At 41.5% G+C, this 57671-nt stretch carries 50 protein-coding genes, 1 other RNA gene, 2 pseudogenes and 1 riboswitch (1 of these 54 running past the window's edge); of the genes and pseudogenes, 12 read left to right on the top strand and 41 right to left on the bottom strand.

The window, feature by feature from the left end:
• A non-coding RNA gene (ssrS, locus tag ACFOU2_RS20605) (6S RNA) lies at window positions 1–163 on the top strand (it extends 16 nt beyond the left edge of the window).
• A 244-nt stretch (window positions 164–407) separates the two neighbouring features.
• Window positions 408–1313 carry a DMT family transporter gene (locus tag ACFOU2_RS20600; RefSeq protein ID WP_377918174.1) on the top strand — a complete coding sequence of 302 codons (906 nt, stop codon included), beginning with the start codon at window positions 408–410 and terminating at the stop codon, window positions 1311–1313.
• A gap of 128 nt (window positions 1314–1441) precedes the next feature.
• Here the strand turns inward: ACFOU2_RS20600 and ACFOU2_RS20595 are convergent, their stop codons facing one another.
• From ACFOU2_RS20595 to thiM, 7 genes are all read right to left on the bottom strand, one after another.
• Window positions 1442–2428: a DMT family transporter gene (locus ACFOU2_RS20595; RefSeq protein ID WP_377918173.1), complete on the bottom strand. Its 987-nt coding sequence runs from the start codon at window positions 2426–2428 to the stop codon at window positions 1442–1444.
• Between the two features lie 83 nt (window positions 2429–2511).
• Window positions 2512–2610 (bottom strand): 3-hydroxyacyl-CoA dehydrogenase NAD-binding domain-containing protein, encoded by a 99-nt coding sequence (locus ACFOU2_RS20590; protein WP_377918172.1) that lies wholly within the window; start codon window positions 2608–2610, stop codon window positions 2512–2514.
• 354 nt (window positions 2611–2964) lie between these two features.
• Window positions 2965–3897: an alpha/beta hydrolase gene (locus tag ACFOU2_RS20585; RefSeq protein WP_377918171.1), complete on the bottom strand. Its 933-nt coding sequence runs from the start codon at window positions 3895–3897 to the stop codon at window positions 2965–2967.
• Between the two features lie 156 nt (window positions 3898–4053).
• The gene (locus ACFOU2_RS20580) at window positions 4054–4176 is read right to left on the bottom strand and encodes a hypothetical protein (protein ID WP_377918170.1); all 123 of its coding nucleotides are present in this window, start codon (window positions 4174–4176) and stop codon (window positions 4054–4056) included.
• A 387-nt stretch (window positions 4177–4563) separates the two neighbouring features.
• Window positions 4564–5511: a S8 family peptidase gene (locus tag ACFOU2_RS20575; protein ID WP_377918169.1), complete on the bottom strand. Its 948-nt coding sequence runs from the start codon at window positions 5509–5511 to the stop codon at window positions 4564–4566.
• A gap of 156 nt (window positions 5512–5667) precedes the next feature.
• Window positions 5668–5799 carry a hypothetical protein gene (locus ACFOU2_RS20570; RefSeq protein ID WP_377918168.1) on the bottom strand — a complete coding sequence of 44 codons (132 nt, stop codon included), beginning with the start codon at window positions 5797–5799 and terminating at the stop codon, window positions 5668–5670.
• A gap of 638 nt (window positions 5800–6437) precedes the next feature.
• Window positions 6438–7280, bottom strand: a complete 843-nt coding sequence (gene thiM, locus ACFOU2_RS20565; protein WP_377918167.1) for a hydroxyethylthiazole kinase — start codon at window positions 7278–7280, stop codon at window positions 6438–6440.
• A 60-nt stretch (window positions 7281–7340) separates the two neighbouring features.
• Window positions 7341–7444, bottom strand: a riboswitch (TPP riboswitch).
• 211 nt (window positions 7445–7655) lie between these two features.
• Between thiM and ACFOU2_RS20560 the strand changes: the two genes are divergently transcribed.
• The gene (locus tag ACFOU2_RS20560) at window positions 7656–8627 is read left to right on the top strand and encodes a MerR family transcriptional regulator (protein WP_377918166.1); all 972 of its coding nucleotides are present in this window, start codon (window positions 7656–7658) and stop codon (window positions 8625–8627) included.
• Window positions 8628–8890: 263 nt separating this feature from the next.
• Here ACFOU2_RS20560 and ACFOU2_RS20555 read toward each other — a convergent pair whose 3' ends face one another.
• Window positions 8891–10531 carry a M20/M25/M40 family metallo-hydrolase gene (locus tag ACFOU2_RS20555; protein WP_377918165.1) on the bottom strand — a complete coding sequence of 547 codons (1641 nt, stop codon included), beginning with the start codon at window positions 10529–10531 and terminating at the stop codon, window positions 8891–8893.
• 248 nt (window positions 10532–10779) lie between these two features.
• Between ACFOU2_RS20555 and ACFOU2_RS20550 the strand changes: the two genes are divergently transcribed.
• Together ACFOU2_RS20550 and ACFOU2_RS20545 are read left to right on the top strand one after the other, a co-directional pair.
• Window positions 10780–12162, top strand: a complete 1383-nt coding sequence (locus ACFOU2_RS20550) for an FAD-binding oxidoreductase (RefSeq protein ID WP_377918164.1) — start codon at window positions 10780–10782, stop codon at window positions 12160–12162.
• Between the two features lie 126 nt (window positions 12163–12288).
• Window positions 12289–12912, top strand: coding sequence for a hypothetical protein (locus ACFOU2_RS20545; protein ID WP_377918163.1), 624 nt, complete (start codon window positions 12289–12291; stop codon window positions 12910–12912).
• A gap of 40 nt (window positions 12913–12952) precedes the next feature.
• On the opposite strand, the gene ACFOU2_RS20540 is transcribed toward ACFOU2_RS20545, so the two are convergent.
• The 5 genes from ACFOU2_RS20540 to ACFOU2_RS20520 all read right to left on the bottom strand — a co-directional run bounded on the left by ACFOU2_RS20540 (window position 12953) and on the right by ACFOU2_RS20520 (window position 17895).
• Window positions 12953–13426 (bottom strand): DinB family protein, encoded by a 474-nt coding sequence (locus ACFOU2_RS20540; RefSeq protein WP_377918162.1) that lies wholly within the window; start codon window positions 13424–13426, stop codon window positions 12953–12955.
• A 462-nt stretch (window positions 13427–13888) separates the two neighbouring features.
• Window positions 13889–15271, bottom strand: coding sequence for an aspartate kinase (locus tag ACFOU2_RS20535; RefSeq protein ID WP_377918161.1), 1383 nt, complete (start codon window positions 15269–15271; stop codon window positions 13889–13891).
• 351 nt (window positions 15272–15622) lie between these two features.
• Window positions 15623–16384: an alpha/beta fold hydrolase gene (locus ACFOU2_RS20530; protein WP_377918160.1), complete on the bottom strand. Its 762-nt coding sequence runs from the start codon at window positions 16382–16384 to the stop codon at window positions 15623–15625.
• 361 nt (window positions 16385–16745) lie between these two features.
• Entirely contained in the window at window positions 16746–17162 is a 417-nt protein-coding gene (locus ACFOU2_RS20525) for a hypothetical protein (RefSeq protein ID WP_377918159.1), read from the bottom strand.
• A 289-nt stretch (window positions 17163–17451) separates the two neighbouring features.
• Window positions 17452–17895, bottom strand: coding sequence for a hypothetical protein (locus tag ACFOU2_RS20520; RefSeq protein ID WP_377918158.1), 444 nt, complete (start codon window positions 17893–17895; stop codon window positions 17452–17454).
• Window positions 17896–18091: 196 nt separating this feature from the next.
• On the opposite strand from ACFOU2_RS20520, the gene ACFOU2_RS20515 reads away from it, so the two are divergent.
• Complete coding sequence (locus tag ACFOU2_RS20515; RefSeq protein ID WP_377918157.1) at window positions 18092–18226, top strand: hypothetical protein; 135 nt, start codon at window positions 18092–18094, stop codon at window positions 18224–18226.
• 354 nt (window positions 18227–18580) lie between these two features.
• Complete coding sequence (locus ACFOU2_RS20510; RefSeq protein ID WP_377918156.1) at window positions 18581–19210, top strand: S-layer homology domain-containing protein; 630 nt, start codon at window positions 18581–18583, stop codon at window positions 19208–19210.
• Between the two features lie 157 nt (window positions 19211–19367).
• On the opposite strand, the gene ACFOU2_RS20505 is transcribed toward ACFOU2_RS20510, so the two are convergent.
• On the bottom strand, window positions 19368–20222 hold the full coding sequence (locus ACFOU2_RS20505; RefSeq protein ID WP_377918155.1) for a hypothetical protein: 855 nt from the start codon (window positions 20220–20222) through the stop codon (window positions 19368–19370).
• A gap of 366 nt (window positions 20223–20588) precedes the next feature.
• On the opposite strand from ACFOU2_RS20505, the gene ACFOU2_RS20500 reads away from it, so the two are divergent.
• Complete coding sequence (locus ACFOU2_RS20500) at window positions 20589–21095, top strand: processed acidic surface protein (RefSeq protein WP_377918154.1); 507 nt, start codon at window positions 20589–20591, stop codon at window positions 21093–21095.
• On the opposite strand, the gene ACFOU2_RS20495 is transcribed toward ACFOU2_RS20500, so the two are convergent.
• The 6 genes and pseudogenes from ACFOU2_RS20495 to ACFOU2_RS20470 form a co-directional block, all read right to left on the bottom strand.
• Window positions 21064–21291: a hypothetical protein gene (locus tag ACFOU2_RS20495; protein WP_377918153.1), complete on the bottom strand. Its 228-nt coding sequence runs from the start codon at window positions 21289–21291 to the stop codon at window positions 21064–21066. The two genes, ACFOU2_RS20500 and ACFOU2_RS20495, sit on opposite strands and share 32 nt — an antisense overlap.
• A gap of 52 nt (window positions 21292–21343) precedes the next feature.
• Window positions 21344–21577 (bottom strand): annotated as a pseudogene (locus ACFOU2_RS20490) (YuzF family protein); the annotation flags it as partial.
• A 91-nt stretch (window positions 21578–21668) separates the two neighbouring features.
• Window positions 21669–22403, bottom strand: coding sequence for a hypothetical protein (locus ACFOU2_RS20485; protein WP_377918152.1), 735 nt, complete (start codon window positions 22401–22403; stop codon window positions 21669–21671).
• A 13-nt stretch (window positions 22404–22416) separates the two neighbouring features.
• Window positions 22417–23178 carry an alpha/beta fold hydrolase gene (locus tag ACFOU2_RS20480; protein ID WP_377918151.1) on the bottom strand — a complete coding sequence of 254 codons (762 nt, stop codon included), beginning with the start codon at window positions 23176–23178 and terminating at the stop codon, window positions 22417–22419.
• A gap of 15 nt (window positions 23179–23193) precedes the next feature.
• A complete protein-coding gene (locus ACFOU2_RS20475) occupies window positions 23194–24426 on the bottom strand; it encodes an MFS transporter (RefSeq protein ID WP_377918150.1) in 1233 nt (410 codons plus the stop codon).
• Between the two features lie 212 nt (window positions 24427–24638).
• Window positions 24639–24968 carry a LysE family translocator gene (locus ACFOU2_RS20470; protein WP_377918149.1) on the bottom strand — a complete coding sequence of 110 codons (330 nt, stop codon included), beginning with the start codon at window positions 24966–24968 and terminating at the stop codon, window positions 24639–24641.
• A 268-nt stretch (window positions 24969–25236) separates the two neighbouring features.
• Between ACFOU2_RS20470 and ACFOU2_RS20465 the strand changes: the two genes are divergently transcribed.
• Complete coding sequence (locus ACFOU2_RS20465; protein ID WP_377918684.1) at window positions 25237–25464, top strand: hypothetical protein; 228 nt, start codon at window positions 25237–25239, stop codon at window positions 25462–25464.
• Window positions 25465–25849: 385 nt separating this feature from the next.
• Here ACFOU2_RS20465 and glnA read toward each other — a convergent pair whose 3' ends face one another.
• The 7 genes from glnA to pruA all read right to left on the bottom strand — a co-directional run bounded on the left by glnA (window position 25850) and on the right by pruA (window position 35059).
• Window positions 25850–27214 carry a type I glutamate--ammonia ligase gene (gene glnA, locus ACFOU2_RS20460; protein ID WP_377918148.1) on the bottom strand — a complete coding sequence of 455 codons (1365 nt, stop codon included), beginning with the start codon at window positions 27212–27214 and terminating at the stop codon, window positions 25850–25852.
• A 326-nt stretch (window positions 27215–27540) separates the two neighbouring features.
• The gene (locus tag ACFOU2_RS20455; protein ID WP_377918147.1) at window positions 27541–28233 is read right to left on the bottom strand and encodes a hypothetical protein; all 693 of its coding nucleotides are present in this window, start codon (window positions 28231–28233) and stop codon (window positions 27541–27543) included.
• 129 nt (window positions 28234–28362) lie between these two features.
• Window positions 28363–29799 carry an amino acid permease gene (locus ACFOU2_RS20450; protein ID WP_377918146.1) on the bottom strand — a complete coding sequence of 479 codons (1437 nt, stop codon included), beginning with the start codon at window positions 29797–29799 and terminating at the stop codon, window positions 28363–28365.
• Window positions 29800–30346: 547 nt separating this feature from the next.
• The gene (locus tag ACFOU2_RS20445) at window positions 30347–30601 is read right to left on the bottom strand and encodes a hypothetical protein (RefSeq protein WP_377918145.1); all 255 of its coding nucleotides are present in this window, start codon (window positions 30599–30601) and stop codon (window positions 30347–30349) included.
• A gap of 102 nt (window positions 30602–30703) precedes the next feature.
• Entirely contained in the window at window positions 30704–31996 is a 1293-nt protein-coding gene (locus ACFOU2_RS20440) for a Glu/Leu/Phe/Val family dehydrogenase (RefSeq protein ID WP_377918144.1), read from the bottom strand.
• 70 nt (window positions 31997–32066) lie between these two features.
• A complete protein-coding gene (locus ACFOU2_RS20435; protein WP_377918143.1) occupies window positions 32067–33269 on the bottom strand; it encodes an ornithine--oxo-acid transaminase in 1203 nt (400 codons plus the stop codon).
• Window positions 33270–33511: 242 nt separating this feature from the next.
• Complete coding sequence (pruA, locus tag ACFOU2_RS20430) at window positions 33512–35059, bottom strand: L-glutamate gamma-semialdehyde dehydrogenase (protein ID WP_377918142.1); 1548 nt, start codon at window positions 35057–35059, stop codon at window positions 33512–33514.
• Window positions 35060–35510: 451 nt separating this feature from the next.
• Here pruA and ACFOU2_RS20425 point away from each other — a divergent pair, with 451 nt between their 5' ends.
• Window positions 35511–36944 carry a sigma-54 interaction domain-containing protein gene (locus tag ACFOU2_RS20425; protein WP_377918141.1) on the top strand — a complete coding sequence of 478 codons (1434 nt, stop codon included), beginning with the start codon at window positions 35511–35513 and terminating at the stop codon, window positions 36942–36944.
• 441 nt (window positions 36945–37385) lie between these two features.
• Here the strand turns inward: ACFOU2_RS20425 and ACFOU2_RS20420 are convergent, their stop codons facing one another.
• The 5 genes from ACFOU2_RS20420 to ACFOU2_RS20400 all read right to left on the bottom strand — a co-directional run bounded on the left by ACFOU2_RS20420 (window position 37386) and on the right by ACFOU2_RS20400 (window position 42958).
• On the bottom strand, window positions 37386–37868 hold the full coding sequence (locus tag ACFOU2_RS20420; RefSeq protein ID WP_377918140.1) for a (2Fe-2S)-binding protein: 483 nt from the start codon (window positions 37866–37868) through the stop codon (window positions 37386–37388).
• Entirely contained in the window at window positions 37855–38703 is an 849-nt protein-coding gene (locus ACFOU2_RS20415) for an FAD binding domain-containing protein (RefSeq protein ID WP_377918139.1), read from the bottom strand. Before ACFOU2_RS20415 ends, ACFOU2_RS20420 begins: the two co-directional genes overlap by 14 nt.
• Window positions 38690–41056, bottom strand: coding sequence for a xanthine dehydrogenase family protein molybdopterin-binding subunit (locus ACFOU2_RS20410; RefSeq protein WP_377918138.1), 2367 nt, complete (start codon window positions 41054–41056; stop codon window positions 38690–38692). The genes ACFOU2_RS20415 and ACFOU2_RS20410 overlap by 14 nt, the downstream gene beginning before the upstream one ends.
• 223 nt (window positions 41057–41279) lie before the next feature.
• Window positions 41280–41915 carry a nucleotidyltransferase family protein gene (locus ACFOU2_RS20405; protein WP_377918137.1) on the bottom strand — a complete coding sequence of 212 codons (636 nt, stop codon included), beginning with the start codon at window positions 41913–41915 and terminating at the stop codon, window positions 41280–41282.
• The gene (locus ACFOU2_RS20400) at window positions 41912–42958 is read right to left on the bottom strand and encodes an XdhC family protein (protein WP_377918136.1); all 1047 of its coding nucleotides are present in this window, start codon (window positions 42956–42958) and stop codon (window positions 41912–41914) included. The genes ACFOU2_RS20405 and ACFOU2_RS20400 overlap by 4 nt, the downstream gene beginning before the upstream one ends.
• Before the next feature lie 601 nt (window positions 42959–43559).
• Between ACFOU2_RS20400 and ACFOU2_RS20395 the strand changes: the two genes are divergently transcribed.
• Complete coding sequence (locus tag ACFOU2_RS20395; RefSeq protein WP_377918135.1) at window positions 43560–44738, top strand: NupC/NupG family nucleoside CNT transporter; 1179 nt, start codon at window positions 43560–43562, stop codon at window positions 44736–44738.
• Between the two features lie 372 nt (window positions 44739–45110).
• Here ACFOU2_RS20395 and ACFOU2_RS20390 read toward each other — a convergent pair whose 3' ends face one another.
• On the bottom strand, window positions 45111–45557 hold the full coding sequence (locus ACFOU2_RS20390; protein WP_377918134.1) for a GNAT family N-acetyltransferase: 447 nt from the start codon (window positions 45555–45557) through the stop codon (window positions 45111–45113).
• Window positions 45558–45669: 112 nt separating this feature from the next.
• Here ACFOU2_RS20390 and pdxR point away from each other — a divergent pair, with 112 nt between their 5' ends.
• Complete coding sequence (gene pdxR / locus ACFOU2_RS20385) at window positions 45670–46527, top strand: MocR-like pyridoxine biosynthesis transcription factor PdxR (protein ID WP_377918133.1); 858 nt, start codon at window positions 45670–45672, stop codon at window positions 46525–46527.
• A 218-nt stretch (window positions 46528–46745) separates the two neighbouring features.
• On the opposite strand, the gene ACFOU2_RS20380 is transcribed toward pdxR, so the two are convergent.
• The 8 genes and pseudogenes from ACFOU2_RS20380 to ACFOU2_RS20345 all read right to left on the bottom strand — a co-directional run bounded on the left by ACFOU2_RS20380 (window position 46746) and on the right by ACFOU2_RS20345 (window position 57634).
• Entirely contained in the window at window positions 46746–47159 is a 414-nt protein-coding gene (locus ACFOU2_RS20380) for a hypothetical protein (RefSeq protein WP_377918132.1), read from the bottom strand.
• A 180-nt stretch (window positions 47160–47339) separates the two neighbouring features.
• A complete protein-coding gene (hutH, locus tag ACFOU2_RS20375; protein WP_377918131.1) occupies window positions 47340–48869 on the bottom strand; it encodes a histidine ammonia-lyase in 1530 nt (509 codons plus the stop codon).
• Between the two features lie 112 nt (window positions 48870–48981).
• Window positions 48982–49431, bottom strand: coding sequence for a hut operon transcriptional regulator HutP (hutP, locus tag ACFOU2_RS20370; RefSeq protein WP_377918130.1), 450 nt, complete (start codon window positions 49429–49431; stop codon window positions 48982–48984).
• A 219-nt stretch (window positions 49432–49650) separates the two neighbouring features.
• A pseudogene (locus ACFOU2_RS20365) lies at window positions 49651–50151 on the bottom strand (biotin/lipoyl-containing protein); the annotation flags it as partial.
• 76 nt (window positions 50152–50227) lie between these two features.
• Entirely contained in the window at window positions 50228–53098 is a 2871-nt protein-coding gene (locus ACFOU2_RS20360; RefSeq protein ID WP_377918129.1) for a 2-oxoglutarate dehydrogenase E1 component, read from the bottom strand.
• Between the two features lie 357 nt (window positions 53099–53455).
• On the bottom strand, window positions 53456–53614 hold the full coding sequence (locus ACFOU2_RS20355; RefSeq protein WP_377918128.1) for a hypothetical protein: 159 nt from the start codon (window positions 53612–53614) through the stop codon (window positions 53456–53458).
• A gap of 434 nt (window positions 53615–54048) precedes the next feature.
• Window positions 54049–55869 (bottom strand): ABC transporter ATP-binding protein, encoded by a 1821-nt coding sequence (locus ACFOU2_RS20350; RefSeq protein WP_377918127.1) that lies wholly within the window; start codon window positions 55867–55869, stop codon window positions 54049–54051.
• Window positions 55799–57634 (bottom strand): ABC transporter ATP-binding protein, encoded by a 1836-nt coding sequence (locus tag ACFOU2_RS20345; protein WP_377918126.1) that lies wholly within the window; start codon window positions 57632–57634, stop codon window positions 55799–55801. Before ACFOU2_RS20345 ends, ACFOU2_RS20350 begins: the two co-directional genes overlap by 71 nt.
• Window positions 57635–57671: the final 37 nt, after the last annotated feature.

Raw genomic sequence — 57671 nt, 5'->3', positions numbered from 1 at the left:
CGTATGCTCGTTGTTGTCTCAAACCGATGTGAATAATAAGGGAATTCAACAATCAGCTGCAGATAACATGCCCTTGGATGAGGGACGTTAAACCCGGCTGTGCGAATACCCACCTGCGAGTGCGGGTTTTGAGACACTTTGGGTTACGGCAGAGCGGGGTGTTTTACTACATAGTCCATTTACATCTTTCTTTATATAAACGATCTCAAGCAAACCGGTTTATTTTTTTACCAAAAATATTCTGAATATTGATATAATTAACTCAAAAAGAAAGGAATGAAGGCAATGTACTACATATTGTTTGAAAATGATCAGCCTGTTGCTTTCATCTAAAGGAAGATGAAGGTAATTCATACCTCGTCTTCTCATAAGAGAATTCACTTTTAAAATGACGGAGGTATGTTTAGATGAAAAACAGCTGGCTAGGTGCATTTTATTTGTCTCTTGCAGCAAGCATTTGGGGAAGCATGTATGTAATAAGCAAATACGTGCTGGAGTTCATTCCCCCGCTCACTCTCGTCTGGCTTCGATACATGATTGCTTTTTTCGTTCTCGGTCTTATTTGGTATCGGAAATACCGTCATACAGAAACGATAAGAAAGCATGATTGGCTGCTTATGTTGTGGATTGGGTTTATCGGATACTTTGTCTCGATTTCCCTTCAATTCATCGGTACGAAATTATCCAATGCCCATACCGCTTCTCTCATTACAGCGGCCACTCCAGTGTTTCTTGCCCTTTTGGCCTGGTTGTTGCTGAAAGAAAAATTAACGAAGCAAAAAATCATGTCCCTTCTTATGGCTACTGCCGGGGTATTATGCATTGTCGGTTGGAACGGAAGTGTTTCTTCCGCTTTTACAGGTAACCTCGCGCTTGTCGGAGCAGCTGTCACTTGGGCGCTGCTATCCGTATATGTCAAAATCGCTTCTGAGCGGCTGCATATGTTAACCATTACAGCATTTTCCATTTTGTTTGCTCTTGTATTCACTACCCCATTTATGATATGGGAAATTCAGTCAGCATCCATAGATATTTCTTCTCTTTCCGTACAGCTCGGTATTTTATATTTAGGCATTGTGTCGACGGCCGGGGCGTTCTTTTTTTGGAACAAAGGAATGGAAATGATGGATGCGACCGTCGGTTCCTTATTTTTCTTCTTTCAGCCGCTTGTCGGCACATGGTTAGGCTGGCTGTTGTTGCATGAGACATTGCACCAGAACTTTTTTATTGGCGCACTGTTAATTGTTACGGCTGTCATTTTATCCACATTTCAATTTAAAAGAAAGAAACGAAACAACACTCTTGCCTCTTAGTATAAAGGATTCGTTTGCTCGAGTGTTGGTTAAAAAACAGAAAGACCGATTTTATCAATCGGTCTTTCTGTTTTTCTTTTAAAAGTATAACCATCGATTAGTTGAAGAACAAACCAAGCCCCCATTCTTTAAGATACATTTTCCGGATATGTACGTGAAGATACCTTTTCTTTTGAAGCGGCTCTTGGTGCCGTCTTCGAAGAAAGCAAAACACCAAAAATAACAATGAAACCACCGACAATTTGATACCATACTAAGGATTCATTTGTAAATATCGTCGCAAAGATCGCCGCGAAAACAGGGAGTAAATTCAGAAAAATACCGGATTTGGCTGCGCCTGCTTTCGGTACCCCTGTATTCCATGATAGGAAAGCAACAATTGAAGCTAACACCCCTACATAAAGCAAGATAAAAATAGAAAATGGAGTAAATACAACCTCAACATCCGGTTGTTTTAATTCAAACATACTAAATGGCATCAACATAAAAATTCCTATGAAAGATGTAATATATAAAGTTGTATTGGTTGGCAATATATTTGAATATTTTTTAATAATAATCGAGTACAAACTCCAACATACAACCGCAATCAAAACGTATAGATCTCCAACATTAAAGGATAAAGTTTGCAATATTTCTAGAGAACCTTTTGAAAGGATAAAAATAACACCTATAATGGATAAACTGATTCCGGCCACTTGAATAGACGTGATTCGTTCTTTAAGAATAAAAATAGAAAAAATACCAATAAACAATGGAGTTGTCGAATTAACAACAGCAGCATTAATAGATGTTGTAAAATGCAGAGCAAAATAAAGGATTGTATTATATCCTGCAACACCTGTCATCGTTAAAAGGAGCAATATCCATTTATGACGCCAGAGAACGTTCCAGTCTGCTTTCAGGCGTTTCAACATAAACGGAGTCAGTAATAAAAAAGCGATGATCCATCTAAATAACGAAAAGGTAAAGGGTGGAAAATAATCCCCTCCAATACGACCTATTACAAAATTGCCACCCCATATCATATTGGCTAAAACCAAAAGAAAATACGCATATTGATTCTTTATTGCATTCAGCATAACATGATAATCCCCCTTTTCTTTTATTGCCACTCAAGATTCTCATCCTCCCTTCTTTCTTGTTGGGACTTAAATGTTACCCGCCTTTTTTTGAATATTTAAATATCAGTTTAAACTTATACCTCTACTAAACAAACATCGTATCCTTCTTGCGCATAAATTTGGGTGATCCCATGGCCCATGACACCTGCGCCTAATACAGCAATTTTTTTCATGACTGCTTCTCCCCTTTGCTGAATGAAAATGTGTGACATAGAAAAAAGTTCGACAAAAGTCGCTTTTTTCCTTTCATTCCTCTACATATGTTCAAAAAACGTGTTGAACATATGTAGAGGAATTTTTGACACATCCCCCCGTGGAAGCAATCCTCTCCATATAAAGCGGCCATACTTATCGCTCGTGATTTAGCCGTGCAGGTTCATTCTTCTCCCACTCAAACGTCCGCTTATCAAAGCCGACAAACGAAGATCCCTTTTCTGGCCAAAGAAGTGTTTTTTTATACGAGATCTATACTGACGAAATCATGTAGATAAATAGGATGACCTAAAAGCCTGTTTTATGCTTTTAGGTCATCCCCCTGATGTTAAGTAGCGGTTGATGGAATTAAACACTTGCCTTCTTGTCATCTCTTCCTCGTTCAATAAATGATGTTTGCCATTTTCCACAAGTTGAACAGTGATATTGGGAAACTTCCTTAATAAAAACACGATATTATACTCCCAATCCACCGTTGTATCCTTTTTCCCTTGAATGACGAGAACGTTAGCAGCGCTGGGCTCTCCTTTCTCAATGGAGTCATTCCATTTCATTAGCGCTTCTACCCAGCTGAGGGGCACTTTGTCATGCTGGAGGGGATCTTCCCTCATAAACCTCAAAAAGGCTGCATCGGAAGAATTGTTTCGGATCACCCTCTTTAGTTGACGGACAAATAGCCTTAGTGCCTTTATACTGATGGAGGTCGCATTCCAGTGGTATGAACGGACAAGAGGAGCAACGAACACCGCTTTTTGAATCGCGGACGCCTCTTTATCATTCAATATGTAATCAATGGCCGCAGCAGCCCCGGTGCTGTGGGCGACGATATACACAGGAAGAGCTGCTGAAGATAAGTGTCTGCGAATGACTTCCCGAACGCTTTCCACATAAAGGGAAAAATCCGCGATGGCCGCCCTTTCCCCCGTTGATAACCCGTGACCCGGTAAATCAAATGTCAGGACATGAAAGTGTTGTTGAACGAGAAAACGAATCGCCTTACTTAACACCCCCGCATGATCGTAGTACCCGTGAAGAAGAAGAAGATGCCCCTTGAGCTGTCGAGGACGAAAAGACTGAACAAACAGCCGTTCATGACCTATTGGCTCATATCCGCAACAGTAGGAAACATCCTCCGTTGGAAGTTTATAATAATGAACATATCGTTTGATATCTTCATTCATTTCTGATGATTGGCAGGTAAAAACCAGATTTTTATTGTTTCGAATGTTTTCGATGACTTGTTTCATGTTCCACCTTTTTTATTTGTTTAGTTTATTTACTTCCGTCGCATAGGGCATTCGTAATTGGTTCCCATTCCCTTTAATAATAGTATATCCTTCAGAAAGGGTCGGAAAATTCCGATAAAATAAAGACCCTCTCCTTGTTCAGGGAGGGTCAATTCATTAATGGGGGCGCGATTTTTCCGCTTTTTTATTAGCAGGATTAGCGGCCAGTTCTTGTGAAAACTCGGTAATTGCTTTTGTGTTTTGTGCGCCTGCTTTTGATCTGCGATTCCGTTTTGTCATGATGAAAACCTCCATTCATATTAAATATGTAGGATTCCCTACATATTTAATATGCACCTGTTGTTTCGGTCCGTTTCATGGTTAAAATCCCCTCTTATGAGCTGATTTTTTCTTACAAGTTTTTCTTTTAGAACATAGTTTAATTAAAAAAAACAAAAACCTCTTTTTAAAAGCAAAAATGGAGGCTCTTGCAGAAATCAATGAGGTCGTTATTTTAATTGTTCAAGCGTTGAAAAACCCCTCATTTTCATATGGACAGTAAAAATGCTTCAAACGAAAATGAACCGTCTAGGAAAGCACTCAACGGAATTCCCATGACGGTCCTTTTTCAGGAGACCGGCTCTTAGGTAGAATGAAGCCCCAGGAACCGGTCTTATTTCTATATGATTAAACAGTCGTGCGCTTCATAGTCGAGGAGAAGAGTTTCAACACCCCATTCCCCTGCTCATTTCTGCTGGAATCAATGGGAACCGTTCTTTTAATTAAAGTCCCGTACAATTCGGACTCAGTCATTTTTTTGCCGGACGTTCTTTCGTATTGCTCCAATAATAAGGCTGCTGCGCCGGATACATGCGGGGTTGCCATAGATGTTCCGGATAGCTTCGCATACTCCCCGTTTAAATAAGTTGAGAGAATACCCTCACCCGGTGCGACCAAATCTACTTCTAAATTCGAATTGCTGAAATCAGAAATCTCTCCTTGCAGATTGACCGAACCGACTTGAACAACCTCTGGATAGGATCCCGGATATTCATATTCATCACTTGTATACTCCCCATCGCCTGCATTCCCGGCTGCGCAAACAACAAGGATGTTTTGAGCCACCGCTCTCTTTATAGTTTCATGAAGAACCGGATCATCCACACTGCTGCCAAGCGACATGGACATAATACGAACTTCTTCTTGGTTTGGTCCTCTCCAATTGATCGCATAATCGATTGCCTCCGTTACCGCTTCAAGCGTTCCTTCTCCCGATTCAGTTAACACTTTCAACACGAGAAGTTTTACTTTCGGTGCTACGCCGACCACCCCTTGGTTGTTTTCGATGGCTGCAATCGTTCCGCAAACATGGGTTCCGTGACCATTGTTATCAGAGAAATTGTCTACATCACCGTCATAATCTGTCGTAAAGTTATATCCTCCGATAATTTGTGACTCAAAGTCCGGATGATTGACATCACATCCTGTGTCGATGACGGCCACTATAACCCCATCGCCGCTTGCTCCATTTTCCCATAATTCTGGAGCCTCTACGAACTGCACTCCTTGCGGTATTTCCGTTGTCTGTCTCACCAAAGCTTGTACCTTATAAGGAATTAATTGAATGTTTCCCATATGCCATTCTCCCTTCCATTTTTTTAACATAACATACATTCCAGCATTATCCCGTTTTCTTCAAGAAAATGTCATAAGGCAGTGGCAAATAACGGTATCTTTTAGTGAGAAATTGATTATAATAGACGTATAGCAAATAATGTGATGACGTTTTCTTTATAAGAAACGTCTTTTTCTTTTTGTTTTTTTCTTCATTTCATTAATATTTTTGATCCCTATTGTGATTGTGGTAAATATGGTGGCACCTAAAGCAAACAGTTGCAATAACTGCTCAAACCACCCAAACACATTATCCCCTCCTTTCTATACAAAAAGGTCCTATTCCGATGTTCGTAACACTGGATAGGACCTTTACTTGTTTAGTGGAAAGTATTATAGGATAAATTTGGAATGTATGTCTTGTACTCATTTTAGCATGCCCAACATGCTGATACAAGCATTATTGTAAGAATAGGAAAAAGGATATATCCCCAATTATCAACTCAAAACTATTTTCCTGACATAATTATAATTATATCGTTAAGTTCCTTTACACAGGTAGTTTCAAGCTATGTTTCATAATTGATTGAGTCGTATTTGTATCCACTAAAAGTGGAAAAACCGACTTTTTCCTATTCAACATTTTATGTTTCATTTCCTCTTTTAGATGATCATAATTTTTCGAGACTTTTCACCTTGTTATATCGATATGCATTTTTAAAGCCAAGCTTTAATTTTTTCATTTAGAACATAGTTCAATTTATTAAATTCAGGTGAATAACGGGAGCGACAGGCATTTTTGCAGATGTTGCCATCTTCATTGATGATTTTCTTCCTTGTTCAGCGCAATCAAAGCGGCTTGATTTCTGGCATTTAACGCATATCATCCTTTATTACTTATTTTATGCTGTCGAGTGGCAAAGAAAAATAAACAAGAGACTTGCCATTCACGACAAATCTCTTTCCCAAAAATTCAATGCTTTTTCTGCCCTATTTATCTTTCCTCTTTCCATGAGGTCCTCAACTGTCACAGTAGCCAACTGATTTAAAAACTCGACTTGGAAACTTCCCGGTCCATGATGAGCCGTTTTCTCTGCCGCTATTTCCGCTGCTGTTCCATAATACACAAGCGCGGAGATTGAGGCAGCCATTAAATCGATTGAAACAGAAGCGAAGGCACCGATCACCGATGTTAATAAACAACCCGTTCCAGTCACTTTCGTTAAAATGGGATGGCCATTTTCGATGAGGACGGTTTGTTCACCATTTGAAACGACATCATCTTTTCCTGTAATGACCACAAGACAATCGAGTTGTTTTGCCGCTGTTTTAGCAAGGGTCACAACATCTCCCACTCCTTCTCCCGCGTCTACCCCTTTTACTTCCCAGCTTTCACCGATGACATTTGCAATTTCACCGGCATTCCCTCGAATAATGGAAATCTTAAGCTCTTTTAAAAGCTTGCGGGCTGTTTGTGTACGGTACGGAGTGGCTCCTGCCCCAACCGGATCAAATACGACAGGAACGCCGTGTTTATTGGCCGATTTTCCGGCAATCATCATCGCCTCTACTTCTGTTTCATTTAAGGTTCCAATATTTAATACGAGCGCTCCGGCGATTTTGGCCATGTCTGCAACTTCTTCTTTTGCATAAGCCATCACCGGTGAAGCACCGAGTGCGAGCAGCCCGTTCGCTGTAAAATTGGTCACCACTGTATTGGTGATGTTATGTACAAGCGGATTTCTCTCCCTTACCTCTTGCAGCAAGCGAATAATCGTTTCTATTTTCACCTTGATTCCCCCTTATTAAAATAAAAAAGCTACTCCAATGGAGCAGCTTTAAACACATTATTTAAAACAACTCCACTTTCCTACGCTGGCATCACCCAGATCAGGTTCCAAGGGTCCGGGATGAACATTCCCGTCTCAGCCGTGCGGCTCCCCTAGTGGCTTTCCATCCTATTCATTTCCATTTTACTATACTACGAATTTCAGAAACTGACAACATCCACACCCTTGCCAAAGAAACGCTAATTCCGTCTTTTTTTGATAACCTTTGTCGCCTTGCAGGAAAACGAAGGAAGTTATGAGGAATAGAATTGATTAACAAAATATTCCTTAATTCATTCTATTAATGACTGGTGTTGAAAGGTTGGGTGGTCGTGAATGCAAACATATACAGTAGGAAAACTCGCTAAAAAATTAAATGTTCAAAAACGAGTGATTTTACAATGGGAAGAAAACTATTGCGAATTTCTCGAAGTGACACGCGGACCAAACAATACGCGTATTTTTACAGAGAATGATTTACAATTGTTACGTGAAATTAAACAATTGACTTTTCAAAATATGGGAAACGACAAGATTATCGAACACCTTCTTCAGAAAGCGGCAAGACCCGAAGAGAGCGCCAAGCCTTCTGAACAATCGTTAGCCTCAACGGACTCAGATGTTGAAAAGGTAGAAGGAAAAGTCATTCAAACGGTTCAACACTATAAAGACGTGTTTGAGGCATTTGAAAGCTTCAAACGAGATTTGCTTCAAGAAGTACGGGACGAAATACGAAATGAAGTGCGAACCGAAGTGTTGCAGGAAGTGAAAAAAGAAATTTCAAAAGGTACAGGACAAACCGTGGAAAAGGTTGAAACGTTTGCTTCTTTTGTGAAAAAATCTTCGGAGCAAACGGCGAAAGAACTGCGCCAAATTTCGAAAGAAGCAGAACAAACAGTCAAAACAGTTGAAGATTTTACTTCTTTTATGGTCAGGTCTTCAGAACAAACGTCGAATGAACTACAAGAAATCTCAAAAGAAGCACAACAAACAGTCGAGACAATTGAAGCCTTATCTACCATCTTAACAAAATCGTCTCAACAAACCGCAAAAGACATTCATCAAATTTCAAATCGCCTCAAAAAAAATAGCTCGTTAGCCTCGAGCGAGATTAAGGAACTGATTGAAACAATGAATCAGGAACGTGAGTACTACTTACAAACACTCGAACAAGAACGCCAATTCTACCGTCACGATATTACCGAACGTGAAACGATCTTCCGCGATTTCGTTCAAACCTTCCGTGAAGCTGCCGCAGCCCAGCAGACAAAAGCAAAAAAATGGTGGAAACCGTGGAGTCGAGTTTGATTTACGTATGAAGACAACGAAAGGACCCGTCATGAAAATCCAGCAAAATCAGAGGATTCCATGACGGGTCCTTTCAGTAAAGATCCACTTTTGTCATGGATTAGAGACTTATGGGACAACCTCTTTTAAATGAAGAAACCCTGTATCAAGAAGAATGACCAAGTTATCTTTATACCGTTTGCCCGCTCTTTCTTATACGGATCCCTTGACGAAACTGCTATTCAGTGAACTGTCTATTTCTCCTGCTTTTGGATTAACAACCCTTATCCTTTATCGCTAAATACTGTACACACCAATTTCTCCAACATATCCTTTAATTTCACGAACGCATAGTCCACATGCAGCCGTTCTGTTTGTTGATGCGGATCACGGCCAACGGGACCAAAGTTTAATACAGGAACATCCAGTTGTTTCAATTCGTGAAACGGAATGCTGTATGTTTCACCCCAGACAGGGACGTTTCCGGTATAGGCAGTGACTCCGCTCAGCTCTTCTTTTAACCCGACATAACTCAAGTCTGAAATGCCATTAAAATAATGAAGCGAAATGAGGGGAATATGGTATGTTTTTTGCGCATATTCGGTCATTTCTTCCCTCAACTGTTGGATCAGTGGATGACCGCTTGTTTCCACTGCCGGGTAAAAAGGAGGAGCAAAAAACAAAATGATCATCGGCCCCAGTTCATTACACAACATGGCGTACTCATCGACGAGTTGGATGGAAAGCTCCCTGTCACTCATTCCCCCGCTTTTCTCCCATACTTTTTGCTCCAATGCCTCGATATGTTCTGTTCCAAACGTTAAAACCGCATAACTTCGCAATTGTTCAAACGTATACACGCTGACGCTTATCGTTTTATCAATTGATTCTTTCCAGTGTAAACGAGCATATTCTTCCACTCGTTGATGATAAAATCGTTCAATCTTTTCAGCGGCTTTTTTCGCTGTTTCCAACAGCATATCCACCGTTTTTTCAATCGAACGCTCCATCAAAAGTAAATTGTATAAACTAACCGATCTGTGTGGAATTTGAACAGAATAATCGGTTTTTAAATCTTTTTGCAGCTGTGCTGTCGGGGGCGGACTCTCTTGGAACGGAGCCATTTCACAAAAATTCGTATTTAGCTCCATTTCTGTTGTTACCATCGCGCTCATCAATGCCGCATTCAGCCCTGAGAACGGTTCACCTACATGCATTTCCTGCCCGTAACATAAAAATCCCGGCAATATTTTCCCTATCGATCCTGTATACATGTAGTAATTTTTATCCCCCGGATAAAGGGAGAAGGTCGGCTCTGAATTCAGCACAAGCTCATATTGGAGGTCATATTCCTTTGCCATTTCCACTAACACCGGTACGGCAGTACGCATACCGACAGAATTCACCTCTTCATCCGGTACCGTTAATAATAGAAGATTTCCGTCAAACTTTCCTAAACATGCCTGCTCAATGAGCGCCATATGGATGGCCAGTCCGCATTTCATATCCATCGTTCCGCGTCCAAACAGCCATTCACCGGATTCCAGGTCTTCTTGCACATGAGAAGGATATTCTTCTTTTCGTTTTTGCATCAATTCCGTTAATACCTTTGGATAAAAAGCATACTCTTTCAGCACTCCATAATCTTCGACATCGACGACATCAAAATGACTAACTAAAACAATCGTTTTCCGGGCGTTTTCTTTCTTATGAAGGGCTGTAACGAAGTACCGGCCATCGCCTGTGGGATGAAGCTGCAAATATTCGGGATGGCCCTGGAAATAGTTGAGTTGCGTTAGCTTACCCACCACAGTTTTTGCCATCTCGATTTCAGCGTATGTACCGGTTATACTTTTAATGGCAACTAATTCGCATAATAAATCTATCAGTTGGCTTTTTGATTGCATTTTCTCTTTTCCTCTCATGACCGCTCCCTCCCTTTCATATACTTTTAAAAGCCTCTCTCACTGAGCCATCTAAAATAAAGTTGATATTGTTATGGCACAACATGTTTAAGTTTATATTCAATCTTTAATCCTACTAATCTTTCATATGCTAACTAGACATGAGTTTCCCGAATTCCGTTATTCTGTATACAGACGATTATAGTTTATGGTAATATTTGTGTAAACAAAATTTTCTAAATATTTTTTCTTTTAAAAAGGTGGTATCTATGAATCTATTTCATGATTTAGTCGCATTAATTGGGGAGGAAAATGTCTCGATCAATGAAACGATTCTCCTGCAGCACAGCAAGGATGAATCCAATCACGATCCAGCCATGCCGGATACAGTCGTCTTTCCAACAAACAGAGAGGATGTCCAAAAAGTGGTGAAGTATGCGAATGAACATCGCATTCCCATCGTACCGTTTGGGGTCGGCTCCAGTCTGGAAGGTCACTCCATTCCCATACATAAAGGCATTTCGATGGATTTCCAAAACATGAATGCCATCGTGGAAGTTCGGCCGCAAGATTTAATAGTAAAAGTACAGCCGGGTGTTACACGCATTCAGTTGAATCAGGAATTGAAAAAGTACGGTTTATTTTTCCCGGTCGATCCCGGGGCGGATGCCACAATCGGCGGCATGGCCTCGACTAATGCCAGCGGAACGACAGCCGTTCGTTACGGGGTCATGCGCGACCAGATTCTTAACTTAGAAGTAATCCTGGCAGACGGCCGTCTCATCCATACAGGCAGCTTAGCGAAAAAATCTTCTTCCGGTTATCATTTAAACGGCCTATTTGTCGGTTCGGAAGGAACATTAGGCATCTTCACGGAAATTACGCTGAAACTTCACGGAATTCCCGAGTCGATTCTAGCGGCACGTGCCTGCTTCCCTACTGTCAGGAACTGCGTGGAAGCAGCCATTTCCATTTTGTCGGCCGGTATTTCCATGGCCCGTATGGAGCTGGTGGATGCCCGCTCCATCGCACAGGTGAACGATTACAGCGGAACTGATTATCCTGTTCTCCCTTCCCTGTTTTTGGAATTTCACGGAAATGAGGCCGGCAATGAAGAAGATGTTCAGTTTGTGCAGCAATTGTTAAAAGAACATGACTGTACGGATTTTGTATTCGAGTCTGATTCCAACAAGCGTGCTTTGTTATGGAAAGCACGTCATGAACTCTCGTATGCGTTCCGACACAGCAGTCCGAAATTACGGGCAATGGGAACCGATGTGTGTGTACCAATCTCCACCCTCCCTGATATTGTGGATTACACACGGGAACGCATCGATTATTATGACTTGGATGGAGCGATTTTAGGTCATATCGGAGACGGGAATTTCCATACGTTGGTCATGTACGATCCCGAAAATCAAGAACATGTTGATAAAATGGAGAAATTAAACGAAGAAATCGTAAAATATGCCTTCCGGCTCGGGGGAACATGCACAGGGGAACACGGAGTTGGAATCGGCAAGATCAAATACCAGCAAGAAGAGCATGGAGAGTCATTACAAATCATGCTTGGAGTGAAACAGATGTTAGATCCAAACAACATATTAAATCCCGGCAAGTTGCTTCCTGCTGCCGTACCTCAAATCAAATAGAAAAAGTGCCCGGCTGGCTGGGCACTTTTTTCTATTTGTTGACTCATATCATCTATTTTGAACAATGTGTGAAAACAACACTTTACTATGAATCGTATCGGTGAAATTTATCTAAGTGAAATCACTATGTTCTACTATGCACTATTTTCGTGGAAGAAAAAAGCTCCGGTTAAAGACGGTCAAATCTTTACATTCCATACAAAAACGAGCACTGTCGCACTTCATATCATGCTCATTCATGCTCTCGCTTTAGAAAGTGTTGGTTTTCACTATTTCTTGCACCAATGGAACGAAGTCCTTGCATGGGTGCTTCTTGCCCTGAACGTGTATACACTATTTTTCTTTTTAGGTGAAATTCAAGCCATTCGGCTATGCCCGATCAAGCTTACCAATAAGACCTTAACGTTACAAATCGGCTTAGCAAAAAGCATGGTCATTCCCCTTGATGCCATTAAGACCATCAAACAGTATGACGGTCCCGAAAAACTGAGTAAACATAAGCAAAAAACTATCTTTGATGCTACAGTGGCCGATTTTATGAAAGAAAAACCAATGTTTGAAATTGTATTGAATGAACCCGTAGAGGCTTGCTATATGTACGGTATCAAGAAAAAAACGGAGCGTATACTTCTTAATGCGGATAATGCAGAGGCGTTTTATCATGCCTTATCGTCTAAACTAAAAAAGAAACGGCTGATTATTAACTCACCCGTTTCTTTTTTCGCTTTCCTCACCAAAAGGTCCCGATGATCGATTTTATCAGGCTGTCGGGACATTCGTTTATGTTGAATTATAACTGTTGTTTAACAAACATAGGCAGGTTATCTAAACCAATCATACGGGCATAGACATATAGCTGCCCTTTATGATGAATCTCATGATCACGCATCACATGTAAGAGGGACTTACCAGGCATTTTAGTACCGAACAGTTTCGTTAAATCCACTAAATCGGTGAATTGTTCATCCGATAAGCTTTCCATTGCTGCTCTTGTTTTAGCCGTCACTTCTTGCACGAGCCGCTTTAACTGCTCTGCTGTTTCTACAGTTGCTTGAGCTCCAGCAGCAGGAACAAATGCTCCTTGTTTCACCGCTTCTGTAAACATGTCAGCTGAAAACAGCATATGTAACACAAGTTCCTTTAATGTCATCGCCTTTTCCCAAGGACGAAAATCCAGATGCTCATCTGAAACCATTTCTACAATCTCATTTGCCACTAATCGATGACGCAGCCAGCTGTTTGTGAAACTTTGTGCTGTACTCATTGTTACTCCCCCTTATAGATAGGTTGCTTTCCATTTTATTATAAGGTGGATATTGGCCAATAGCAAAATATATGAATCCACCTAAATCATGTAACATGGACAAAAACGGTCCATGCTACATGATTTACGCATACATGCCTTTTGATGCTTTTTTATACGCTTGATCATTGAGATTGTTGACTTTTTCCGAAAGAATCGGGGATTTGATCAATCTCCCCTCATGAAAAACCAACGGATCTATCATCCTTAATTTATTCGAACGATGAAAATGGAAATATCCCTACTTCGCAATACTTCAGTTTTTATATTAATGACCTTCCTTTGCTTTTGAACTCGTTTGAAAGCAGTAACAGGGCAAGTAAGAAAAAGGCAATCAACAAAGTTATTGTTTGATTGCCTTTCATCTTGAATCAGTTGCATTGGGTGTGGATGTTTTTTATCCACGTCCATTGATTTATATATTTAAATCTTCGAATAAGAAATGGTCATCATTTCATTAAAATAGACATTGTAAAGAGATTTTACCGCTTTTTTGACGCCGTCTGCTTTGACTCCGAACATCATGCTAACCTCAGAAGAACCCTGATTGATCATCTCTAAGTTGACATTGGCACGGGCAAAAGCTTCTGTTGCTTTTGCAGCTACCCCGACTGATTGGTTCATTCCTTCACCTACGACCATAATAAGGGCCAAGCCGCGTTCCACATAAACGCTGTCGACATCCAATTCTCTTTGAATACGGCCAAACACGCGCTTTTCTACGTCTTCGTCAAATTGATGTTCACGTAAAATGACGGAAATGTTATCGATTCCTGAAGGCGTATGCTCATATGAAATGCCTTCATCCTCCAGGACATGAAGTAACTTACGGCCAAATCCAATTTCACGGTTCATTAAATATTTATCAACGTGAATATTGCAGAAACCGTCATCGCTTGCAATCCCTACTACAGGTGAGTCATTATGATTTCTCTTTGCTACAATGTACGTACCCGGTGCCTGCGGATTGTTTGTATTTTTAACGCAAACCGGAATGCCCATTTTATAAACGGGCTCGAGAGCTTCATCGTGAAAAACGGAAAAGCCCGCATAAGAAAGCTCACGCATTTCACGGTACGTTAATTCTTTAATCTCTTTCGGATTGGGTACGATCATCGGGTTGACACTGTATATTGAATCTACATCCGTAAAGTTTTCGTACAGATCGGCTTTCACGCCAGCCGCTAAAATGGAACCTGTAATGTCCGAACCGCCGCGCGAGAACGTGATGACCTTCCCTTCTGTCGAATAGCCAAAAAATCCTGGAACAACCAAGACACCTGTCCGATTGCGAAGTTCAGCAATTTTTTTGTATGACTCCGGCAGCACGCGAGCATTTCCAGGCTCATCTGTCACAAAAATACCCGCTTCTTTTGGATTTACATAATGCGCCTCTACACCAAGCTGGCTCAAATAGGCAGCCATCAATTTAGCGTTATTATCTTCACCGCTTGCTTTAATGGCATCTAACAAGCGGGTTGGTTCTTCATTATGTAAAGACACAATCAAATCGTTTAAATCTTCCTCGATACGCTCAAGAATGGCAGAATCCACCCCTAATTCATTTGCAATCGAAGCATATCGATCAACAATTTGGCGTACCGGTCCGGTAGTATCTCCGCCTTCCTTCACTTGTTCAGCAAGTGAAATAAGCATATCCGTCATTTTGATATCTTCCTTAAAACGTTTTCCCGGGGCTGAAACCACAATTACTTTTCGCTCGGGATCCGCCATGACGATTTTCGCCACTTTTTGAAATTGTGCAGCATTTGCTACAGAGCTGCCGCCAAATTTTGCTACTTTCATGTTAGACACACCTTCTTTTTGAAAATCATTCCATTGATTCTCTTATGATAGCACAATTTTAATTGTTTTAAAGAGTGAATATCGAATTTTTCTAAAAATTTATGCACATCATTTTCCCTAAAGCGAAGACGCCCTAAAATGATGCGAATGGCATCAGGGGAAAGAATACTTTCTTTCTTGCTGCACATAGTGTAAAACTGTTTTCCTTTGCGGAAATTGACGCAAATCTTGTTGGAGTACGCCGACTTGGTCATATCTTTTCCCATCATGATATTTTTACTATGCACAGGTGAGCGCAACTTCATTTCCATTTTGATAACGACGAAAAAGAACACGTTATTTCTTATAATCTTATAAGAAATAACGTGTTCTTTTTCGTTTGTCTATCTGGTCCGCAATAAATTCATCGATGATTTTATTAAAGGACGTTGAGTTTTCGATATTGGATAAATGCCCATTGTTCAAGGAGTGGAACCGTGCGTGGGGCATACCCATTTTCATTTGATAGGCTAGAAGCGGTGGGGTTACTCTGTCGTGTACACCACTAATTATGAGGACCGGTACTTTTATAAAAGGCAACAAGTAAAGATAATTAGCTAAGGAACATTGTTTTGAAGCCTCTATAAATGCCTCCTTGTGAATGTTAAAACTTCGGCTTGTCTTCTCTAGCACTTCCTCATCTCTTTTATATAAACAGCGGTCAATAATGTCTTGTTTTACCTTTTGATTGTCGGAATGATGGATATCCTCATATACCTTTGAATCAATTAACCAAGGTATGCAATAGGCAGTTGTATTGGTTAACACAATGGAACGAATGCGTTCAGGTGCTTGTTTGAATAGTTCAAACGCAACCAGACCTCCCATTGATAGTCCGCAAACATGGACAGAGGAAAGAGATAATGCATCCATTAGTTTTATTACATCATCCGCTAAATTTGGCAAGTTGATGTCTTCTTTGTTTGGGTTTTCCCCATGTCCTCTTAAATCAGGAATAATGAGTTGATAATTGTCAGAAAGCTCAAGTTGCGAATCCCAAAGGCTTTTCGTGTTTCCAAGTCCGTGAAGAAAGAGAATTGGTTCCCCCTCACCCACTAGATGATATGGCAACATCACAATTAAACTCCTTTCCAAGATAAACGATCTTGTCATCATTTTCAGTTTATCCCTCTATTTCCTTATTTAAACAACAGGAAATATTCAGTTATTGGAAAATGAATAAAAAAGCCGAATTGAAACGCTTACATTTTTGGGGTCCTTTTACTGTCCAACTACACCTTGTTACTGTTAAATATGCAACATGATAAAAAAAGGGAACGGCGTTGGGAGCTGTTAAAAAAATAAAGAGGCTGACCAAATCAGATTACCGATATATCAACAATGGCTACTTTTCCTAATGAATGTACCTTCCTGCTTTGAGACCAAATAAAAAGCCACTCGTTAAGAGTGACTTAATTCCACAATTCTATTTACGTTATTCCTTATCTGCTCCTCTGCGATAACGATAAAACTCACGAATCATCATTTGTACATTTATATAAATTTGACTAGCATGCTCGGTCTTTATTTCAAATTTATTGCTAGCCAAGTGAGCTACGATAGGGTCATGTTCTTCAGGGTTATAATTTTCTCCAAAGTTCGTAATACATTCATACTCTTGCCTCATATATTTGAAGACATCTCTAATTCTGGTTGACAAAGAATCAATAAATTCTTCTAATTCTAAATCTCTATCATAGATCACTTTTAACCCTCTCCTTCCGTCTTTTATTTTCGACAAAAAGAGGGTTTTTCCTCTTTCATTCTCTCCTGACAAGATAACAAATGGATAAATCTCCTGATATTGTTTTCCAGATAACTTCTTAGACAACAAATTTGTTTTAAGTAACAAAATATTTGTTCCCGTATCAAAATAAATGAATAATAACTTTTGTGTTACATATAATGATTTTGTGAAAGGAAATCACTCCTTAAAAGCCTGCCTACTCTAGAGTTAATATCGTGGAAAGCTAAAGGTCATTTGATCTTTAGCTTTTTATTTATGGACCACAGTTGTTAGTACAAGCCCAAACAATCCTGGATAAATGACATATAATGTACTGAGGTGGATATATCTTCTTTTTGATGAGGATGACTCAAAGGGTATAAAAAGGCATACCTATCGAGTCATCCTCCTATTTCTATTCGTATCTCACTTTCCCAATACGTATGTCTGCTTTTATGAAACTTTCCTTCGTTACCGGGGAGCCGGCCAACCTCCGCAGCGTATACAGTTGACCGATATGCGTCATAACATCTGAAAGCGGACCTTGCACAATCTGTTCAATCGTCAAAGGATGGGGTTCTGTACCTTTTGCAATGACCTGGTCTAACTTTTCGACGATCCGATAAAATCGTTCAATTTCCTCTTCCCAGTTTTTAAGCTCCGAAAAGCTTTCTTCTTCCTCTCCATAAGAGTTCAGGGCATATGTTAAAACATTTGACATATGATTCAAGATCTCGACAGGCTGCCTCACATCCTTGCCTGCTTCAAAATCCGGATATTGTTTCGGAGCATCCTTGAAAGCTTTTGAAGCTCTATAAGAAAGCGTGGCTACGTAATGACGGAGCAAATCATTGTTCATTAAAAAACCCCCCTGTATAGATAGAAAAATGTATTTTCACCATTGATTATAGCAAAAATCTGGATATCTTTTCCTAGTTAAAGTCTTATTTACGCAGTCCCTATAACGGCTTGTTTCAAAATAATAAACGACACCATAAAAACTTTGAATAAATTACAACAGAATTTGAAACGATGATAAACGAGGTGGTGAGCATATGAAAAAAGAACAAAACAACGAATCATTTAGATTGAGTTATGAATCCGACGACAAAATGGGCATGAAAGAAAAAACGAATGATTCCGATGTTCAGGAAACAGAATTTTTCAATACGACGCAATCAAGCGAGTAAAAAGAACTACCCCAACATGCACATAAGATTGTTGGGGTAGTTTGTGTATAAAGCCATCTTAAAAGCTTTTTATTTTTTGATAGTAATCACTTGAAGATATCCCGCTTTATTTTTAATAAGTTAAACTAAAACATTTCCCCCTCCAGAATGATCTTAATCCTCATTAAAAATCCTTATATTTTACTATTCATTTCATGAACAAAGGCTTATTTTATTATCAGGTAGTCCATGATAATGTATTTCAAGATAGCAAATAAACGGTATGTTTTCTCAATACAAACATGGATTGACAAAAAAAGTTGTTCATTTGTTCTATCTACATAACGCTTTAATAAAGCTAGGGGGAATTTTACGATGTTCAAAAGCCAAAGAATCAAAAAGCTTTTAGCTTCTACCGCGACAGCAGCTGTAGTAGCCGGAGCACTTATTCCAACGGCAGCAAGTGCGGCAACCTTTAAAGATGTGTCTGAAACGAACGTTCATTTCGATGCAATCGATATTCTGTCTGATGAAGGCATCATTAATGGATATAGCGATGGCACGTTCAAACCGAATAATAACATCAGCCGCGGTCAAGTAGCCAAAATTTTTGCACGCATGATCGAAGGTGAAGGTGAATTGAAAGAGGTATTTAAAGATGTACCGGTAACAGCGGATCCTGAACTAGTAAAAGCGGCATATGAAGTTTACACTCAGCAAATTATGACAGGATCAAACGGTTACTTAAAGCCTTCTTCTAACATGACTCGTCAACAAATGGCTAAAGTTCTGGTTGAAGGTTTTGGCTTAGAACATTTAGAGGGTGAAGAAAGCATCGTTACAGACTTAGATAAAGCCTCTCCTGAGTTCCGTGATTATATTAAGATTTTGTCTGAATACGGCATCACAAATGTTGAACAATTTCGTCCTACAGAGCCGGTTACTCGTGCTCAATTCGCAAGCTTTCTATTCCGTACACTGATCCTGCTGGATGAAGAAGAATAAAAACGAGGAAGCGCCCCGGGATTTACCCCTGGGTGCTTCTTTCATTTGCAAAAATCCCCTTAACGTTAAAACAGCAACTATGGCGACTTCTGACCATGAGATAAATAACCTAAAAACGGCTTATATGGCACGTTCTTTACTGTTTCATTCATCAACCTTACTTCAATTCGCCATATAAGGATTGGCTGTCAATCTGCCAGCGATCAACAAGTCCGTCTTTTCGTATAATGAAGGATATCGTCTTTTTTACCTTCCCTTTTTCCTTTGTATAAAAGACTGCTTTAGCCGGTACTTCCACCATCATCAAACCAGATGTTTCTTCCGGATGAATGGCCGATAGGCTGCCTACATCCAAATAATTGATTTCCCCAATCAACTTCTCAAACGATTCACGTTTATAAAAATGTGTCATTGTCAGGTCAACCAAGGTTTTATCGCCTTGATTGACGGCTTCAGTAAACACTTCAACCAATTCTTCCGGACTTATACTATTTAAATATTCATCCATTTTGCCGGCTGCCTTCAAAATCATTAGTTCATGCGGGAAATCTGGGTTTTTTGAGCTATGTGTCGTACTCCCGGAAAAATGAACACAAAAATGTCCCGGGAAGCCATTTTGCAGCGCACCCGCCCCATGCGGCATCCCATGCATCGAGGCAGCGATTAATTGGTCATTAATCAAGACAATGGCCGCCCTTCTTTTCCAGCTCCATTTTCCATTATAAATCTCTTTCATGATACGAGTATCTTCTGTCGTCAGCGGCTGTACGTCCGCATGTTTGCTTCCCGCTCTTCGCTGTACATCAAATTTCTTCCCCGTCTCCATATCGATGATCGTGAATTTTGTTTTATTTGGAATGATTTTATCTACTTTATCCCAAGGTAACATTTCAATCTTAAAGCTGATGGGAAGATCTTCATCTTCTAATTCAGCGGCATATGCTAAATGTATGCGACAAAAGGCCAATACAAAAACAAAAATTAACGGTATGTAGATGTTTTTGTTAAACATTGAAATTCTCCTCTATATTTTTTCTTATTTTTTCAGGACACCTCACTTTCAATGACTTTTAATATATGGAAAAACATGCATTTTATTAAGGGCAACATCCATTAACAAGTCCACCATAAAAGCAAGCCGCACCGGGTTAACCCGCCTCCGAATCCGTACATTAAAAGTAAGTCATTCTTTTTACATATAATTTCTATACAAATTTAGTTTACATAAATATAATTATGTAAACTAAAAAGCTCGGATGATAACATATCCCAGCTTTTTTCATTGTACCCGCCTTCTTTTCCCAATGCATGCCCTTCGTCATACAACCGCTGAGATACATGATGATTTCTTCATCATTTTTCATCTTTTGTATTCTGTTTGTATTTCCGTAACTATCTTATTAGCAATGGCGCAGATTTTTGTCGAACGACGACAATAAAACAAAAAAATCTTAATATAGCCCCTGCAATTGCTGAAATAGCGTCCATCTACGAGGAACTACTTTCCATCTTTAAGTTAAAAACATCCTTTAGCCTTGTTAAGGGAGATTCCGAAAGTCCGTTATCTCTTTCAGACTTAATGGGGTTAGAAGAGCTTAAAGATGCCAACTTGAAGGTAACAATATACAGCACAGACGGTCAATTGTTAGCAGATATGATCGTCACGGGTGAAATGGTCGATTCCGAAACGGTTATTGATGCCGGTGAACAAATCGAGGAATCCGCCGAAGATGTAACAAAAACAGTAGAGCAACAAACAGCGGCTAAAATAGAAAAACCAAAAGCTCCGCTTAAAGCACAAAAAGGAAAAATCATGGCTAAAAAATCGGCGGAACATAAGACCGTAAAAGGCGCTAAACTTCCAAAGACAGCTTCAAACCCTTGATTATTATGGGGTAAGGGGTTCCCTCTACTGCTTCAGGCGGCTGGCCTTCAGTCGGATTGGCGCCTTTCCACATTAACGCGATATCCTTATATTGACCTTCAAAATTCCATGTATAAAGCTTGGGGTTAATCCCCACTTCTTCAAATTTTCTCGCGGTTTCAAACACTTTGTTATCAAGATTAGGAATCGGCGGCATCTTCCTCATATCCACCCCTGTTGCCGCTTTCAGTACATAGCCCATAGTCAATTTGCTTCGGCATAATCCAAATAATTTGCTGAATACGGACAAAAAACGGTGTGTTTTCATCCTGAACTACTACATGATCGGGCTTCACATCTATTACAGTCCCGCGCACATTGCCTCTTGTTGTTTGAATGACCACATTTTTTCCCATTACTGACTGCAGTGTTTGAAATACATACGGATCGACCACACTGATCATTCTAGGGGCGCGATAATCTTCTTCTTCATAATAGCTCATTCCGCAGGGCTCCTTCCATCTCAGCATTCGCTCTAGTGTATGACGTGGAGCCCATCTAGGTGATGAAAGACCGAACTAGATCTTAACATAACTAATCTCCGGCAAAAAAGTGCCGGACTTTGGATATCAGCAGTTCTTTATGGAGGGCGAACTGTTTGCGCCGATGTCCATTGGCTCCGGATGGATGCGGAAAGGCGAACAAGCATTGTTTTTCTGTAATGGCCTTCTGATTTACAAATCCCCTCAATACTGTTTCTACCGCTTTCCCAAGCGGGATGATCAAAACACCTTCAAGGACCATTAGTTCCTTTTCAAAAAAGCACCCTAAATACTGATTGAACAGGTTCTCTTTTAAAAGTGAAGGGTTGTGACCGGTGTAATTTTTCCCGTTTACAAACACAGGATGTTTAATGAGTGAAGTCGTATGTAATAAATGCTCTTTTGAATGAAACAACTCTTCACAATCATCGATACCTAAATAACTCGGTAATTCCAGTTCATTTAACATCACTATTATGTTATGCCGCATGGAGCCAAAGAAGCGGCATTCCTTCTTGACGGCCTGTGCTGTTTCTTCTAAAGACAAACCTTGCACTAAACACTTCCTCGCTGTATAAATTGATCGCTCCATTTGCTTCCATCCCGGGGTAATCCCTACAATAAATACTTTTGCTTGTTCATTGACTACCTCATTGTGGGCTGCATAAAAAATGGAAACATCCCCTTTTCGATGAAGCAAAAAAGAGGATGTCAGCAAATCAGCTTTCTCATACTCCTCTTTATCCGGCAATTGAAGGATGCGAGAAGCAAAATAATGTAAGTCCATGTCCTGAAGCTTCTTACAGTCTGGATACAAATTCTCCCACCACCTCATTGAATTCCTTCCATCTTCTTGTCGGCAGTTGATGGGTGCATTGCTGAATAATGTGATATTGAACATGAGGCACAGCCTTTTGATAAAATGATAAATATTTGTTAATATAATCCGATTTGCTTCCGTATAAAAGCAATACAGGACAGCGAAGTGACGGAAGCTGCTCCCGACAATCGTAATGATAAGACAGCTTGTAAAACTGCCTCCAAACATTCGGATTTGCTTTATTCATATGCTCCTTAAGCTGCTGTTGAAAATAAGGCTCTTTTGTATGGCTGGTGGAAATGACCTTTGAAAGAAAATAAGATTGTTTTGGCAACAGTTTGATTCCCAAAATGTGAACCGTTTTTATAACGGAGGTGCTGACAAGAGGATAACCGCCTGACAAAATGAGGGCTCTCGTTCTCTCAGGGTACGTAAACGCAAACTCCTGGGCAATGGATCCCCCTGCTGAATAACCGCATATAACAGCTTGTTCTATATGCAGGGCGTTCAACAACTGCAGAACCTCTTCCGTGTATATGGAAATCGTGACTCTCTCTATACGGGTATCACTATCTCCATGACCGCTTAAATCAACTGTAATAATTTGAAATCGATCACATAGCTGCTTTTGCTCGCGAAATACCATTCTTCCCATTCCGGGAGGATGAATGAATATAATCGGTGTACCCCGGCCATGTTTTTCATAGCATATCTTTTTACCATCCATCCATAATTCTTGCATAATAATCCCCCTCCCCTATATATGCTGGAGCTTTCTTTCCTTTTCAGGTTTGATAGCAAAAAAAGAAAGCAATAATGCAGGAAGACAAAAAAGAGCGGCCGCGAAAAAAATCCACTGATCATAATCATTCATTAATACCGCGAAAAGGGGCGGCCCCACTGCTACACCGATAAACCGCATGGAACTGTACAATGACGAAATTGTTCCCCGTTCCTCCTTTTCAATCCCTTCTGTAATGAGCGCATCTAATGCCGGAAGACTTGCTCCAATGCCTATTCCGCTTACAAATATAATGGCCAGCAGCCACCAAACACTATCCATAAAAGCAGCAACACACAATGTCATTGCTGATAATGTTAGGCCAATCACGATGACCCATTTCATCAACACTTTATTTTTCTCGATTTTCTCTCCGGTTACATACGAAGCCAAACAAAGGCTGACGAGCGGAATGGATAAAAACAACCCCTTTTTTATACCTGTAACGGCTTGTTCTTTTTCAAGGGTGTTGGATAGATAAAAAAGGACACCAAACAGCACTAGCATGATAATCCCCCCAATAGCGAAAATCGCATACAACCAGCGTCCTTCTCTTTTAAAAATGTCTTTTAATGAATGGATAAATTCACGAAACGGCGTTGATTCCTGTTTCGTTTTAGGAGGTTTCACAAATAAAAGGATCAAGATAATGGAAAGAGCACATAAAACCGGAATTGCGTAAAAAGGCAAGTACCAAAACAGCCCTGCTAAAAAAGCCCCCAAAATAGGGCTCAATACTTTGCCAAACGTATTGGCTGTTTCAATTTTTCCAAGGCTGCTGCTGACCTTTTTCTCATCATCACCGAAGAAATCCCCTACCAACGGCAAAACGATTGGCATGGCTCCTGCTGCTCCAATTCCTTGCAGCACACGCCCCATCATTACTATCAAATAAGCTTTATCATCCATGCCGGCTGCAAAGCCTGCTATGGCACCGCCAATCCCCGCTAAAATCAAACTGGGCGCAATTACTTTTGTTCTTCCGATCCTGTCTGACAAATAGCCTGCAATCGGAATACAAATGATGGCAAAAATAGAGTAAATGGTAATGATCAGACTGGACTGAAACGGAGAAATATTCAATTCTTTCTCCATTGTAGGCAATACTGGGATCAGCATCGAATTTCCTAACGTCATCACCAGCGGAATCGAGGAGAGAGAGATGACTGCCAGGATACCGCCCTTCTGCTTAGTGGTTGTGCTCTTCATGGCTATACTCCTTTGATGTTCCATTGATACAATCTTTTTTATTTTTTCGCAAAATCCCGAGAATAAACATCAAAGAAAAAGAAACCTGCCTGAAAAGCAGATTTCTTTAAGAGTCCATATCATAATTTTTTTAATGACGATCAAATTGAACAGGGCCGACCGGCTTTCTTCGTCTTTAAAGAGTGTAACCAACTCGTTCATAAATTGGCGCCTCATTTTTCAGCAAGGGCTATGCGTATGCCGATAATGGCAAAAAGGCCCGCTTTTCCTTTATTGATATATCCATTCATACGCGGATGCTGAAGCAGCTTTTGACCAACATTGCCTGCGAATAAAGCGATGAGGGTAAAGGTTACCACAGCTTGAAGCATAAACACCGATCCGAGTACGACCATTTGAAGTACGGGGTGACCCGCTTTTGCCGACACGAATTGCGGCAGCAAAGCCAGCAGCCTCTCCAAACCCTTCACCCAATTTGATTGAGTGCAGGTACCTCCTGATGCCCGGTTTTCCCGCTTGTATTCGTCAAATAAGACCGTCACCCGCTCTTCTTTTACATCAAGAAAATGTGCCGCCTCTTTTCTTTCAAATCAAGACACTATTGTTTTGATTGTTGCGCTAGCTGCAGAAAAATGTAATTTTTTTACATTTTAAAACTTTTTTGTTTGTATTATAAAAAAATCAAGCTTTTTTATTAATGCTATATCAAGCATTCGTAAAAGATTGTAAAATTGTAGAATTTCACTTTGAATTTTGTAGATTTTTCTATAGTATGATACGCGGAATACATCTTAATAGGAAAGGGAGAAACTGAATACCATCGTTTCAACCGCTCATGCTAATGGCCAGAAGGTCCGCTTTTGGGCGACGCCGGACACCGCCTCTCCACAGCGAGAAGCTATTTGGCATGAACTTTTGAAAGCTGGTGTCGATTTCATCAACACCGATGATTTGGCCGGTTTGCAGCAGTTCCTGACGGAGCATGATTCGCAACCGTCCGAACCTTCCATTACTTGGGAATCTAAGAACAAGCGCTAAATAATAAAGAGCCATTCGTGATCATTTGGCTCTCATGAAAAAAAAGAAATAAGGGGCTGACTCCAAAATGTCACTTTATGTGTTCTTTTGGGTCAGTCCCTTTGTTGATTTTATATTTTCACTTACTAGGCTAATTTTGATGATAGAACCATTAAGTACTCTTTGTTAAAACGCATCCTGTTCCCGTTGCAGCCCCTTTGTCGTTAACGTTTGCTTTAAATTTACATGGTCACCTTGGCAAAAAAAAAGACACGGTGCTCCCGTGTCTTTTCTTCCATTTCCATAGCGCATTTCTCTAGGATACTATTAATATTTTATTAAAAAAGCAACGATTCCTTCAATTACCGGTTTTTCACCAAATAAAAGGAATCATTGCTTTTTTCTATTAGAATTTAGCTTGATAGTTCACTAATTCCCAAGTATGAACGGCTGTCCGGTAGCTGTCCCATTCGGCTTTTTTCATTTCTACATATTCACCAAATACGTGCTCGCCTAATGTTTTGCGTGCTAGTTCACTATTTTCCAATTCTTTTACTGATGCTTCCAAGCTGCCTGGAAGGTTTTCGATTCCAAGCTCAGCACGGCGTTCTTCTGACATGTGGAAAATATCTTCATTAATAGAAGCAGGTGCTGTTAAGCCGTTTTCGATTCCATCAAGACCTGCTGCTGCGATTACCGCAAATGTTAAATAAGGGTTTGCAGATGGATCTGGACAACGAAGCTCAACGCGTGTTGCCATGCCTTTTTTCGCTGGAATACGAATTAAAGCAGAACGGTTTGAAGCAGACCACGCGATATAGCAAGGAGCTTCATAGCCTGGTACAAGACGCTTATATGAGTTTACAAGCGGGTTTGTGATTGCCGCAAAGCCCTTTACGCTTTCAATTAAACCAGCAATGAATTGGTATGCTGTTTCAGAAAGTTGAAGTTCATCTTCCGGATTGTAGAATGCATTCTCGCCGTCTTTGAAGAATGACATGTTTACGTGCATACCTGAACCATTAATACCGAATACTGGTTTTGGCATAAATGTCGCATGTAAGCCGTATTTGCTTGCGATTGTTTTTACGACCCATTTGTATGTAGTCGCATAGTCTGCTGCACCTAAAGCATCTGCATATTTGAAGTTGATTTCATGCTGTCCTTCTGCCACTTCATGGTGAGAAGCTTCGATTGTGAAGCCCATTGCTTTTAATGCGCGGTAAATTTCTAAACGAACGCGTTCCCCAAGATCTTTTGGAGATGGCTCGAAATAACCGCCGTTGTCTCCAAGTTCCATTGTTGGATTTCCATTCTCATCAGCTTTGAAAAGGAAAAATTCTAACTCTGGGCCAACAGAGATGGTATAGCCTTTTTCCGCTGCGCGATCTACTGTTTTCTTTAATACGTTTCGAGTATCGCCTTCAAATAAAGTTCCGTCCGGGTTTGTTACAGAGCAAAGGAAACGCGCTTCTGAATATCCCTCTTCTACTGTCCAAGGCAATACCGCAAATGTATTTAAATCCGGTAAAAGGTAAAGGTCTGATTTATTAATAGGAGAAAATCCTTTAATAGAAGAACCATCAAACATTTGCTTTCCTTCTACTACATCTTCCAATTGATCAACCGTTACTGTAATGTTTTTTAAGATTCCTTCGAGGTCAACGAATTGTAAATGAATAAGTTCTACGCTTTTTTCTTTAATCGTCTCTTTAATTTGTTCAAGTACCGCTGTATGATTTTCCATTTCAGATAAAATTGTTTGAGTCATGTCAGATAACCTCACATTCAACGTCTTAATTTATAACATGGGTTTATTATATTGAAACTTCTCTATTTTTACAATACTTTTTTATTAATTTTTCTGTATTTTTATCATTTTTTTGATAGAAAACACTTTCATTGTTTGCGAATGAAAAAGAATCTCCAATCCATCACAAAAGTTGATTTTGATTGAAAGGACCCGTCACTGAATCCCTTGATGTTGCTGGATTTTCATGACGGGCCCTTCTCTCTATGTTTCATTACGATTTCAAAGCAAAAATAAAATATTGACCGACAGTCCCTCAGAGATCTGACTCTTTGATATTCATGCGGTCATCTTTTTTTCGATATTACTTTTACAATGCCGCTTTGAAGGGCCATTCGTCTTTGGGTTCTGGTAACAATACGAGGCGGCTGATAGGAATCCGTTGGAACGGATGAAAACATTAGATTATTCTGATGCGGGTGATGGATTTGGGGGGGTTGGTTCCTCCCTAACGTCTCAGGATCGTACCCCTCTAAGAGAGGATGATTATAAAAAAAGGCATGACCGATTTCATGAGCTAAAATATACTGACCTTCCGGCTGGTTTCCGATAAAAATGGCATTATATTTTTTTTTTGAAGAAAGGATCTTATAACTCGGACCCCGCCCAATTTTCGGAATTCCTCCATAATACAGCCCGATAACGCCTGACCCTTTTCCACCCTTTAAGTAAGATTGGGATATATAATATACATGAATATCATTTGTATCTGCACTCACTTCCTGTCCCCTTCTGAAAAGTTTTCGAGTTTGAAGAGAACCGATGTTTTTCATAATCTCTTTTTTCTTAACAGCATACGGCGAAGACAAATAATGAATGTGAGTCCTTATTCCGATTCCCCAAAGCCTTTCAGCCACTGCCACGTCACGTTGAATCCGCTTTTCAATATCAGGATTTTCAACATGTAACTCTTTCATTACAAATATATATAATTCAATATAGGGTCTTTGCTTTTGCCAAATCAGAGCACCCGAATCCAAACAAGCACACTCCCTTATCACGACTTGTATTATCATATGCGGAGCTGGTGCTTGCGACTGTACGAGAGTCTAATGGATCACTTGAAAAAGGAAAGAACAAAAAGCCAGCCAAAAGCGGCTGACTTTTTGTTAGATGACCATTTTCTTGTCGGAATTCAATTGAATTTCCTGGTGCTGAGAGACAGTGTTTTGTTTTTTCTTAATCCGAAGATGATAGATTAAATAACAAGCGATCATAAATGGAACTCCACAATATAGGGCTACGCGTTGTTCAGCATCAAATGCCAAACTGATCAATACAATACTGTTTAACGTTACGGCTAACCCCGGAAGGAACGGATAAAGGGGGGTTTTAAATTTTAAATCTTCCACTCTACCGCCTTGACGAATGTATTTTCTCCTAAACGCCAGCTGAGATGCCGTAATGGCGATCCACCCCACTTGCGCTCCCAATCCCGCAAGCGAGAGAAGCCACATGAACACGGTTTCCTCTGCAACTACACCGGAAAGCAATGACAGCAATGCAATGCAAAATGTTAAAACGAGAGCATTCATCGGAACTCCTCTTTTATTGACTTTTCCAAGAGCCCCAGTGGCCATCCCTTCCTTCGAAAGAGAGTAAAGCATACGCGTTGCTGCATAAAGACCAGAGTTGGCAACAGATAATAGCGCCGTTAAAATAACAAAGTTCATGATGTCAGCTGCATACGGTATACCAATGCTGTCTAATACAACCACAAATGGACTTTCTACCACTCCGGCTTTGTCCATCGGAATCATCGCCGCAACAATCGATACAGACAAAACAAAGAAGACAAGCGTTCGCCATACGGTTTGTCTAATGGAACGAGGAATCGTTTTTTCCGGATCCTCGCTTTCCCCTGCCGCGATACCGATGAGTTCAGTTCCCTGGAATGAAAAGTTCACTGATATCATCGTAATAAGCAATGCAGTGATTCCATTTGGAAACAATCCCTCTGCGAAGAAATTGGCTAAGAATGGTGCTTCTTGTCCACCCTTCATATCGATAAACCCAAACATCGCGGCACCACCAAGAACGATAAACATAATAATCGCAAGTACCTTAATGCCCGAAAACCAAAACTCCGCTTCACCGAACGCTCTAGCAGACAATGCATTCAGCCAAAAGAGAAATGCAGCGAAAATCGCACACCACATCCAAACTGGAGAATCCGGAAACCAGCGCTGCATGAGCTGTCCTGCGGCCAAAAACTCCAATGCGACCGTTACAGCCCACCCGAGCCAGTATAACCAGCCAATGGCAAAACCGGTTCCCGGGCCAATAAACTTCGTTGTATATGTTTGAAACGAACCGGATACCGGCATGGCTACAGAAAGTTCACCGAGACAAAGCATCGTTAAATACATAATAAACCCGCCCACTAAATAAGCGATAATAGCACCGATTGGGCCTGCCTCATGAATCGTAAAACCCGAGCCAAGGAAAAAACCCGTCCCTATGACCCCTCCTAGGGAAATCATAAATAAGTGCCTTGATTTCATTGTCCGTTTTAATTCATGTGTTTGATGTTCTGTCGTGTTCATTCAACCTCTCCTTTTCTCCCATAACGTTGAATACGCTTACATAAACTCATAGAAACAAAATGACGAAATTTCTGTGATATTTATATTTTCAAACAATTAAATATGCAAGTTCCATGCCAACTTCAAACCCTACAATCGTTAACATTTTTTGAACAAAAGTGCCTATTAATTTGGCACTTTTGTTTAAAAATTTTGCACATGTACGCAAAATTTTTTATGAAAGATTTTTCCACAAAAAGACGATGTTTTTCCCTATGCAACTAGAAATAGGTTTACATACTATAATGAAAAATCAAGTTTACAGGAGTGCATTACCCAATCGATAATTCCGAAGGACCTGAATTAGGAAGACAAATGGCAAGGCTTATCATCGAACAGTTAACAAAACAAAAATTTTGTCCATCTAAACTATCCTTTCACCGAATAAGAAAACCACCATTGTTTTTTGATAGAGACTACAAAAAAGAAGCTGTCCGACTCCTGAATCAGGATGGAACGGACAGCTTCTCTTCATCGTCCCGAAAAAACCGATTGACGGGACGATCTATTAATCACAACCTGTGATAATGAAATCATCTTTAATTTTGGCTAACTCTTCATATTCATTAACTTTTTCGCCTGGCTGTACTTGTAAGGATGTAATATAACCGCTGATGCCTACTTTGACTTCTTCAAGTTTCCCATCATTTGTTTTAATTAAAAACAGTCTCTCCCATTCATATACATGGCTGCTTTCTTTTGTTAAAACTTTTTCTACGGTGCCTGAACAAGGACTGTAAATTGTTTCGATAACACTTTTCATTATCCTTCTCCACTCCTTACGATTCATCCAGTTATTATTTTCATTTTGATTTTTCTTCCATCCTAACGGGCGATTATCCCACCCGTTGATGGACGTATCACCTTATACCCAGCCTCTGAAACGTGATGCTTCTGCCACTTTGCGGATTCCAACCATATACGCAGCCAAACGCATATCAACTTTATGTGTTTGGGCTGTTTGATAGATGCTTTCAAATGAATCAACCATCACTTTGCGCAGCTTCTCTGCGACTTCTTCTTCTGACCAATAATATCCTTGATTGTTTTGTACCCATTCAAAGTAAGAAACGGTTACGCCACCGGCACTTGCCAAAATATCTGGTACAAGAAGAATACCTTTTTCTGATAAGATTTTCGTCGCTTCAAGTGTTGTCGGACCATTTGCAGCTTCGACGACGATCGGTGCCTTGATACGATCTGCATTTTCCGCGGTAATTTGATTTGAAATCGCGGCGGGAACTAGAATATCACAATCTAATTCTAGTAATTCTTCATTTGTAATCGTGTTTTTGAATAGCTTCGATACCGTTCCAAAGCTGTCACGGCGATCCAATAAATAATCGATATCCAGACCCTTCGGATCATGGAGCCCTCCGTATACATCGGAAATACCAATCACTTTCGCTCCTGCATCATGCATGAATTTCGCCAGGAAGCTTCCCGCATTTCCAAAACCTTGAATAACGACGCGTGCGCCCTTCAAGTCAATGCCTTTTTTCTTCACGGCTTCTTCGATACAAATCGTCACACCGCGTGCCGTTGCTGTTTCACGACCGTGCGAACCGCCTAATACAAGCGGTTTGCCTGTAATGAAGCCAGGTGAGTCAAATTCACGAAGCCGGCTGTACTCATCCATCATCCATGCCATGATTTGAGAGTTCGTATACACGTCAGGCGCCGGAATATCTTTTGTCGGCCCTACGACTTGACTGATAGCCCGAACATACCCGCGGCTTAAGCGCTCCAGCTCACCAAACGACATTTTACGCGGATCGCATATGATTCCGCCTTTACCGCCGCCATATGGAAGGTTGGCGATTCCACATTTTAAGCTCATCCAAATCGACAACGCTTTCACTTCATCTTCATTCACTTCTGGATGGAAGCGAACCCCCCCTTTTGTCGGACCGACGGCATCGTTATGCTGGGAACGATACCCCGTAAACACTTTCACAGTCCCGTCATCCATACGGACAGGAATACGGACCGTTAACAGGCGAACAGGTTCCTTCAGTAATTCATACACTTCTTCTGTATAGCCTAGTTTGTTTAATGCATTTTTAATAACTGTTTGAGTGGAGTAAAATAAATTCAACGACTCTTTTTCTTGTTGCTGTTCTTTAGAGAGACTATCTAACACCGTTTGAGCAGGCATCCTTAACACCTCATGCATCATAATAGAATAATAGTTTCAATCAAAAAATATAGGGAATCCCCTTCTGGTCTTATGCGGATAATACGCGGCGAATTCTTTCAATGGCCCAATCCAGATCCTCTTTCGAAATCACTAGCGGCGGTGCGAAACGAATAACCGTATCATGCGTTTCTTTACATAATAAACCTTCTTCTTTCAGCCTCTCGCAATATGGTCTTGCCGCTTCATGCAATTCTACGCCGATGAATAAGCCTCTACCGCGAACTTCTTTAATGATCGGGTTGTCAATTTCCAATAACTTTTGTTTGAAATATTCTCCTAATTCCAGTGAGCGTTGTGATAAGTCCTCTTCTTCAAGAACTTCCAACGCTGCAACGGATACGGCGCAAGCCAGCGGGTTTCCACCGAACGTAGAGCCGTGAGACCCAGGGTTAAAGACGCCTAAAATATCCTTGTTTGCTACGACACATGAAATCGGAAACACACCACCTCCGAGCGCTTTTCCTAAAATCAACATGTCAGGCTCCACATCTTCCCAATCGTACGCAAACATCTTTCCTGTACGAGCGAGCCCTACTTGGATTTCATCTGCGATGAATAAAACTTGATGCTCCTTACATAATTCGGAGGCTGCCTTCAAAAATCCTTCCGGCGGCAATACAATTCCTGCTTCCCCTTGAATGGGTTCGATCAAAAATGCTGCTGTGTTTAGAGTGATGGCCTCTTTTAGCGCCTCGATGTCACCGTACGGTACTAATTTAATGCCGGGAAGCATTGGCCCGAACCCTCTTTGATACTCTGCTTCTGATGATAAAGAAACCGCTGTCATCGTGCGGCCGTGGAAGTTGCCGACACATGCAATGATTTCTGCTTGATTATTTGGAATTCCTTTTACTTCATAGCCCCAGCGGCGTGCTGCCTTAATCGCCGTTTCAACAGCTTCTGCCCCTGTATTCATTGGAAGAGCCATATCTTTGTTTGTTAACTTACAAATTTTCTCATACCATGGGCCAAGCTGATCGTTATGGAACGCACGGGATGTTAAGGTTACACGGTCTGCTTGGTCTTTTAACGCTTGGATGATTTTCGGATGGCGATGCCCTTGGTTAACCGCTGAGTAGGCACTTAGCATATCCATATACTCTTTGCCTTCCGGGTCTTTTACCCATACGCCTTCCGCCTCGGAAATAACGATTGGCAGCGGATGATAATTGTTCGCTCCATAGTTTTGAGTTTGTTCGATAATTTGACTTGATTTTGTAGTTGTCATCATCGTTTGTTCCTCCCTTGAAGTCTAATTGTACTAGGTGGAAGGGAGGATCATTCACTCCCTCCGATATATATTCCAGCTTAATCTTCTTCCCTCTTTACGGACTTCCGCCCACACTCCTTGAATAGGCTGAAAAGATCCTCGCGTAGCGTTTGTCAAGAAACCATAAGGTTGCTTGACAAACGCTTATGCGTAAATCATTGGACATGGATGTCTTTTATCCATGTCCAATGATTTATGTGGATTTAAAGTGTTTCGGATGTCGTTTTGGCTTGCATATGAAGAAGCAAGTAGTCAGGCCCGCCTGCTTTTGAGTCTGTTCCTGACATATTGAATCCACCAAACGGCTGATATCCAACGATTGCACCCGTACATCCACGGTTGAAGTAAAGGTTTCCTACATGGAATTCTTCACGTGCACGCTCAATGTGTTCACGGTTATTTGAAATCAACGCACCCGTTAAGCCATAGTCTGTGTTGTTCGCAATCTCCATCATATGATCGAAATCGCGGGCCTTGCAGATTGCCAGTACCGGTCCGAAGATTTCTTCTTGCATTAAACGAGCCTTTTCATCCACATCGGCAAAAACGGTGGGCTGAATGAAGTAACCTTTAGAGTCATCTCCTTCGCCGCCTGCCAAAAGCATGCCCTCTTTTTTACCGATCTCAATGTAGCTCATAATCTTGTTGTACGATTTTTCATCAATAACCGGACCCATGTATGTGTTTACATCTTCGGGGCTGCCGACTGTTAATGTTTTTGTTAAAGCTACCACTTTTTCTACCACTGCATCGTATACATCCTGGTGGATAACCGCACGGGAACCGGCTGAACATTTCTGACCGGAGAATCCGAATGCAGAGTATACGATTGAAGATGCTGCTAATTCTAAATCCGCATCTTTATCGACAACAACTGTATCTTTACCGCCCATTTCTGCGATAACACGTTTTAACCAGATTTGGCCCGGATTTACTTTTGATGCACGCTCATAAATGCGGCAGCCCACTTCTCGAGATCCTGTGAAGGATACGAAACGAGTTTTTGGATGATCGACTAAGTAGTCACCAATTTTAGAACCGCTTCCTGGAACAAAGTTTAATACGCCTGCCGGAAGGCCCGCTTCTTCCATTAATTCGACGAACTTTGCTGCAATAACAGGAGTTGAGTTAGCCGGTTTGAGCAATACCGTATTTCCAGAAACAAGGGCTGCTACAGTTGTTCCAGCCATAATCGCCAACGGGAAGTTAAACGGAGAAATAACGATTCCCACACCAAGCGGGATATAATGGAATTGGTTCAACTCACCTTCACGGCTGTTCACTGGAATGCCGTCTTTTAATGTCAGCATTTGACGTGCATAGTACTCTAAGAAGTCGATCGCTTCCGCCGTATCCGCATCCGCTTCTTTCCAAGGCTTTCCGGCTTCTTTTACAAGATAAGCGGAAAACTCATGTTTGCGGCGGCGCATCATGGCAGCGGCGCGGAATAAAATGTTTGCACGGTGTTCCGGCTTCCATTTCTTCCATGTTTCAAACGTTGTCAGTGCTGCCTGCATAGCTTTTTCTGCTAATTCTTGATCGGCCATCGACACACTTCCGATTACTTCCTCTTTGTTGGCAGGATTGATGGATATAGCTTTCTCTTCCGTTGTGATGCGCTCTCCTCCGATAACTAGCGGATACTCTTTTCCAAGTTGTGTTTGCACGTATGCTAATGCGTCCTGAAACGCTTTTTTATTATCTTCGGTTGCGAAATTTGTAAATGGTTCATGCTTGTAAGGTACAGTCATGTTTTAATTCCTCCTAGTCTAGTTGTTTCTTCACTAAAAATAATATGCAAGTTCCGTGCCAACTTATATATAAATCCACAAAAAAATGGGACAACGCTTATTTAAAGCTGTCAGAATAGGAAAGCTATAAATAATACAAAAAACGACAAATGATGTTGAACCATTAAATTGAATGTATATACCTAAAAATTTTTGCAGTTTTATAGATTTTCTACCCTATTTCCAACTCCAAAAACGCAAAAATATTTTGCGTACGAAAAAATATTTTGCGTGTTGCTACGCAAAAAAAGTTTGCAGAAAATAAAAAGATTTGCTACAACTAAAGTACAACAATGCTGATTTGTTGTACTTATCGTGTTCTGACGGACGGTTATTCCTTTTCAAAGAAAGGCAGTCAACCATCTATCAGAACGGGATCAGGAGAAGATGCTTACATTAGGGAGAAGAAATCATGGGAGAACAAAAACAACTTACCTTAGCCTATTTACAATATATAAATCAAATATATGAGAGAATTATAGATGAAGTGGATGTCGGACTTCACGCGGTAGATCAAACGGGGAAGACGATCATCTACAATAAAAAGATGATGGAAATTGAGTCGATGGATATCCAGGACGTTTTAAATAAGAATTTAATGGACGTGTTCATGTTTACGGAAGGACAAAGCAGTACCCTTGTCGAGGCTTTACAGGAAGGAAAAGAAACGATTAATGTAAAGCAGACGTATTTCAATAATAAGGGGAAAGAAATAACGACCATTAACAATACGTTTCCCATTATTGAAGACGGTGAAATTAAAGGTGCCGTTGAAATTGCCAAAGACGTGACCAAACTTGAACGTTTAATCAAAAACAATATGAAGCGAAAAGGCAATACGAGATTTACGTTTGACAACATCATCGGAAGCAGTCCTGCCATCCAGGAAGTGATTGAAAATGCCAAGAGGGCTACTCGCACATCTTCCTATGTCTTGATTGTCGGGGAAACAGGTACAGGAAAAGAATTATTTGCCCAAAGCATCCATAACGGAAGCAGCCGGTCAGGAGCCCCCTTCATTTCACAAAACTGCGCGGCTCTTCCTGATAACTTAATCGAAAGTCTTTTGTTTGGGACAAAGCGCGGAGCTTTTACCGGAGCGATCGACCAACCCGGCTTATTTGAACAAGCTGAAGGCGGCACGCTCCTGCTGGATGAAATCAACTCCTTAAACCCAAACTTGCAGGCAAAGCTGCTGCGTGCTCTTCAGGAAAAAACGATCCGGCGGGTCGGCGATACGAAAGATACCCCGATTGATGTACGCGTGATCGCCAACATGAACGAAGATCCGATTGACGCCATCGCCAATAACCGTATGCGTAAAGACTTGTACTATCGCCTTGGCGTCGTGACTTTGTTCATTCCGCCGTTACGGGAGCGAAAAGACGACATATTGCCGCTCGCGCAGCGCTTTATCGAAAAGTACAACGGATTGTTTCAAATGGACGTAAAAGGGATTGACGAAGAGGTCTTTCAATCGTTCCTTTCCTACGACTGGCCAGGCAATGTACGTGAATTGGAGCATATTATTGAAGCCGCCATGAACATCATGATCGATGAAGAAATCATCAAATATGCCCATCTTCCCTTTCAATACCGGAATAAGTCACAATTAAAAGAAAGAATGACGCCAGTCTCACCTGTCGAATCCTTTATTGCTCACGATATGGATACACCGGTGCCGCTCAAGGACCAAATGGATTCGTTTGAAAAGTATTATATTGAACGAGTCCTTAAGCAAAACGATTTCAACATTTCCAAAACGGCCAAAATTCTCGGATTGAGCCGGCAAAGTTTACAGTATCGGATCAGGAAGCTGGATATGGTGTTGGATGAAAAGCGATAACTACATGAATCCACATAACCTTTGTAAGTCGATTCAAGGAGAAAGAAAAGAAAGGCCTGGATAGAGGAAGACTTGTGGCAAAGGTTAACAAGTTAATCTGGGCTCATACAGAAGAACATAATAGCAAAAGCTCAAGTTCAATGGGCGGGAACTTGAGCTTTTGGCATTACACAGCCTAAACATTATACATCACTTTGCTTCGGTTGTGTAAAGAAAAAGATAAAGATAATCAAAGGCAGCGCTATAAGAAATACGCCCCCTTTTGATGGTTTAATCGTTGGAAAATCGGTCAAAGCCATCTTCATGAATGTTATTATGGTATTCAAAAAGTAAAAGCCTGTAACTAGACGAATAGTGCGATGATGAACCACTTTCGCAAGTTAGCAAGCTTTTATTTCGCTGAAATATACCATTTATCAAGTTATAAACCATTTTATTCCATCATGATGGCGTTTGATTTTGATTCAAAACCGCCTTAACGGCATCCTCTATTTCTTTATAACTGGTACACCTGCAAATATTGGATTCCAGCCATTCTTTAATCGTATTATCATCAGCATTAGGATGATGATGAACAAGTGCATGACAATTCATGATGAATCCAGGTGTGCAATAACCGCATTGAAAGGCGAAATGGTCAACGAAAGCTTGTTGAATGGGTGCATCTTTTAATCCTTCTATTGTGGTGATCTCCTTATCTGCACCCTCAATGGCAAGCATAATACAGGACTTCATCGGGCGGCCGTCCACTATGATCGTACACGCCCCGCAATCCCCGTTTAAACAGCCGGGTTTTGCCCCTGTGAGTCCAAGCAGTTCGCGAAGTACGTATAAAAGTGTATCGGCCGGCCTAAAAGCGGCGATCCTTTCCTCACCATTCACATTCAATGCGACAGTTAGCTTGATCATGTCAGATGATTGCATGTTCATCACCTTCCAGTCCCGTTATAATATCCACCAACGTAGTTTTGATAACAAACTTCCGATACTCCGCCGATCCTTCCACATCATCCAAAATGGGCTCAGGCAGAAGGCGAATGGCTCGATTCACCCTTTCATCGAGTGATAGCTGTTTATTATTTAATTCCTCTTCTATTTCCTTTGAGCGAAAAGGAAAGGGACAAACCCCGCTGAAGGCTACACGTACTTGCTCTTCTTTTTTGATGGCTGCAATGGTTGCCAATGGATAACCTGTATCCCATTGTTGTCTGATTTTAATGCTTATATGAGGCATATCAAGATAATCTTTTTCCGTTAGCAGCAAAACAAGAAATTCTCCTTTTTCCAACTGCAGGTGTTGATTGAATACGGTATTGATGGGTTCCGTTCTTAAACCGTTTAAACCCGCGGTAATCACCTGGCTGTCCGTCAAAAGGAAAGGAAGAACCGCCTCACGGTAAAAAATTTGGCCGCAAATATTTCCGCCTACCGTTATTTTATTACGAGCCGTATGGTCAGCCACTTCGCTTGCTGTCTTGCTCAACAAAGGAAACAAATTCGCTTCTTCAATCTCGGTTAAAGACAAGCCCCCCCCTAACGCCAAATAATCTTCTTCATATTGAAGAACCCGGCATTCCGGAATCCCCTTTATATCAATGACAGCTTTCGTCACAACCAGGTCCAGCCGACCAAGTGTAATAATTTCTGTGCCTCCGGAATAATAAATCGGTTGCTTGCCCTCTCCTTCCAATCTCTGAAACAATTCAATTGCTTCTTGAATGGATGCGGGTCTATAATACTCAAAATCAAATGAAATCATTTTGGACGCCCCCCTCCTTCGTTCTCCAAATCAACTCGGGAATGAGCGGCAACTGATTCAAAGGCACACCTGCTGCAACCGTCAAACTATTGCCCAAAGCGGCAGGCATTCCAAGCAACCCGTGCTCTCCAACCCCTCTCGCCCCATAAGGTGCATCAATTTGTGGAGTCTCTACAAAATCGACGATATACTCCGGATTTTCTCCATATCTCATCGGCCTATATGTTCTAAGTTGAGGATTCAGTACCCTGCCGTATTGATCAAACCAAAACGTTTCTCTTCCCCCGAACGCCAGTCCCATACTCATGGCACCCATCACCTGGCCTATTGCTGTTTTCTCATTTAATACTCTTCCGATATCCACGACAGTGACTGCTTTTAGTATTCGATACCGATATGTTCTTGTGTCAAACTCTACTTCTACTCCCTGAGCGCCAACTGTCCATTCAGGCCCGGGTTTTCCTGCTCCTGTCTCTGGATCTAAGTACGTCATACGCCTTAACATATAATGTCCTCGGCCGATGATTTGTCCGCCGATTGCATTTCCATTCGGATATTTATAGCCGTAAGCAATATCTTTTATATCTATCCCCGTACGCGGCTCATCCCGCAGAAACACTCTTCCGTCCGCTATCTCTAAATCTGCTTTGGCTGCCCGTAACACACACGATGCCACTTCCTTGAGCTGGTTCATCACATCCTCTGCCGCTTCCAATACGGCCCTTCCTGCCATAAAAGTCCCTCGGCTGGCCACCGTTTTCCAGTGCTCGGGTGTAGTCTGGGTGTTTACTTTCATTCGAACATAAACCTTATTAACATCCATTTTCAGTCGTTCAGCCAATATCTGCGCAAGAATGGTTTTCGTTCCCGTGCCAATTTCAATAACGCCCGACATTAAATTAATGCTTCCATCGGAATTGAACGTCAAAATGACACCTGAGCTTGCATCCGATTCAATGGTCGACGTTTTCCAAATACAACTGATGCCTTTTGCTCTTACTTTATATTTACCTAATTCGATTCGTTGGCCTTCATTCCAATTCATCCATTCCCTTAATCTGCAAATACATTCGGGCAAATTCCCCACGTTACTTGAATTCAAAAGAACACGGGTAGGGGTCGTATGTCCTGGTTTAATCGCATTTTTGTAGCGTAATTCCAGAGGATCCATTCCCAGTTTCTTTGCCAGTATATCCATGGTCCTTTCAATCGCAAACAAGAGTTCGGAATGACTGAACCCTCGAAAAGGAGCTGCATACGGATGGTTGGTATACATGCACAGCGAGTCACACCATACATTCTCGATATGGTAAGGTCCCGTACAGTCAACTGCAGCAGCCTTGCTCATATCTGCCGCTTTATCCGAATAGGCCCCGCCGTCGAACAAATAGAGAATTTCCGCGGCTTTTATGATGCCATCTTTTGAACAACCTAACTTCACTTTCGCATCCAGCCCGATATGGACCGGAGACGTTAGAATGTCTTCCTCTCTTGAATTCAATAATTTCACTAACCTGCCGCCAACCGCCTTTGAGGCCAGGTACGCCAGGAGTTCCAGTTGGACAGATGCTTTCCCTCCATACGCCCCCCCCACTAAAGGCGTATTGACGATCACCTTTCCTGTTTCCACACCAAAATACTCGTTAAGCAGCTTTTTGACCATAAAAGGTGCCTGTGAAGAAGTGGTGATGATAACGGTCCCATTTGGTCGAATCTCAGCCAGTGAGCATCTCGTTTCCATCGCAGCATGGTCAGAAGGAGAAAAGGAAAAATTGGCTTCCACCACGACATCACTCTCTGACCAGCCTTGTTCCATGTTCCCTTTTCGTATTTTCGTACGGTTGGCAATATTGGTGCCCGGCTCTGGATAAACTCTTTTCTGCCTCTTATATGCTCCTAGGTTTTCATGAACTAACGGGACATCTGCTTGAAGGGCCTCGGTCGGAGAATTGACGACAGGCAAAGGTTCATATGTAACCTTGATGTGATCCGCTGCACGCTTGGCCAGTACAGGAGTATCCGCTACGACTACAGCTACCGTTTCTCCATGATACCGTACTTTCTCAACCGCGATGGGTGGCCGGTCACGGATCTCCTCGCCTGTCAGGGGAAACTGCTGTCCGGCCAGGATGGCGCGAACACCAGGTACTTTTAATGCATCTGATGTATCGATTTTGGTGATTCTGGCATGCCCATATGGACTAATGATCATATGTCCATACAGCATTCCCTGTGTGATGTAGTCATCTGTATATTTCGCTGTGCCCGTTACCTTCTCCCAAGCATCTTTTCGTATCACACTCTTTCCGATTATTAGCAATACAGTGCCTCCTTTTCGCTCTTTTATTCTCATATATTAAAAGAGTGATAATTTTCTATATAAGTCCCACTTAAGGTTTAAACCTCTGTCATCGAGCCTTCTTCTATTTGCGCCTTTCTGTTTTTTCATCTTGAACTAGCTTACAAAGGTCTTCGTATAAGCGGCTGACAAGAACCCGCAAGGGAGATTGGCAGCCGCTTATGCGTAAATCATTTGCGTGGATGTTTTTTATCCACGTCAAATGATTTATGTGGATTTATATATTTCCATCCCACAACATTTTAACAAGCTCATACTCTTCTCTTGTATCAATATCGATAAAATTGGCATAATCATCGTAATGTTTCATTAATCCATGATGGCATCCGCTTTTTCTCAATAATCTGCGGGCTCCTTCATCACCTTTTAGTTTTAATAAATGGGAAAACTGATTCTTGGAAAATAAAATTGGAGGTCTTGGAATGTCGTTATAACTTGCTGCCACAAAATCATATGATCTCTTATCATTGAATAGGGAAATGAGTTCGTCGAGCATTTCTTTTGATATGAACGGCTGATCGGCAAGCAAAATGATAATCCCGTCTGCCTGTAGGCTTTGGGCCTTTTGTATACCGCATTTCAAAGACAACGATTGCCCTTGTTCTGCTTTCGGACAAGGAAGATAACTCCACCTTTTATTGAACGGCTCTAAAAATAGAGAGGGGTGAACCCATTCAAGAAAATCATCTTGTCTTGTAATTACGACGATATGATCCAGACTGGATTGAAGAGCCGTCTTTAATGCCCTGCTGCCCAGCCGGTCATCTCCTAAAGGTAAAAATAGTTTATTGGAACCCATTCGTCTGCTTTTTCCCGCCGCAAGATAAATACCGATGATTTTCGCTTCGTTCATATAGAATGGGTCCTTTCAACGAATGGTTTTCGCAGATGTTGAATCATTTCCGCAAGAATGCTGACCGCTATCTCTTCCGGTCCCTTCGCCCCGATCGCTAAACCAACGGGAGAATGAATAAAAGGAGGAATATCCTTTATGTTCAACAACCGCCTCGTCCTCTCATGCGGTCCTAAAACTCCGGCATAGCGCACTTTCTTCTTCATAATATAAGAAAGGATTTCCCTGTCTTTTTGGAAATGGTGAGTCATGATTACAACAAAATCACTGCTTTGAAGGCAAAGTTCTTCTACAATCTCTTCCGGAGAACCAACAACAATTCCGTCTGCTGAAGGAAAACGATCCCTATGGCAAAATGCCGGCCTCCAATCACACACCGTCACAGAAAATCCCGTACAAGCCGCAAGAGAAACGACAGGTTGAGCATCCCGTCCTGCTCCAAACACAACAAGACGCGGTTTTGGCTCATAAAGATGAAAATAAATCGATCGAGATGGATGTCCCAACGACGCGATTCCACTTTTTTGACAAAAAGGATTAACGTTATGAAAGAGCGATTCGAGGCAGGAAGGCAAATCTTCTCTCCATTCATTTCCAAAAATTTGGCCGTCCATCGGTACATAAGCATATTTCGTTTGCGACAAATCCTCAGTTAACTCTTTCATATGGAAAACGGGGATTCTTTTATTCAAGTACACTCTTAATATACAAAGATGCTTTCTCAGCTTTTCATCTAAAGGCTCCAGTAAAATGGACAATATGCCATTACATCCGGCTCCTTGTCCCCACCCAAAGTCATCTTCATTTTCCAAATGGTACGTAACAGTTCGTGCCGCTCCTTCACGAAATACTTCCTGGGCTCGTATGGCAAGATCTGCTTCAAGGCATCCTGGGCTTACCATCCCAATTTGCGTACCATCTTCCCAAAAAATCATGGATGTTCCTTCCTTCAAGTAGGCCGAACCTTCTACATGAATAATAGTGGCGAGAACACCGTCTTGTTCTGACGTTTCTACCGCATCTAAAATGTCGTAAATATTCACTTTTAGGTTCCTCCACATCCCGCGAGTTTGTGTTAAGCGAATCATTTTATATAAATCCAATTTAATTTTCTAACATAAGTCATTCTGCTCTATCCTATTCAGGGTCCTCCCTTTCTTGCATCTTGAATGAGCTTACAAAGGTTCTCATATAAGCGGTTGACAAGAACCCGAAAGGGAGCTTGGCGGCCGCTTATGCGTAAAGAATTTGACATGGGCGCTTTTTGCTCATGTCAAATTCTTTATGTGGATTCATATAGAAAGAATTATATTTATGCTCCTTCATAAACCATCGAATTCATAATTAATGTATTGTCAAAATTTATAAATATTACACTCGACCATATCCAACAAGAGCCCTGATTTTGCCATACACATCGAAGGAGGGACACCTATTGTATGGGATAAGGCGAAAAACCGCAGAGACATGTTAGAACATTAAGTTTCACTATATTTCACATAAATGTTTTCATAATCAATAAAAAGTTCTCTTACAATACACGAATATAAATTATTCGTTTATATATGCTAAGCATAGACAATACGTGTACCGCCTTTTTTGAAAACATTGATCTTTGATTCGGGCAGCTTTAGGAGGATTTATATGAAATTTGTCACTTTTCTAGTCGGTTTAGTTGTCGTGTTTCTCTTGGCGTTTATTGCAAGCAACAACAAACGGCACATTAAGTACAGACCGATTATCATCATGTTGGTTATCCAGCTCGTTTTAGCCTATTTATTATTGAACACAACATTTGGTTTGGCTTTAATTACAGCCTTTTCCCGTGTATTCGAGAAATTGCTTAAGTACGCAGCAGGCGGGATCAACTTCGTGTTTGGCGGAATCGCCAACAAAGGCGAAATGCCATTCTTCTTAAACGTCCTGCTTCCAATCGTGTTTATCTCTGTGTTGATTGGAATCTTGCAGCACTTCAAAATTTTGCCATTCATCATTAAATGGATCGGATATGTGTTAAGTAAAGTCAATGGTCTCGGCAAACTTGAATCCTACAATGCGGTCGCTTCTGCAATGGTGGGACAATCTGAGGTATTTATTACGGTGAAAAAGCAGCTTGGACAAATCCCGAAGCACCGTTTGTATACCCTCTGCGCTTCAGCCATGTCAACCGTTTCGATGTCCATTGTCGGCGCCTATATGACAATGATTGATCCGAGATATATCGTTACCGCTTTAGTATTGAACTTGTTTAACGGATTTATTATCGTCAATATCGTAAATCCGTACGATGTATCCGATGAGGAAGACATTCTTCAAGTGGTTGAAGAAAAGCAGTCTTTCTTTGAAATGTTAGGCGAGTATATTATGGATGGTTTTCGGGTCGCCATCGTCGTCGGTGCGATGCTGATTGGATTTGTTGCCTTAATTACGGCCATTAACGATTTATTTGACATGGCATTTGGTCTTACGTTCCAACAAATCATCGGATACGTTTTTGCCCCTCTCGCCTTTATCATGGGGGTGCCGTCATCTGATATTGTTACTGCTGGCAGTATTATGGCGACCAAGCTCGTAACGAACGAGTTTGTCGCGATGATGGATTTATCCAACATCGCCAACACTCTTTCCGCACGAACAGTTGGGATTATTTCCGTCTTCCTTGTTTCCTTTGCCAACTTCTCCTCGATTGGAATTATCGCCGGAGCTGTCAAAGGACTGAACGAACACCAAGGGAACGTCGTGGCAAAATTCGGGTTAAAGCTTTTATATGGGGCGACATTAGTAAGTGTGTTATCTGCTGTTATCGTTAGTGTAATGCTTTAATAAGAAAAGCGAAGCAAGCTCGTTCATGCTCATAGGGCATTGCGAAATAATCAATCATCACTATCTATTCAAAATAAAAGAGACGCTGATGACATTCTTTTACTGAAAGACACAGAAAGTGAAGTTTAAGGCTTAATCTCACAATAAATACATGTTGTTTAACAATTATAAGGAAAAAGAAGAGGAGTGGATTTCCCACTCCTTTTATCACGGTTTCGTAAAAGTTATATAAATGATAAAAAAATCATAGCGCCCCCCTTGTGAGGCAAGGGGGGCGCTATGGAGACTTCCTCTAAGGACCATATGCAAATTGAGCATTACATAATTAATTATTCATATTTTTTGCTTATTAAGAAAAGCCTGTTGATAACTTTAGGAAAGCACAGTCGTTTTAAAGACATAGCTTACTTTCTCGTAATTCATCTTATTCTCATAAAAACGATGAGCATCTTGTCTTTGCAAACCAGAGGAAAGTGAAACAATGGGATAATGATGGTTTTGAGCCCATTCGTGAACAAAAGCGAGCAATTTTCCCCCATAACCTTTAGAACGATTTTGAGTATCCGTTACTAGATCGCATACCCAAATGAACCGTCCATTATAGAGTGTGGTCATTGGCATGAATCCCGTAACAGCTACTAATTTTTCTTGATCATATAAGGCTGCCATTCTATATCCCTCATTTTGATAAGCTTCTTTTACTAATTCCAAATAGGAAGGCTGGTCTAGGTGAGTTCTGAGTTGCTTCATAACTGGAAATGCCTCGATCCACTCCTTTTCTTCTTTTAATTCTTTAATAACGATAGCTGTTGTTTTCATATCTTTTACTCCTCTCTTCTGACTTGCTTTGATTATAAGTGAAAACTGATCCCTTCAATAGGACCAGTTCTGATATAATTTATAATGCCAGTTTAGAAAGAGGTGAGTATGTATGATGGAAATTACCCCTAATCTCGACCGTACGAAAAATGAGCCTTTATATATGCAATTGTTCGCCTACTTAAAAAGAGAAATTCAGTGTGGTCGTTTATTATCAGGAACGAAGCTCCCTTCTAAGAGAAAGCTGTCGAGTTACCTCGAAGTCAGTCAAAATACAGTAGAAAGTGCTTACCAACAACTATATGCAGAGGGGTATATTGAAAGTCAGCCTCGAAAAGGAATGTTTGTATCCTATGTGGAAGGAAATCTTTTTCCTCAAACTTCACCTATGCCTTTAACCCTAACCGAAAAAATCAGTGAAGAAAAACCTCAGAGGGTAAGGGTAGATTTTAATCATGGAAAGATAGATGTGTCTCACTTTCCTTATAATGCCTGGAGGAGATATACACTTCAATCGTTGTACCTGGAAGAAAGTCATCTCTTTTTTAATGATCATCTTCAAGGTGATGAATCACTTCTTGGTCAAATTGCTCATTACTTATATCAATCCAGGGGTGTCCGATGTCATCCCGACCAAATCGTGCTGGGGGCGGGTACTCAATATTTATTAAGCCTTTTATGTCAACTCTTAGGTAACGAAAACCAATATGCCATGGAAGATCCGGGATTCCATCGTACGAGACATGTATTTCAACAAGTTGGCATCCAAGTAAAGTCCATTCCTCTTGATGAACAAGGGATAGATATACAGCAGCTTGTTGAGAAATCTCCCAACGTTGTCTATGTTACTCCCTCCCATCAGTTTCCTTTAGGGATGATCATGCCCATATCAAGAAGGCTGGAGTTGTTAGCGTGGGCAAGAGAAAAAGAGCAACGCTTTATCATTAATGTAGTGATAAAAGAGCGATAAAAGCCCCCAAAAAAGGTGTATCAACCAAATTGTTGATACACCTTTAAACTACATTGTTAAACAACATGTGTCGTCATGTAATAATACTGTCTAATATCTAATAATTGTAGATTCAGTATTACATATTAGTCAGCTTCTCTTTTATTTAGCGACTCAAATTGAATGACCATCCACTTTTCTCCTTTAACTCCACAATACACTAAGATAAAAAATTGTGTTTAAGGGACGAAAGATGGCCGTCTTCTTACTGCTTGCTGCTCTTCGGACAATACTTTCGTTCCGCCCGTTGCTTCTATGGCAGCTCCAAATGATTTAAGCCAGTCACCCGTTATGGCCATTTTTTGACCTTCAATGATGATTGTCCTATCCGTTGTGGAAATTTCTGTTGATGCTCCTATCGCTTCAATTAGTTGCCCGATTGTCGAAATCCACACACCTAAAGTAATTTGTCTCTCACCTGGTGTGTTCAATTCCTCGCTGACTAGAAGCAGCTTTGATAAACTAACAGCTTCTATAATAAGTCCGAAGGTTTGAATCCAGACACCCGCAACCGCTTGCTTCTCAAGATCCAAGATTAAATCTTTATTTTCGCCATTATTATAGGCATTGTTTACTTCACTCACTTTTTCCATCGGCTCCTCACTCCATCGCCATCATTCTGTTATATATATCATTATTCAAATGGAAGTGGTTATGACATTCTATAACATTGTTACTTTAATCTTCAAACCTTTTTCTCCCTTCGTACACGATAATCTCCTTTGTAAAGACGGTATCTACATGGTTGACCCCGTAATGATAATGAACATACCTTAATATCCATATTGTGTGGTGGGTAAGTTCCGATCAACAAAAGCTTTCCAATCCATCTTATTTAACCAGCTTGCTGCAATTTCGATATCCTTTGAAAATACCCGATCCTGAGTGATGCTCGGAATAAGCTTGCGCGCTTCTTCATACAAAGATTTTGTAAAAGAAGCCATCTTTTCGATTCCACGATACTCTACAGCCTGCAGCGCACAAATGAGCTCAACTGCCAACACACGTCGAACGTTTTGAATAATTTGATGAGCGTGGCGGGAGGCGATTGTCCCCATGCTCACATGATCTTCCTGGTTCGCCGAAGATGGAATGGAATCCACGCTTGCCGGATGGGCGAGTGTCTTGTTTTCGGAAACAAGCGAAGCTGCACAATATTGCATGATCATGGCTCCCGACTGCAAACCCGGTACAGGACTTAAAAACGGCGGCAAATCATTCAATTGTGGATTCACAAGACGTTCAATGCGGCGCTCTGAGATATTGGCAAGCTCTGCTACGGCGATTTTCATAAAATCCATTGCAAGCGCAATCGGCTGACCATGGAAGTTTCCGCCTGAAATGACCTTCTCCCCATCATCGAAAATCAACGGATTGTCAGTCGCCGCATTCATTTCAATCTCCAGCTTTTCCTTCACATAATCAAGTGCCTGCCACGATGCTCCATGAACTTGCGGAATGCATCGAAGAGAGTATGCATCTTGCACTCGCAGTTCTCCTTGTTTCGTGATGAGCTGACTGCCGCTTACCATCCGGCGAATACGTTCCGCCACCTCGGTTTGCTGATGGTATCCCCTCGCTTCATGAACACGCGGGTCAAATGCATCCTCAATACCGCGCAGGCCTTCTAACGTTAAAGCAGCAATCGCCTCCGTTTGATAGGCCAATTGTTCCGCTTCGATATAATTGACCAGACCCATTGCCGTCATTGCCTGTGTGCCGTTAATTAAAGCAAGGCCTTCTTTCGCTTTAAGTGTCAGTGGAACTATGCCCACTTTCGACAATGCCGTTATGGCCTCCATACGCTCGCCCTGGTAAAACACCTCGCCTTCTCCCATCAACACAAGGGCTAAATGGGCAAGCGGCGCCAAATCCCCGCTTGCCCCTAAAGACCCTTGTTGGGGAATGACAGGATGGATGCGGGCATTCAGCAAATCCAGCAATCTCTCAATCACAACCGTTCGGACACCGGAATACCCTTTTAATAAGGCATTTGCGCGAAGAAGTACCATTGCCCGTGAAACCACCTCCGGAAACGGCTCTCCCACTCCGCATGCATGGGAATGAATCAAATTCCATTGCAGTTCTTCAACATCATCTGATTCGATCAATACATCGCTGAACTTTCCGAATCCCGTCGTAATCCCATACACCACTTTCTTTTGCTTGACGATGTTTTCAACTGCTTCTCTGCTTTTTTCAACCTTTTTCATACTTTCGACCGAAGCCGATACAAACATATATTCATATAACACGTTCTTTGCATCCTCAATCGTTAACGATTGACCGGTTAACACGACCATTCACTAAACCCCTCCCTCTTTTTTGCCGCATAAAAAGGAGGCCATATTGACAGACGTATCCCGTCGTCAATACAGCCCCCTATTATACTAGTAAACTATAGGCTTACAATATTTAAATGTGATTGATTCCTAACCCAATCGCTTCATGTTCAAATCCGCGAACCGGTGCCCCAATCGTTCCATATAAAGCGACGGCAATCCATTCGCCTTCATTGTCGTTTTCAAATGGTCTGCCCCTTACAACGGCAAATCTTAGTCCTACTGTACGCAAAAGACCGCCTAGTTCAATCTGGCCGCGCGTCACTCCATGCATCGCCTCTAAAATGGCATGATACAATGCATGCATTTCACGGTAAATATCTGGATTCACGACACCTTGTCTTTTCGCAGACGTTTCAATTGCCGCAACAATTTTCTGCAGCTCCATCGCACCGACTTTTCCTTTTCCGTAACGCCAATTCATTCGCGCAAATCCGTTTGTTAACGATGCTTCTTCCCCTTCTTCCGCAAACGCATACAAAACGGCATGGCGACCTATTCGTCTGTCGTACTCCTTACTCATGGCATTACCTCTTTTGGAATTTTCTAAATAAACTAATAACTTACCATTATTGTAAGCAAGACTTCTTAATCGGTCAACAGATTTTTACCATATTTTACAAAGTTAGCAGAGCGCTTCATTATCTTGGTAAAGAAAAGCCGCAAGGCCTTCATCAAGAAGCACCTTGCAGCTTTTCCGATCCATTTTCTTTTACTCTGCTAACTGTTATCCTTCCAATTCCGCTTTAGCTTCCCGTTTTGCCGTTTCTGCATGGGCTTTAACATCATTTGGCCGGATTCTTCCGAGGAGATCCCCGCTTTTCACTTCATTCAAGTCAATCCCCAATTCTCTGGCAAGTTTTCGTGCGGATGGAGAAGCAACTCGACGTCTTGCTGTTTCGGCCTCTTGTTCCGACTGAGCACTCGCTTGGTTAACGGACGTTCCTTCTTCCCGTTTCCCAGAAGATTGCAGTTCTTCCTGTATGACTGAAATGGCCCCCTCTGCCTCATTTTCTTCTAAAATAGCAATCACATCGCCAACTGTAACCGTATCGTCTGATTCCTTTAAAATTTTTGTGATGACACCTGAATGTTCTGCACTAACTTCTACGTTGACTTTGTCCGTCTCCAGCTCCACGATGCTTTCCCCTTTTGTTACCTTGTCTCCGGCCTTTTTAAGCCATTGTAAAATCGTTCCTTCTGAAATGGACTCTGCAAGTTCAGGTACTTTGATTTCAATCATGCTGAATCTCCTCCCCGGTTTCTTAAAACGAAATGAACTAGTGGATTTAACTTTTGATGTTTGGCTAGAGTTGTTTCTATGTCCTGTTACCCGATGTACTGCCTTGGCTGATGGCTTGCTGGATGATTCGTTCTTGCTCTACTTTATGGACATTTGGCTCTCCACCTGCAGGACTCGAACGATCCGGACGTCCGATATATCTTAATTTTAAGCGGCCAGAAGAAAGATTATAAAGAATCGGTGCGAGATAATGCCATGCTCCCATATTTTTCGGCTCCTCTTGTACCCAGACAATTTCCTTCAAGTTTTGGTATCGTTGTAAAATGGCTTCAACCTTATCTTTTGGAAACGGATACAGTTGTTCAACACGAACGATATGAAACCAATCCAGATTTTGATTATCCTGATCCCGTTCAATTTCTGCCGCCAGATCTACCGCCATTTTGCCCGTTGTTAAAATTAAACGCTCAACTTTGTCTGCTCGTTCCCCTAGCTTAGGCTGCTCGATAACCGGCTGGAAGCTTCCCTCACTAAATGAGGTATAATGTGAAGCCGTAAGCGGATGGCGCAGCAAGCTTTTCGGTGTCAAAATGACTAACGGCCGGGCATAGTCCGTATTTGCAATAGCAGCCTGCCGACGCAAAATATGAAAATATTGAGCAGCGCTTGTCAAATTGGCTACCGTCCAGTTGTTTTCAGCTGCCAGCTGCAAAAAGCGTTCCGGGCGGGCGCTTGAATGTTCCGGCCCTTGCCCTTCATAGCCGTGCGGCAATAAAAGCACAAGACTAGATTTCTGGCCCCATTTTGCCCGCCCTGCCGAAACGAATTGATCAAAATAAGGTTGTGCAGTATTGGCAAAGTCACCATACTGGGCTTCCCATAATACCAGCGTTTCAGGAGCGAAAACATTAAAGCCATACTCAAAACCAACCACAGCCGCTTCAGAAAGCGGGCTATTATAAATAGCAAATGAAGTGCGTGCTTGCGGCAAACGATGCAGAGGTGAAAATGTCTTACCTGTTTCCGTGTCATGTAAAACGAGATGGCGATGCGCAAAGGTTCCTCTCTCCGAATCCTGGCCTGTTAAACGGATTGGGGTACCATCTTTTAAAATGGTTGCAAATGCCAGAACTTCGGCTAATGCCCAATCGACTTTTCCTTCGTCTCCAAGAGCGTGCGCACGCCGCTCCAGGATTCGTTTTAATTTCGGATAAACGTTAAAGCCTTCAGGCCATTTCAACAACTCGCTGTTTAGCTCGCGAAGCGTGTCAAGCGATACCTGAGTGTTTATATTCGGGATCCCTTTGGCGATTACTTCCGGTACCTCTGCTTCCGATACCCGCTCATCTTTCCCTTCTGCTGAAATATGGTCATATTCAGCTTGCAGTTTCTCTTGAAACTCACGATCGAATTTTTCTGCTTCCTCCCGACTAAGAATCCCTTCATCTTGCAGCTTGCCGGCATATAATGCCCTTACAGTCGGATGGGTACCAATTTTCCGATAAAGCTGAGGCTGGGTGACAGCCGGATCATCCATCTCGTTATGCCCGAATCGTCGATAACCGATTAAGTCAATCAAAAAGTCTTTATTAAAACGCGCACGGTACTGATAGGCAAGGTAAACTGCTGCCAGGCACGCTTCTGGATCATCTGCATTTACATGGATAATCGGGATTTCAAATCCTTTGGCAAGGTCGCTGGCATATTTGGTTGAACGGGAATCCGGACTGTCTGTTGTGAAGCCCACCGAATTATTGGCAATGATATGAATGGTTCCTCCTGTTTGGTAACCTCGTAACTGCCCCAAGTTGAGTGTTTCAGAGACAATTCCCTGCCCCGGGAATGCTGCATCACCGTGAATTAAAATTGCAAATGATTTAGAAACATCCTGGACAGGATAACCCGCCTTGTGCCGTTCTTCCTGGGCCGCTCTCGCAAATCCCGCCACAACAGGGTTGACGAATTCAAGATGGCTCGGATTGTTCGCCAGAGTAATGCGTGCACGGATGGTCTCCTTTTCTGCAATCGACCGTTTTCCTCCCAGGTGATATTTCACATCTCCCGTCCATCCGTAGTTGATTCCTCTTGAGCCTTCCGATGGCACAAGCTCTTTATTCGGAGAATGGTGGAATTCCGAGAAGATGTTGCCGTATGGCTTTCCTAGCACATGCGCTAAAACATTTAAGCGCCCTCTGTGGGCCATACCAATCATGACATTGCGCACTCCATCGTGAACACCTTCCCTAATCATCTCATCAAGCATCGGTACAAGCATATCTACCCCTTCGATGGAGAATCGTTTCTGGCCGACAAACGTTCGATGTAAAAACTTTTCGAATCCTTCCACTTCTGTCAGCCTTTTTAACAGTTCCACCTGTTCTTCCTTTGAGAACGAGCGATGCGAGGAACCCGTCTCCACCATACGTGTGAGCCATGTTCGTTCTTCGAGATTGTGAACGTGATCAAACTCATAAGCCAGGGAAGTTGTATAAACCTCTTTTAAACGCTTGATGGCATCAGCTGCTGTTTGGATGTCCTCCGGTGCATCAGCCCAAACGGCCTTAGCTGGAATGGCTTTCAAATCATCTTCGGTCAAACCTGAATATGCCGGGCTCAATAAATGGTCATCTTTTGCGCTCTCCTCCATGGGATTGATTCTCGCTGCCAAATGACCATATGATCGGATGTATTCTGCCAACTTTACCGTTTTTACCAGTTTTTCGATATTTGTTGTGCTTTGAGAAATAGCTGGCAAATCATCCTCAACTTCTTTGATGCGGTTCTCTTCAAAAGAGGGAGGCGCCCCCCATTTTAGAAACAGCTCTTTTAATTCCTCACTAATGGAATCTGAATCATTCATATACCGTTCATATTGCTCCATGACATAACCGAGGTTTGGACCATGGAATTTGTGCCACGGATTTTGTTCATTTTGTTTCATTCCCATTGATTATCTCCCCCAGTTGTGCTTGTTCATCTCTTCTATTATACAATATTTCTAATAATCTGAACTTCATTGAGCTTTATATATGCACGCACATTTTTTATATTACCCAAAATAAATGGGGTGTTAATAAATCAATTTTAAAAACCATTCAAAAACTTTTCTTTTCAACACGTTACATTTCGTTAGCCACAACAAAGAAAGCGCATGCCCGATTTTGCACCCGCTTTCACAGTACTATAAAAAAAGTTGACAGCACAAACAATGAATCATTCATATGCCCTTAATTGCACGAAGGGGCTGGTGGAAAAGCAAGAGCACTTTTCGACCAGCCCCTTTATCTTAATTGATGGCGAAATATTAATATGCGAATTCAGAGAAACATTTGTCATTAAAGTAAACCACTTGGGAAAGGATTTTGCAGCCTTGAATATTTTTGAATGCCTCTTTCGCTTCCACCTCTGTGTCATACTCAAACATTTTTGTGTTACCTTTTGAATAAACAGTGATTACCCACATACATTATTTCCTCCATTTATATGATTTTTTATCTCTTCCCCGGGCAGCCAGTGAACATATGTATAAGTCTGCTTTCAGTTCATACAGCGATCAAACCGGCAGGACTCCCATTTTCATCAAGGATTATTTATAACCTTTTGTTACCGCTGCAGTCATTCTAATCCATTCCGTCGCCCTATGTAAATAATCAAAAGTGAAAGTTCACAAAATCTTTATAATTCATTTTGTTCAAAAAAATTTTTGTGTTTTTCAAGTTCTATTTGACAATTATCAATAAGTTCTATTTCTTCGATTTGAAGAGATAGCAATTGTATATTTCTGTCTATTCTGAATAAGAAAAAGCAGTGCTGCTCTTGAAATAGAACCTTTTCAGAGAAGACTGAACTTTCGCTGTTCGATACAGCGAAAGCCCGGCTTTTTCTTTCATTTCATATTTAACCGACATCCAGCATACGATATTGAGCCTTAACGAACTCACAATAGATTCCTTTTCCCTCCATCAGGGTATCATGATTTCCCTTCTCCATGATGTTTCCATGATCGAGCACCATTATTTGATCTGCTTCCCTGATGGTGGAGAGCCTGTGGGCAATGATGATGGCCGTTCTTTCTTTTAACAATTCCTTTAACGCCTTTTGGATGTTCACTTCTGTCTCTGTATCGATGCTTGCTGTCGCTTCATCAAGAATTAAGATTTTCGGATTTGCCAGAAGAGCTCTTGCAAAAGAAAGGAGCTGGCGTTCTCCTACTGAGAGAACATTTCCGCGTTCCTCTACTTCTGTTTCATACCCGTTTGAAAGCTGCATAATAAAGTCATGGGCCCCGACTGCCTTTGCAGCCGCTATCACTTCCTCATCAGCAGCATCTGGATTGCCAAAACGAATATTTTCCATAATGGTTCCGGAAAAAATAAACGTATCCTGCAGCACGACACTAATTTGGGACCGCAAGCTGTTAATGGACAAATCCCGGACAGGATAACCGTCTATTTTGATGCTCCCGCCTGTCGCATCATAAAACCGGCTGATCAAATTGGCAATGGTCGTTTTTCCTGATCCCGTGTGTCCGACAAGAGCCACCGTTTCACCCGCCTGTATTGAAAAAGAAACTCCATTTAAGGCTTTCCGTTTCCCGTCATAAGAAAATTCCACGTTTTCAAATTGGATATGACCTTTAAGATCGTCCACCGTAATGGCATGTTCCGCTTCTGCCACAATCGGTTTCTCGTCCAGAAATTCAAAGATGCGTTCAGAAGATGCCATACCGATCAACAGCTGATTGTATACTTGACCGAGTCGTGAAATGGGCTCCCAAAACATCCCGAGGTAAAAGGCAAAGGAAACAAATTCCCCGATGGTACATTCTCCATTCGCTACAAGGCTCGAGCCGTACCAAATGAGAATGGCCGTTCCCACCGCATTGGTTATCTCGACAAACGGTCCGAACGCCGAATTTTTTTGAACCGCTTCTTTCCAGCTTTGAAAGTTTTCGTTGTTAATTCCATTGAAAAATTGAATGTTTTCTTTTTCCTGCGTAAAAGCCTGTGTCACCCGGATTCCTTGAATGCTTTCATTCAAATGGGAGTTGAGCTTTGCTTGCTTGATCCGAACTTTTTGCCATGATAGGCGGATCTTTTTCCGTAAATTGGTGGAAATAAAGAACATGATCGGGAGGATAATCATTATGGCAATTGTTAGTTTGATATTTAACGAGAATAAAATGAAAAGAATTCCGATCAACAGCAAAAAATCAGTTAATAAATTAATAACACCGCTCGTAAACAGCTCCTGCAAGGAATTGATATCATTCATGATCCGAACTAGAATGGAACCGGCTGATCGCTGGTCAAAAAAGCGGTGTGACAAAGACTGGACATGTGTGAACAAATGCTTCCGCAAATCATAAATAACATTTTGGCCAAGCACGTTCATCCATCGAATCCTGAGCGTGTTGGCCATATATGATAAAAGATAAAGAGCCGAAATGATGAAGACCAATGTGACCAATAAACCCATGTCTTTTTCAATGATGGCCTTATCAAGCGTATACACCCCGATCAAAACAGGAATCGTTAACCTTACTGCCATTGACATGATCACGGTCATAAAGGAGAGTGGCAGCAAATTCCTTGTATAAGGTTTCATATAGCTTAATAGCCGCCGCATTTGCTGCCAGTTAAACGGTTTATCGATCACCAGGTCCTGCGAATAGCGAAACCGCTCCAATATCAGCTTTTCCTTTTGGTTTTCCTCCATGCTTCCACCTGCCTTGCTGCAGTTTGTAGGACTGCTGTTTTGTTTGGTCTTTATATTGAATCTCATAAATTCGTTGATACGGTCCATAATGGCTAATCAGCTCTTCATGTTTGCCGCGCTCGACAATTCGCCCATTATCAAAAACCAAAATTTCATCCGCCTGTTTCAAGGAAGAAATCCGGTGGGCGATAATAAAGGTCGTTCGTCCTCTCATCACTTCTCGAAGAGCTTGTTGAATACGGAACTCAGTCTCCATATCGACCGCGCTTGTTGAATCATCCAGAATCAAAATGCTTGGATTCATACAAACGGCACGAGCAATGGCAATCCGCTGCTTCTGACCGCCCGAAAGCCCTATCCCTCTTTCTCCAAGAACCGTATCATAGCCGTCCGGCAGCTCCATGATAAAGTCATGGGCTTGTGCCCGTTTGGCTGCCTCCATAATCTCCTCCATTGGTGCATCCGGCCTTCCGTAAGAAATATTGGCTTTAATAGTGGAGGAAAAAAGAAACGTTTCCTGCAAAACGACCCCAATATGGGACCGCAGCGTTTTAAGGTCATACTCCTGAATCGGGCGGCCATCAATCAAAACGGCTCCTGCTGCCGGCTCATAAAAACGCGAAATAAGCTGGATTGCGCTTGTTTTTCCCGACCCTGTCATCCCGATCAGCCCAATCGTTTTTCCGGGAGCCGCTTGAAAATTAATGTTTTCTAATGCAGCCTTCTCTTCCTCACCATAGCGGAGAGTGACGTTTTGAAAAACCACCTGGCCGTTGATTTTTTTAACGGCTCCTGTCCCTTCGCTTACAATCTTTTCTTCCGCTTCCAAAATCTCAAGAAGACGTTCACCAGACGCTTTTGATTGAGAAAACATATTGATTGTAAACCCTAAATTCATAATCGGCCACAAGATGTACCAAACAAGGCTGTAGAAAGCAACAAGCTCTCCCGGGTTCAGTTTTTCGTTGATAACCAGGTATCCCCCGTACGATAATAAAGCCACGACACAAATGTTTCCAATCAGCTCCATCAACGGGAAGTATTTGGACCATATTTTTGAAGTATCAAGCTGGTTGTCTTTATAATCACCGTTCTTTTCATTGAACCTCTCAATCTCCAATTCTTCCTTCGATAGAGACTTCACTGTATGAATCCCGCTTATATTTTCCTGCACTTTGGTGTTCAGCCGTCCGAACGATTCGCGAATTCCCTTGAAGGCCGGGTGAACTTCTTTATCAAACCGGTACACGATCACCGATAAAAACGGCAGGGCGGCAATCGTGGCGATAGTGAGCGGGATCGAATAATAAAACATTACACACAAACTGATGCCAACAAGAATGATAAAGCGGAGAATTTCGGTAAAGCCAAAAGATAAAAAGAAGCGAAATCCTTCCACATCCGCCGTCAATCGGGACATTAAATCCCCCGTTTTCGCATTGTCATAATAGCTGAAAGAAAGCTTTTGCAGCTTTTCATACAAAGCATTCCGAAGGCGGTACACGGATTGAATGCCAAACATATCTGCCAGGTAATGCTGAATATAAGCTGAAACTCCCTTTACAGCCATAATCGCCACAAATCCTAACGCAATCCATGGAACGAGATCAAATTGTTTCCCAAGCACCACCTTATCAATGGTTAACTGCAAGATAATCGGATAAACAACAGTGATCGCTGTAAGGATCATCAAAAACAACATCGACCAGAAAAAATCCTTCTTATAAGGAAGATAAAATGATTTCAGCTTTTTGAAAATTAACATCTTTGCCTCCTCTTCGAAGAAATGATTTTGTAGCAAC

This window comes from Bacillus songklensis, assembly GCF_042649685.1.
Taxonomy (GTDB): Bacteria; Bacillota; Bacilli; order Bacillales; family Bacillaceae_H; genus Bacillus_BA; species Bacillus_BA songklensis.
This window is presented reverse-complemented; position numbering and strand designations above follow the sequence as displayed.

Excerpts from the sequence above, each read along its gene's own strand:
- ACFOU2_RS20600 (WP_377918174.1), top strand. The coding sequence starts at position 408 with ATGAAAAACAGCTGGCTAGGTGCATTTTATTTGTCTCTTGCAGCAAGC.
- ACFOU2_RS20590 (WP_377918172.1), bottom strand. The coding sequence starts at position 2,610 with ATGAAAAAAATTGCTGTATTAGGCGCAGGTGTCATGGGCCATGGGATC.
- ACFOU2_RS20585 (WP_377918171.1), bottom strand. The coding sequence starts at position 3,897 with ATGAAACAAGTCATCGAAAACATTCGAAACAATAAAAATCTGGTTTTT.
- ACFOU2_RS20580 (WP_377918170.1), bottom strand. The coding sequence starts at position 4,176 with ATGACAAAACGGAATCGCAGATCAAAAGCAGGCGCACAAAACACAAAA.
- ACFOU2_RS20575 (WP_377918169.1), bottom strand. The coding sequence starts at position 5,511 with ATGGGAAACATTCAATTAATTCCTTATAAGGTACAAGCTTTGGTGAGA.
- ACFOU2_RS20560 (WP_377918166.1), top strand. The coding sequence starts at position 7,656 with ATGCAAACATATACAGTAGGAAAACTCGCTAAAAAATTAAATGTTCAA.
- ACFOU2_RS20555 (WP_377918165.1), bottom strand. The coding sequence starts at position 10,531 with ATGAGAGGAAAAGAGAAAATGCAATCAAAAAGCCAACTGATAGATTTA.
- ACFOU2_RS20550 (WP_377918164.1), top strand. The coding sequence starts at position 10,780 with ATGAATCTATTTCATGATTTAGTCGCATTAATTGGGGAGGAAAATGTC.
- ACFOU2_RS20545 (WP_377918163.1), top strand. The coding sequence starts at position 12,289 with ATGTTCTACTATGCACTATTTTCGTGGAAGAAAAAAGCTCCGGTTAAA.
- ACFOU2_RS20540 (WP_377918162.1), bottom strand. The coding sequence starts at position 13,426 with ATGAGTACAGCACAAAGTTTCACAAACAGCTGGCTGCGTCATCGATTA.
- ACFOU2_RS20535 (WP_377918161.1), bottom strand. The coding sequence starts at position 15,271 with ATGAAAGTAGCAAAATTTGGCGGCAGCTCTGTAGCAAATGCTGCACAA.
- ACFOU2_RS20530 (WP_377918160.1), bottom strand. The coding sequence starts at position 16,384 with ATGTTGCCATATCATCTAGTGGGTGAGGGGGAACCAATTCTCTTTCTT.
- ACFOU2_RS20520 (WP_377918158.1), bottom strand. The coding sequence starts at position 17,895 with ATGAACAATGATTTGCTCCGTCATTACGTAGCCACGCTTTCTTATAGA.
- ACFOU2_RS20515 (WP_377918157.1), top strand. The coding sequence starts at position 18,092 with ATGAAAAAAGAACAAAACAACGAATCATTTAGATTGAGTTATGAATCC.
- ACFOU2_RS20510 (WP_377918156.1), top strand. The coding sequence starts at position 18,581 with ATGTTCAAAAGCCAAAGAATCAAAAAGCTTTTAGCTTCTACCGCGACA.
- ACFOU2_RS20505 (WP_377918155.1), bottom strand. The coding sequence starts at position 20,222 with ATGTTTAACAAAAACATCTACATACCGTTAATTTTTGTTTTTGTATTG.
- ACFOU2_RS20495 (WP_377918153.1), bottom strand. The coding sequence starts at position 21,291 with ATGCCGCCGATTCCTAATCTTGATAACAAAGTGTTTGAAACCGCGAGA.
- ACFOU2_RS20485 (WP_377918152.1), bottom strand. The coding sequence starts at position 22,403 with ATGGACTTACATTATTTTGCTTCTCGCATCCTTCAATTGCCGGATAAA.
- ACFOU2_RS20480 (WP_377918151.1), bottom strand. The coding sequence starts at position 23,178 with ATGCAAGAATTATGGATGGATGGTAAAAAGATATGCTATGAAAAACAT.
- ACFOU2_RS20475 (WP_377918150.1), bottom strand. The coding sequence starts at position 24,426 with ATGAAGAGCACAACCACTAAGCAGAAGGGCGGTATCCTGGCAGTCATC.
- glnA (WP_377918148.1), bottom strand. The coding sequence starts at position 27,214 with ATGACTCAAACAATTTTATCTGAAATGGAAAATCATACAGCGGTACTT.
- ACFOU2_RS20450 (WP_377918146.1), bottom strand. The coding sequence starts at position 29,799 with ATGAACACGACAGAACATCAAACACATGAATTAAAACGGACAATGAAA.
- ACFOU2_RS20445 (WP_377918145.1), bottom strand. The coding sequence starts at position 30,601 with ATGAAAAGTGTTATCGAAACAATTTACAGTCCTTGTTCAGGCACCGTA.
- ACFOU2_RS20440 (WP_377918144.1), bottom strand. The coding sequence starts at position 31,996 with ATGCCTGCTCAAACGGTGTTAGATAGTCTCTCTAAAGAACAGCAACAA.
- ACFOU2_RS20435 (WP_377918143.1), bottom strand. The coding sequence starts at position 33,269 with ATGATGACAACTACAAAATCAAGTCAAATTATCGAACAAACTCAAAAC.
- pruA (WP_377918142.1), bottom strand. The coding sequence starts at position 35,059 with ATGACTGTACCTTACAAGCATGAACCATTTACAAATTTCGCAACCGAA.
- ACFOU2_RS20425 (WP_377918141.1), top strand. The coding sequence starts at position 35,511 with ATGGGAGAACAAAAACAACTTACCTTAGCCTATTTACAATATATAAAT.
- ACFOU2_RS20420 (WP_377918140.1), bottom strand. The coding sequence starts at position 37,868 with ATGCAATCATCTGACATGATCAAGCTAACTGTCGCATTGAATGTGAAT.
- ACFOU2_RS20415 (WP_377918139.1), bottom strand. The coding sequence starts at position 38,703 with ATGATTTCATTTGATTTTGAGTATTATAGACCCGCATCCATTCAAGAA.
- ACFOU2_RS20410 (WP_377918138.1), bottom strand. The coding sequence starts at position 41,056 with ATGAGAATAAAAGAGCGAAAAGGAGGCACTGTATTGCTAATAATCGGA.
- ACFOU2_RS20405 (WP_377918137.1), bottom strand. The coding sequence starts at position 41,915 with ATGAACGAAGCGAAAATCATCGGTATTTATCTTGCGGCGGGAAAAAGC.
- ACFOU2_RS20395 (WP_377918135.1), top strand. The coding sequence starts at position 43,560 with ATGAAATTTGTCACTTTTCTAGTCGGTTTAGTTGTCGTGTTTCTCTTG.
- ACFOU2_RS20390 (WP_377918134.1), bottom strand. The coding sequence starts at position 45,557 with ATGAAAACAACAGCTATCGTTATTAAAGAATTAAAAGAAGAAAAGGAG.
- pdxR (WP_377918133.1), top strand. The coding sequence starts at position 45,670 with ATGATGGAAATTACCCCTAATCTCGACCGTACGAAAAATGAGCCTTTA.
- ACFOU2_RS20380 (WP_377918132.1), bottom strand. The coding sequence starts at position 47,159 with ATGGAAAAAGTGAGTGAAGTAAACAATGCCTATAATAATGGCGAAAAT.
- hutH (WP_377918131.1), bottom strand. The coding sequence starts at position 48,869 with ATGGTCGTGTTAACCGGTCAATCGTTAACGATTGAGGATGCAAAGAAC.
- hutP (WP_377918130.1), bottom strand. The coding sequence starts at position 49,431 with ATGAGTAAGGAGTACGACAGACGAATAGGTCGCCATGCCGTTTTGTAT.
- ACFOU2_RS20360 (WP_377918129.1), bottom strand. The coding sequence starts at position 53,098 with ATGGGAATGAAACAAAATGAACAAAATCCGTGGCACAAATTCCATGGT.
- ACFOU2_RS20355 (WP_377918128.1), bottom strand. The coding sequence starts at position 53,614 with ATGTGGGTAATCACTGTTTATTCAAAAGGTAACACAAAAATGTTTGAG.
- ACFOU2_RS20350 (WP_377918127.1), bottom strand. The coding sequence starts at position 55,869 with ATGGAGGAAAACCAAAAGGAAAAGCTGATATTGGAGCGGTTTCGCTAT.
- ACFOU2_RS20345 (WP_377918126.1), bottom strand. The coding sequence starts at position 57,634 with ATGTTAATTTTCAAAAAGCTGAAATCATTTTATCTTCCTTATAAGAAG.